This is a genomic window from Lentilactobacillus diolivorans DSM 14421 (assembly GCF_001434255.1).
Classification (GTDB): domain Bacteria; phylum Bacillota; class Bacilli; order Lactobacillales; family Lactobacillaceae; genus Lentilactobacillus; species Lentilactobacillus diolivorans.
This window is the reverse complement of record NZ_AZEY01000075.1, coordinates 1-57,671: the sequence shown is the minus strand read 5'-3', so window position 1 is coordinate 57,671 and position 57,671 is coordinate 1. Positions and strand designations below refer to the sequence as shown.

49 protein-coding genes, 1 pseudogene and 1 other annotated feature (1 of these 51 running past the window's edge) are annotated in these 57,671 nt (G+C 40.4%); of the genes and pseudogenes, 16 read left to right on the top strand and 34 right to left on the bottom strand.

The features are described from left to right. A protein-coding gene (locus FC85_RS07900) for a GntR family transcriptional regulator (protein WP_057864992.1) crosses the window boundary here: on the bottom strand, nt 1–60 show its 5' portion. The gene continues 1,020 nt to the left of window position 1, outside the view; 60 of the gene's 1,080 nt are visible here — the first part of the coding sequence; its start codon is at nt 58–60; the stop codon falls past the left edge of the window. A 159-nt stretch (nt 61–219) separates the two neighbouring features. Beyond that, nucleotides 220–411 carry a hypothetical protein gene (locus FC85_RS07895; protein WP_057864991.1) on the bottom strand — a complete coding sequence of 64 codons (192 nt, stop codon included), beginning with the start codon at nt 409–411 and terminating at the stop codon, nt 220–222. A gap of 359 nt (nt 412–770) precedes the next feature. On the opposite strand from FC85_RS07895, the gene FC85_RS07890 reads away from it, so the two are divergent. Further along, entirely contained in the window at nt 771–1,787 is a 1,017-nt protein-coding gene (locus tag FC85_RS07890; protein ID WP_057864990.1) for an aldose epimerase family protein, read from the top strand. A 230-nt stretch (nt 1,788–2,017) separates the two neighbouring features. Further along, a complete protein-coding gene (locus FC85_RS07885) occupies nt 2,018–2,962 on the top strand; it encodes a YczE/YyaS/YitT family protein (RefSeq protein WP_057864989.1) in 945 nt (314 codons plus the stop codon). A 422-nt stretch (nt 2,963–3,384) separates the two neighbouring features. On the opposite strand, the gene FC85_RS07880 is transcribed toward FC85_RS07885, so the two are convergent. Genes FC85_RS07880 through FC85_RS07865 form a run of 4 tightly spaced genes read right to left on the bottom strand, consistent with a single transcriptional unit; the run spans nt 3,385 to nt 6,747 of the window. After that, on the bottom strand, nt 3,385–3,993 hold the full coding sequence (locus FC85_RS07880) for a response regulator transcription factor (RefSeq protein ID WP_057864988.1): 609 nt from the start codon (nt 3,991–3,993) through the stop codon (nt 3,385–3,387). Beyond that, entirely contained in the window at nt 3,968–5,110 is a 1,143-nt protein-coding gene (locus tag FC85_RS07875; protein WP_057864987.1) for a sensor histidine kinase, read from the bottom strand. The genes FC85_RS07880 and FC85_RS07875 overlap by 26 nt, the downstream gene beginning before the upstream one ends. 6 nt (nt 5,111–5,116) lie before the next feature. Beyond that, nucleotides 5,117–5,857: an ABC transporter permease gene (locus FC85_RS07870; RefSeq protein ID WP_057864986.1), complete on the bottom strand. Its 741-nt coding sequence runs from the start codon at nt 5,855–5,857 to the stop codon at nt 5,117–5,119. After that, nucleotides 5,854–6,747, bottom strand: a complete 894-nt coding sequence (locus FC85_RS07865; RefSeq protein ID WP_057864985.1) for an ABC transporter ATP-binding protein — start codon at nt 6,745–6,747, stop codon at nt 5,854–5,856. Before FC85_RS07865 ends, FC85_RS07870 begins: the two co-directional genes overlap by 4 nt. A gap of 422 nt (nt 6,748–7,169) precedes the next feature. On the opposite strand from FC85_RS07865, the gene FC85_RS07860 reads away from it, so the two are divergent. Then, nucleotides 7,170–7,541 (top strand): helix-turn-helix domain-containing protein, encoded by a 372-nt coding sequence (locus FC85_RS07860; RefSeq protein ID WP_057864984.1) that lies wholly within the window; start codon nt 7,170–7,172, stop codon nt 7,539–7,541. A 246-nt stretch (nt 7,542–7,787) separates the two neighbouring features. On the opposite strand, the gene FC85_RS07855 is transcribed toward FC85_RS07860, so the two are convergent. The 3 genes from FC85_RS07855 to FC85_RS07845 all read right to left on the bottom strand — a co-directional run bounded on the left by FC85_RS07855 (nt 7,788) and on the right by FC85_RS07845 (nt 10,261). Beyond that, nucleotides 7,788–8,480, bottom strand: a complete 693-nt coding sequence (locus FC85_RS07855; protein ID WP_057864983.1) for an ABC transporter permease — start codon at nt 8,478–8,480, stop codon at nt 7,788–7,790. Next, nucleotides 8,464–9,387 (bottom strand): ABC transporter ATP-binding protein, encoded by a 924-nt coding sequence (locus FC85_RS07850; RefSeq protein ID WP_225427605.1) that lies wholly within the window; start codon nt 9,385–9,387, stop codon nt 8,464–8,466. The genes FC85_RS07855 and FC85_RS07850 overlap by 17 nt, the downstream gene beginning before the upstream one ends. A gap of 262 nt (nt 9,388–9,649) precedes the next feature. Then, on the bottom strand, nt 9,650–10,261 hold the full coding sequence (locus FC85_RS07845) for a TetR/AcrR family transcriptional regulator (protein WP_225427603.1): 612 nt from the start codon (nt 10,259–10,261) through the stop codon (nt 9,650–9,652). A gap of 87 nt (nt 10,262–10,348) precedes the next feature. Between FC85_RS07845 and FC85_RS07840 the strand changes: the two genes are divergently transcribed. Both FC85_RS07840 and FC85_RS07835 read left to right on the top strand, forming a co-directional pair. Further along, complete coding sequence (locus FC85_RS07840) at nt 10,349–11,767, top strand: DHA2 family efflux MFS transporter permease subunit (RefSeq protein WP_225427604.1); 1,419 nt, start codon at nt 10,349–10,351, stop codon at nt 11,765–11,767. Beyond that, on the top strand, nt 11,764–12,459 hold the full coding sequence (locus FC85_RS07835) for a DUF4811 domain-containing protein (RefSeq protein WP_083485041.1): 696 nt from the start codon (nt 11,764–11,766) through the stop codon (nt 12,457–12,459). The genes FC85_RS07840 and FC85_RS07835 overlap by 4 nt, the downstream gene beginning before the upstream one ends. A gap of 69 nt (nt 12,460–12,528) precedes the next feature. Here the strand turns inward: FC85_RS07835 and FC85_RS16205 are convergent, their stop codons facing one another. Next, entirely contained in the window at nt 12,529–12,657 is a 129-nt protein-coding gene (locus FC85_RS16205) for a hypothetical protein (RefSeq protein ID WP_268908757.1), read from the bottom strand. Nucleotides 12,658–12,743: 86 nt separating this feature from the next. Further along, on the bottom strand, nt 12,744–13,919 hold the full coding sequence (locus FC85_RS07830; RefSeq protein ID WP_057864979.1) for an acetate/propionate family kinase: 1,176 nt from the start codon (nt 13,917–13,919) through the stop codon (nt 12,744–12,746). Between the two features lie 301 nt (nt 13,920–14,220). Here FC85_RS07830 and ribB point away from each other — a divergent pair, with 301 nt between their 5' ends. Then, a complete protein-coding gene (ribB, locus tag FC85_RS07825) occupies nt 14,221–14,862 on the top strand; it encodes a 3,4-dihydroxy-2-butanone-4-phosphate synthase (protein WP_057864978.1) in 642 nt (213 codons plus the stop codon). Nucleotides 14,863–14,969: 107 nt separating this feature from the next. Here the strand turns inward: ribB and FC85_RS07820 are convergent. The 10 genes and pseudogenes from FC85_RS07820 to FC85_RS07775 form a co-directional block, all read right to left on the bottom strand. After that, nucleotides 14,970–15,305: pseudogene (locus tag FC85_RS07820) on the bottom strand (CHY zinc finger protein). Beyond that, the gene (locus FC85_RS07815; RefSeq protein WP_057864977.1) at nt 15,302–15,835 is read right to left on the bottom strand and encodes a hypothetical protein; all 534 of its coding nucleotides are present in this window, start codon (nt 15,833–15,835) and stop codon (nt 15,302–15,304) included. The pseudogene FC85_RS07820 and the gene FC85_RS07815 overlap by 4 nt, the downstream one beginning before the upstream one ends. Before the next feature lie 17 nt (nt 15,836–15,852). Next, nucleotides 15,853–16,335 carry a hypothetical protein gene (locus FC85_RS07810; protein ID WP_057864976.1) on the bottom strand — a complete coding sequence of 161 codons (483 nt, stop codon included), beginning with the start codon at nt 16,333–16,335 and terminating at the stop codon, nt 15,853–15,855. Further along, nucleotides 16,332–16,976, bottom strand: coding sequence for a hypothetical protein (locus FC85_RS07805; RefSeq protein WP_157051282.1), 645 nt, complete (start codon nt 16,974–16,976; stop codon nt 16,332–16,334). The genes FC85_RS07810 and FC85_RS07805 overlap by 4 nt, the downstream gene beginning before the upstream one ends. A gap of 293 nt (nt 16,977–17,269) precedes the next feature. Then, nucleotides 17,270–18,820, bottom strand: a complete 1,551-nt coding sequence (locus FC85_RS07800; RefSeq protein WP_057864974.1) for a glycoside hydrolase family 30 protein — start codon at nt 18,818–18,820, stop codon at nt 17,270–17,272. A 225-nt stretch (nt 18,821–19,045) separates the two neighbouring features. Continuing rightward, nucleotides 19,046–20,581, bottom strand: coding sequence for a gluconokinase (gene gntK, locus FC85_RS07795; protein ID WP_057864973.1), 1,536 nt, complete (start codon nt 20,579–20,581; stop codon nt 19,046–19,048). 214 nt (nt 20,582–20,795) lie between these two features. Next, nucleotides 20,796–21,785 carry a D-isomer specific 2-hydroxyacid dehydrogenase family protein gene (locus FC85_RS07790; RefSeq protein ID WP_057864972.1) on the bottom strand — a complete coding sequence of 330 codons (990 nt, stop codon included), beginning with the start codon at nt 21,783–21,785 and terminating at the stop codon, nt 20,796–20,798. A gap of 75 nt (nt 21,786–21,860) precedes the next feature. Beyond that, nucleotides 21,861–22,742: an aldose 1-epimerase family protein gene (locus FC85_RS07785; protein WP_057864971.1), complete on the bottom strand. Its 882-nt coding sequence runs from the start codon at nt 22,740–22,742 to the stop codon at nt 21,861–21,863. A 25-nt stretch (nt 22,743–22,767) separates the two neighbouring features. Next, entirely contained in the window at nt 22,768–24,192 is a 1,425-nt protein-coding gene (uxaC, locus tag FC85_RS07780; protein WP_057864970.1) for a glucuronate isomerase, read from the bottom strand. 16 nt (nt 24,193–24,208) lie between these two features. After that, nucleotides 24,209–25,834 carry a mannitol dehydrogenase family protein gene (locus FC85_RS07775; protein WP_057864969.1) on the bottom strand — a complete coding sequence of 542 codons (1,626 nt, stop codon included), beginning with the start codon at nt 25,832–25,834 and terminating at the stop codon, nt 24,209–24,211. A gap of 206 nt (nt 25,835–26,040) precedes the next feature. Between FC85_RS07775 and FC85_RS07770 the strand changes: the two genes are divergently transcribed. After that, nucleotides 26,041–26,712, top strand: a complete 672-nt coding sequence (locus tag FC85_RS07770; RefSeq protein ID WP_057864968.1) for a GntR family transcriptional regulator — start codon at nt 26,041–26,043, stop codon at nt 26,710–26,712. A gap of 107 nt (nt 26,713–26,819) precedes the next feature. Here the strand turns inward: FC85_RS07770 and FC85_RS07765 are convergent, their stop codons facing one another. Further along, on the bottom strand, nt 26,820–28,238 hold the full coding sequence (locus FC85_RS07765) for an MFS transporter (RefSeq protein ID WP_057864967.1): 1,419 nt from the start codon (nt 28,236–28,238) through the stop codon (nt 26,820–26,822). A 591-nt stretch (nt 28,239–28,829) separates the two neighbouring features. Here FC85_RS07765 and FC85_RS07760 point away from each other — a divergent pair. Continuing rightward, a complete protein-coding gene (locus tag FC85_RS07760; RefSeq protein ID WP_057864966.1) occupies nt 28,830–30,173 on the top strand; it encodes an MATE family efflux transporter in 1,344 nt (447 codons plus the stop codon). Nucleotides 30,174–30,316: 143 nt separating this feature from the next. Here the strand turns inward: FC85_RS07760 and FC85_RS07755 are convergent, their stop codons facing one another. The 5 genes from FC85_RS07755 to FC85_RS07735 form a co-directional block, all read right to left on the bottom strand. Continuing rightward, nucleotides 30,317–31,645: an enolase C-terminal domain-like protein gene (locus FC85_RS07755; protein ID WP_057864965.1), complete on the bottom strand. Its 1,329-nt coding sequence runs from the start codon at nt 31,643–31,645 to the stop codon at nt 30,317–30,319. A 584-nt stretch (nt 31,646–32,229) separates the two neighbouring features. After that, nucleotides 32,230–34,725: a glycoside hydrolase family 31 protein gene (locus FC85_RS07750; RefSeq protein WP_057864964.1), complete on the bottom strand. Its 2,496-nt coding sequence runs from the start codon at nt 34,723–34,725 to the stop codon at nt 32,230–32,232. A 14-nt stretch (nt 34,726–34,739) separates the two neighbouring features. After that, nucleotides 34,740–36,554: a beta-glucuronidase gene (gene uidA / locus FC85_RS07745; RefSeq protein ID WP_057864963.1), complete on the bottom strand. Its 1,815-nt coding sequence runs from the start codon at nt 36,552–36,554 to the stop codon at nt 34,740–34,742. A gap of 458 nt (nt 36,555–37,012) precedes the next feature. Beyond that, a complete protein-coding gene (gene gnd, locus FC85_RS07740; protein WP_057864962.1) occupies nt 37,013–37,915 on the bottom strand; it encodes a phosphogluconate dehydrogenase (NAD(+)-dependent, decarboxylating) in 903 nt (300 codons plus the stop codon). Nucleotides 37,916–38,146: 231 nt separating this feature from the next. Further along, nucleotides 38,147–40,750, bottom strand: coding sequence for a YfhO family protein (locus FC85_RS07735; RefSeq protein ID WP_057864961.1), 2,604 nt, complete (start codon nt 40,748–40,750; stop codon nt 38,147–38,149). 399 nt (nt 40,751–41,149) lie between these two features. Here FC85_RS07735 and FC85_RS07730 point away from each other — a divergent pair, with 399 nt between their 5' ends. Both FC85_RS07730 and FC85_RS07725 read left to right on the top strand, forming a co-directional pair. Further along, a complete protein-coding gene (locus tag FC85_RS07730) occupies nt 41,150–42,055 on the top strand; it encodes a GH25 family lysozyme (protein WP_057864960.1) in 906 nt (301 codons plus the stop codon). 33 nt (nt 42,056–42,088) lie between these two features. Next, nucleotides 42,089–42,583: a C40 family peptidase gene (locus FC85_RS07725; protein ID WP_057864959.1), complete on the top strand. Its 495-nt coding sequence runs from the start codon at nt 42,089–42,091 to the stop codon at nt 42,581–42,583. 94 nt (nt 42,584–42,677) lie between these two features. Here FC85_RS07725 and FC85_RS07720 read toward each other — a convergent pair whose 3' ends face one another. Beyond that, on the bottom strand, nt 42,678–43,103 hold the full coding sequence (locus FC85_RS07720) for an OsmC family protein (RefSeq protein WP_057864958.1): 426 nt from the start codon (nt 43,101–43,103) through the stop codon (nt 42,678–42,680). A gap of 208 nt (nt 43,104–43,311) precedes the next feature. Between FC85_RS07720 and FC85_RS07715 the strand changes: the two genes are divergently transcribed. Beyond that, a complete protein-coding gene (locus FC85_RS07715; protein ID WP_057864957.1) occupies nt 43,312–44,505 on the top strand; it encodes an MDR family MFS transporter in 1,194 nt (397 codons plus the stop codon). Nucleotides 44,506–44,807: 302 nt separating this feature from the next. Here the strand turns inward: FC85_RS07715 and FC85_RS07710 are convergent, their stop codons facing one another. Both FC85_RS07710 and FC85_RS07705 read right to left on the bottom strand, forming a co-directional pair. Beyond that, nucleotides 44,808–46,016 carry an IS110 family RNA-guided transposase gene (locus FC85_RS07710; RefSeq protein WP_057864956.1) on the bottom strand — a complete coding sequence of 403 codons (1,209 nt, stop codon included), beginning with the start codon at nt 46,014–46,016 and terminating at the stop codon, nt 44,808–44,810. 373 nt (nt 46,017–46,389) lie between these two features. Next, nucleotides 46,390–47,010, bottom strand: coding sequence for a winged helix-turn-helix domain-containing protein (locus tag FC85_RS07705; RefSeq protein ID WP_057864955.1), 621 nt, complete (start codon nt 47,008–47,010; stop codon nt 46,390–46,392). A 150-nt stretch (nt 47,011–47,160) separates the two neighbouring features. Between FC85_RS07705 and FC85_RS07700 the strand changes: the two genes are divergently transcribed. Next, a complete protein-coding gene (locus FC85_RS07700) occupies nt 47,161–48,498 on the top strand; it encodes an MFS transporter (protein ID WP_057864954.1) in 1,338 nt (445 codons plus the stop codon). Nucleotides 48,499–48,594: 96 nt separating this feature from the next. On the opposite strand, the gene FC85_RS07695 is transcribed toward FC85_RS07700, so the two are convergent. Further along, nucleotides 48,595–49,986 carry an APC family permease gene (locus tag FC85_RS07695; protein ID WP_057864953.1) on the bottom strand — a complete coding sequence of 464 codons (1,392 nt, stop codon included), beginning with the start codon at nt 49,984–49,986 and terminating at the stop codon, nt 48,595–48,597. A gap of 224 nt (nt 49,987–50,210) precedes the next feature. On the opposite strand from FC85_RS07695, the gene FC85_RS07690 reads away from it, so the two are divergent. Beyond that, nucleotides 50,211–50,789, top strand: coding sequence for a TMEM175 family protein (locus FC85_RS07690; protein ID WP_057864952.1), 579 nt, complete (start codon nt 50,211–50,213; stop codon nt 50,787–50,789). 109 nt (nt 50,790–50,898) lie between these two features. Next, nucleotides 50,899–51,159 (top strand) — a binding site (T-box leader). Nucleotides 51,160–51,254: 95 nt separating this feature from the next. Then, nucleotides 51,255–52,640 carry a branched-chain amino acid transport system II carrier protein gene (brnQ, locus tag FC85_RS07685; RefSeq protein ID WP_057864951.1) on the top strand — a complete coding sequence of 462 codons (1,386 nt, stop codon included), beginning with the start codon at nt 51,255–51,257 and terminating at the stop codon, nt 52,638–52,640. A gap of 149 nt (nt 52,641–52,789) precedes the next feature. Here brnQ and FC85_RS07680 read toward each other — a convergent pair whose 3' ends face one another. From FC85_RS07680 to FC85_RS07670, 3 genes are all read right to left on the bottom strand, one after another. After that, a complete protein-coding gene (locus FC85_RS07680; RefSeq protein WP_057864950.1) occupies nt 52,790–53,203 on the bottom strand; it encodes a hypothetical protein in 414 nt (137 codons plus the stop codon). Nucleotides 53,204–53,332: 129 nt separating this feature from the next. Next, nucleotides 53,333–54,604 (bottom strand): oligosaccharide MFS transporter, encoded by a 1,272-nt coding sequence (locus FC85_RS07675; RefSeq protein ID WP_057864949.1) that lies wholly within the window; start codon nt 54,602–54,604, stop codon nt 53,333–53,335. Between the two features lie 188 nt (nt 54,605–54,792). Next, nucleotides 54,793–55,758 carry a glycoside hydrolase family 43 protein gene (locus tag FC85_RS07670; RefSeq protein WP_057864948.1) on the bottom strand — a complete coding sequence of 322 codons (966 nt, stop codon included), beginning with the start codon at nt 55,756–55,758 and terminating at the stop codon, nt 54,793–54,795. A gap of 275 nt (nt 55,759–56,033) precedes the next feature. Here FC85_RS07670 and FC85_RS07665 point away from each other — a divergent pair, with 275 nt between their 5' ends. Beyond that, nucleotides 56,034–56,924, top strand: a complete 891-nt coding sequence (locus tag FC85_RS07665; protein ID WP_057864947.1) for an ArsR/SmtB family transcription factor — start codon at nt 56,034–56,036, stop codon at nt 56,922–56,924. Between the two features lie 31 nt (nt 56,925–56,955). Next, the gene (locus tag FC85_RS07660; RefSeq protein WP_057864946.1) at nt 56,956–57,555 is read left to right on the top strand and encodes a hypothetical protein; all 600 of its coding nucleotides are present in this window, start codon (nt 56,956–56,958) and stop codon (nt 57,553–57,555) included. The last annotated feature ends 116 nt before the right edge of the window (nt 57,556–57,671 follow it).

Sequence of the window (57,671 nt, the reverse complement as noted above, 5' to 3'; positions counted from 1 at the left end):
CTTACCATTAATAATGTTACTTTTGATACTCTTTTTAACTTTAACGTACTTCGTTTCCATTACTGAATCCCCCGTTTTAAAAATTATCGGGTCAAGACTTATTTAATCTCTTCATCCTTCCTTGTCATTAGTATAATAAGGAGAAAGATCAAACAAATTTTAACCTTTCTTAACGCCACTTCATGGTTTACACGACAATCATGACCCCTGCAAACTGATTTATTGTCCTGATCCAGCCATCAGCATCAAAACAACGGTCAAAACCAACGAAACCAGCGCCCATAAACCATAGTGGCGCTTATGCTTGATTTTACTGCGGTCTTTACGTGCATAATCAAACCCCCACGCAAAAATCAAGACCAGTAAACACAGATCAGAAATACCGGATAAAACGTACAAAAAAGTGCTCATAATAAACTCCTCGAATTTCTTCCCCCGAAAGCAGATAAGCATGAGAGTCAGTCACTCAGCTAAGAAATGGATGTAAGCAAACTGAGTATTAACTGCCCCTCAACGCGTGAATAACGTCCAACGCCATATCTTTAATCTCTTGGATAATTCGTTTTTGGCTTAAACAGCTACTTTTCAAAACCAACTAGTGGTTATCGGACGCTCCACTAATAAAATATCATACTTCTGGAAAAATTTATATAGAATTGTACGGATAAATACAATATTTTGTATTGCAACACCGTACAAAAAGATATTATAATACATATAAAAGCGGTTTCAAGCCGCAATTTATTATTTCTAAGGAGAGAATAACAACAATGCAAATCAAAAAAGAATTATTCGATAAGTATAATGGTCAAGATATTCAACGGTTTACTCTAACAAATGATAACGGTGTTTCCATTTCAGCAATTTCATTAGGTGCTACTTGGAACGCATTTGAATTTCCAGACAAAAATGGTAAAAAAGCTAATGTTCTCCTAAGCATGGACAACAGTAAAGAAATTATGAAAAACCAATATTTCTGTCAAGCAATCGGCCGAACTGCTGGTCGAATCACTAAGGGTACTTTTTCAATTAAGGGAAAAGAATACCACGTTGATGCCAACGAAGGCACCACCACTTTACACGGTGGTCCTCACGGCTTTAACACCCAAATCTGGAATGGTTCCTTTGAAGACAACCAAATTGTTTTTGAAAAACATATTGATTCAACGGACGATTCCTTCCCAGGAAATATCGATGTCAAAATTGTCTTTGCGTTGAGTGATGACAATGAAGTTACCATTACTTATTCTGCAAAGAGTGATGCCGATACATTATTTAACCCAACCCAACACGCTTACTTCAATTTAAGTGATCATGATAACGTCTACGGTCAAACATTAACAATCAATGCTGACAGGTATCTTGAACTGAACAAAGATAAGACCCCAAGCGGTAAGATGATTAACGTTGCCGACACTGCCTATGATTTCCGGTCAGGCTTAAACATTAAAAAGGGAATCGATGATATGAAGACCAGCGTTGGTCACACGTATGACGAAGTTTATGTCATCAATGATCATTCTGTCGATCAACCGATTGCAACGTTGGCAGATCCTGATTCCGGCCGTAAGGTTTCAATTAAATCAGCCCGTAACGCATTGGTCGTCTTTACTCCAGATGATTTAAACGGCGTGAAGTTCACCCGTGGTGATGGCGTTGCTCACATGGGGATTGCTTTGGAAGCTCAAAACCTGCCAGATACACCAAATCACGAAGGTTTCGGCAGTGTTTTACTTCCAGCTGGCGAAGAAAAAACCTACACTATTAAATATAAAGCCGAATTCTAATTAACATCAAAGACCATTTTCAATCGTTAAAAATCTCATCCCAATCATTGTGACTTATGTAATGACGGGATGAGATTTTTGCTTTTAACGTGTCAGTTTCTACCATTAAGGCCGGTGCTTCTTTGCCAATCACTTATGTCAATCGTTGAACATTTTATTTCAGATGTTATAATAGATAGTAATTGAACAGGTAAGGATGACTTTTACAAGTAAGAGAAAGGAAGCTTTCGATGACAAGTAACCCACAAAACAGTAATCCAGAAGCAAGTGAGGAAAAAGACTCTCCCAACGTCAGTCTGAATAAATTTGCTGACGTTGGCCTGCGAGCGTTGATGGCGTTCGTTGGCATCGCCATTCTTTCAACTGGAACAACCCTGCTTCGTGAGGGCAACGTCGGACTGGATCCATTTACGGCCACCAACACAGGACTGGCGGGTAAATTAGGTGCTGGCCTTGGCAATGTTCAATTAATGGTCAACTTAGTCATTTTCGTATTGGTACTATTGCTTGACCGCAAAAAGATCGGAATTGGAACCATCATGAACATGGTCTTGGTTGGTTACGAAATCCAATGGTTCTCAATCATTTACCATCAAATATTGCCAAACACGGTTAACATTTTTACGATTATGACTAATCTAGTATTTGGCTTACTGCTATTTACGTTAGGATCATCTCTTTATATGGGCGCTCGTTTAGGTGTTGCACCATATGATGCCATTGCCCCCATTATTTCAAAACGGACTCACGTGAAGTACCGCTGGGCAAGAATCACACAGGATATTATTTTCATGGTAGCCGCATTCTTCATTGGCGGCGATGTTGGTTTCGCAACCATTATCGTTGCATTCTTTACCGGTCCACTAATTACTTACTGGGATACCCACGTTAGTGAAAAGGTCATGCAGGGCATCACTGATTTCAGTTCAACACCAAGCTTTCGAACCGCTGGCAAACAACTGGTCAATGTTGGCAGAATCAGCTACTATGTCGTTCGCCATGCCTATGAATTAACCGAAAAGACCCAACGTCAATTATCAAACTATACCGATCAGGAACTCGATGAACGCATTGAAATGACGCGCAACCGTTCCAAACAACTTAGTCAGGTTTATGAAAATACCCAAAAACAGCTCCGCCTGCTGCAGGGTGAAGCTGATAAACGGGCAAAGTAGTTTAGTAGAATAAAGCTTAAGTGATATAAATAAAAATAATTATCAAGAAATTAAGGGGTTGGCATTTTTGTCAAGCTCCTTTTTAATATATAAATCGGATGACTATTTTTTCTAGGGCCTCCATCAAAGTTAAAAAAACGACTGTATAAGCTCCTTAGCCTTAACATCTTCAAATCACCAATGTGTTTGGGGACGGCTACCTTGTCAAAACGCGCAAAGAGAAGCAGACTCCGGCCATATAACCCCTCTAACCTTAGTATCTTCAAATTAACAACGTGTTTGAGGGCCGGCTACCTTGCTGAAACGCGCAAAGGAGAAGCAGGCTCCGGCCATATAAGTCCCTTAACTCGATATTCCCAAACCTGGAATATCGAGTTAAGGGACTTATATTCTGGAACCTAAGCGCTTCTCTTTGCGCTCTCTCACATCCACCGATGCTTCTCCGCAATATTTAACGCCTCAATTCTATTAACGGCCCCCAATTTACTGAGAATCGCCGAGATATAATTACGTACCGTTCCACCTGATAAATACAATGCTTTGGCAATTTCAGAAGTTGATTTTCCGAGACTAATTTCCTTTAAAATCTGGGTTTCCTTTTGTGACAGTGGGTTGGTTACATCCCCTAAAATTGACGTGACCAGTTCCGGTGAATATAACGTTTTGCCCGCTATCACTTCATGGATGGACTGAATTAGCTCATCGCTTGGAATATCTTTTAACAAATAACCATTCACTTTTGCTTGAACCGCCGTTTCAAAATATTGCTTGTTAGCGAAAGTTGTTAAGATAATGACCTTCACAGGCAATTTTTCGGAATGAATGGTTTCAGCTACTTGAAGTCCAGTCTGCTTAGGCATTTCAATGTCAAGAATCGCAACGTCCGGATGATCATATTTAATATGCTGCCAAGCCGCCTGACCATCCGCATAGGTGCCAATAACATCTAAGTCATCCTCCAAGTTGAGTAATTGTGCCAAAGCACTACTGAGTAAACTCTGATCCTCAGCTAAAATAATTTTGATTGCCATGACTATCATCCCTCCTTTGGTAGTTGCACATTGATGACTGTCCCAGATCGGCTGGTTTGAATGCCAAATTTTCCACCGACAATTTTGGGGCGTTCTGCCATTCCTTTAATGCCATGGCATCTTTTCGAACTGCTTTGTAGCCCTTGCCGTTATCAGCAACCATTAAGTGATAGGCAGCTTTGGTTTGCGTAAAGTGAACTTCAACTTGATCTGCCCGGCTATACCGCATTACATTAGTAATCGCCTCTCGCAAAATATCTGCTAAAATATTTTGAATGTCATGCGGCCACTTGTTGGTTTGACCTTCCCCATCAGTCATTAGACTAATCTGCTGGAGTTTTAGTTCATCAGCCAGTTCAATCATAATCTCTGCAATCGATGTTTGCCTAAGTCCGGTTACAATATTTCTGACCAACTGTAAATTTTGGCGCGATGCCTCAGAAATTTCCTTTAATTCATTTTTAACCTGATCCGGGTTCTTATCAAGCAATTTAGCTGCCAACTCAGATTTAATGGTAATCATTGAAAATGACTGGCCCAACGTATCATGCAAATCACGGGCAATTCGTTCACGTTCGCCACGTTTAATTAAATTTGCATACCGAGAGTTCTGCTGCCTTAACTGTTGCGAGCGCCGGTACGAATTTGCAACCGATTTACCACCCAGTGGCGATAAAATCAAAAACAATACCATCACAATGCTCATTTGATTGGTAAACGACCACGGCGTCATCTCATCGAGGGCCATCAATAACCCCATACAGACGACCAAGGTCATGTAGTACCCCGCTAGGAACTGATGAAATGTCCGCTTACTGACCGGCAATGAAGAAATCTCCCAAGCTGAAAATAATAAGAGATAGATCCATTCATTGGTTATTGTCAGGACAAAGATAATGCCATACTGGCCATATATCCAGATTGGCAGGGCTTTAGAGACACTGTAGCCATTCCGGTAAAACCATAGAAAACAAATCAGCAGGATTGTTGGGATAATGGTATCAACCCGATTAAACGGCCATAAATCCGTAATTGGGTAAATAATCCAAATCATCCAGATATAGGGAAAAATACCAAACCGTTTTGGAAATAAAATATACTTTTTCAAAAATTTCATAAACTTTTACGCTTGTTGAACCCTTTTTATTTTTTGAACGCTAATCAAAATCACTAACGCAATCACCAACCAGGCCACTTCGCCACCCGTCGCGGTTAACGACCATGATTTTTGATTGACCACATCATTAACAATAACAGAAGTCTGGTAAGTTGGTAAGAGTTTGCCAATATGCTGAGCCCAGGTTGGCATCATTTGCATCGGCCACCAGAGGCCACTTAAAATGGCAAGTGGAAATACGAGCATATACGTCATCATGCTAATTAGGTCTGATGACCCACAAAAGGCCAAAGCCACGCCCAAAATCATGATTGGGATACTTCCCAGAGATGCCAACACCAAAATTGCCAGCCATGTCGTCAGAGGAAATGAAACGCCGATATAAAATTTAGCCACTGCTTCAACAATGCCAACCTCGATTAATGTTAACAGAAACAAAACAGTTCCCATGGATGTATAATAACTGCCACGGCTAATTGGTGAAACATCAATAAAGCGCATATATTGTTGTTCACGGTCGGCAAAAATATTGTTGGCAACCGTAATAATTGACGACAGAATCGTTGCATAAATTGCCATGCTAATGAGGTAGGTTTGGTTAAAAGAAGCCGGCATTCCCTGATTCATCACTTTGGTAAATAGAACGTAGAAACCAGCGGGTATCGCAACATCAAATAGGAAAAAACGTGGGTTTCTGACAATCAGCCTCATAAAATTATTTTTAACCTGCATGATAAATGTTCTCATTGAACTTCCACTCCTTTCGTCACTTCTCTAAAGATTTGATCTAATGATCGCTGAGTAACCCGAACATTTTTAACTCTGGCCATCTGTGGTGATAGTTCAGTTAATAACTGATCTTCATCATCGGTTAAAAAGACATAGTGATCCTGCAAATGTGAATCCAACTCACCGGATGGTAACTGCTTCATTAACTCAGATTCCGATAAATCACTGTCAAATTCAACAATGATTCGGGTAAACTCTTTTTGGAGTTCGTTAAGTGCGCCATCGTAAATAAAGTGATGATCCTTCAAGAACAGAATTCTGGTTGCAACATCCTCAATTTCGGCTAAATAATGGCTGGTCACAATAATTGTTTTCCCAGATTTGGCCAGGGATTGAACCTGCTGCCAAAAATCGTAACGGCTATTAGTATCCATCCCGGCAGTTGGCTCATCCAAAAATAGCAGATCAGGATTACCGGCCATCGCAAGTGCAAAATTCAATTTTCGTCGCTGACCACCGGAAAGCTTGGAAACCATGGTCGTTAAATCATTACCCAAGTCCGCAAGTGCAACCATATTTTTAAACGATAAAGGATGTGAATAGTAGCTGCAAACCAATTTAATTAATTCATTTCCTTTAATCCGACTAATCCCGAAGCTGTCTTGGAACATAACACCAACATGATCCTTGATTGCTTTATCCGTTGGATGAGTTCCAAAAACAGTAATCTGACCAGAACTGGGCTGGGTTAGTCCCAACAATAGCTTAATCAAGGTACTCTTCCCAACACCATTTTGGCCAATCAACCCAATAATTTCACCCGGTTGCACTTTAAAACTAACATTAGACAAGACCTGCTTCTTCTCAAATTCTTTCGATACGTTCATGACTTCAATGACTGATGTCATGTCAACCGCCTCCTCTTTTCTACACTGATAATTGTAGGAAATCCAACAGTCTTAAACCAGACATGACTGTCATGAGTTGATATGACAAATGTCATGATTTGATAAACGAAATTTAAGCAAGAACCATTTCCCATTACTTTTATGATGATCAACTCAATACTTTTCAAGTTACGGATGCTTTTGCCCATCATCCAAGTTTTTAAGTTTGCAGTTTGCGGTTTTTGCTTATATCCTGATCATAACCATTAGGCTCAACGATAGATCGCAACCCGTCAGAGTACACTCATATCAATGATCGTCTTACTAATTTCTACTAAAAGTTGCGCAATTCTTATTAGATTAGTGCAGGTTTGCAACCACGGCTTTCTTGATAATGAGCCGATGATCCGTCAGAATAAGGTTAACAGAAAGGAGCGATCATCATGCTTCAATTCGCAGCTCAGCTCAAGAAATATCGAACAGGTCAAAACCTATCTCAAGATGATATTGCCAAGAAACTCTACGTCTCTCGCCAGGCAGTTTCTAAATGGGAGAAGGGTGATGCCACCCCCGACTTAAATAATTTAGTGAAATTAGCTGAAATATTTGGGATCAGTTTAGACACGTTGGTTCTTGGAACTGAGGAAACCAAATCCAAAATCGATGAAACCCAATATGCCTTTGACCCAACCGAGGGTCGCTACAAGCGTCGATACGGTCAAATGAACGGTTGGGACTTTCTGGCCCGCTTTTGGTGGCTGCTGTTTCCAATCTGCTGGCTCATCATTCAAATGTTACAAGCTATTTTTAACTAGTACGTGTTGCGCCGGCTGTTCAATAACAATCGCAATAACAAACAACGGGGCTGGGACAAAATTATTTGTCCCAGCCCCGTTGTTGTGTAATCACGATTATTACCGAGTGGAAACGTACGCCAAAAGGCAACTTCCTGCCGCGTAACCGGGCTTTCGTCCCACTCTTTTTATTGTTATTAATCCAGCTGTCATTAACGCAACTAATGCGATAAATACTACCCCACTGCGTCTTTTCTTCCGGATCCTTTAATCAGTATGATCACCATAGGTCCACCAGACCATCGTTCCAAATACGCCAATACAAGCGATGAGACCAACGGCTAACCAGCTAATCGCGTTAATCGAACTGGGTTGCGCTGCTTGAAGCATTGGCACCGACCATGGAAAATAATGGCCAATCGTGTCAGCCGCTACCAGTTTCCCTAGTAATAGGGTTGCAAACGAGACACTAATCGGCGCGAGAATTCCCCGTGACAAGCTGGCAATTAACGAGAAAAGAAATGTTAAACCGATTGCGGCAACCATCGATAACCCAAAGTTAACTAGTTGTGTCCCAATTCCGGCCAAGTGAAATGTTCCCAAGTGCAAAAATAACCCAACCGCAAAAATCCAAACAACTGAGAGGATTGAAAGTAACACTTCCGTAACCGCCAGGGCAACTAGTTTTGCACAAATGATTTTATTCCGTGAGACTGGCAGAGCAAGTAAATCCTTAAAGGTTTCATCCTGGTATTCCCGGCCAAACTGCCAACTGCTAAAGATTCCAAACCCCATCATCCCCATCACCATTGTGAACCAGTTTAACTTTTCACTAATAAAGTCATTCCATGTATGGGATTGAATATGGAAAAACAGTAAGATTGCAAAGGCTAGGAACAGGTAAATTGGCATTTTGCTGCGCCAAATTTTCTTTAATTCAATTTCAATCATTGCTAACATTGTTGACATCTCCAATCTGTCGCAAGAAAAACGACTCCAAGTCTTCTTGAATCGGTTGAAAGGTCGTTGGCCGAAAGTCTTGATTTTCAATAGCATTTAGTAAGGATGCATAGTCAGCAGTTGCTACACCGGAGACCAGTAATTGCTTACCAGTCGATGATACAGTTAATCCTTTTTCAGTTAAGAAATTAGTCAATGCCACTTGTTTGGCATCAATCTGAATGGCTAATTTACTTTTGCGTTCTCGATTAAACTGGTCAAAATCAAGTTCACGTAATAACCGACCATGAGCCAAAATGCCAATTTGAGTAACCATTTCTTCCATCTCCCCCAATAAATGGCTTGAGATAAAGATAGTGGTCCCGTTAGCTGCCAATTCTTTTAGCGTATTTCTCACGGCAACTAAGCTTTCTGGATCCAATCCATTAGTCGGTTCATCTAATAATAAAATTTTAGGTTGATGAATTAGCGTCTTGGCAAGGCCAACTTTTTGATTATTCCCCAGAGATAAATCTTTAATCTTTGCATGCAAGTATGGCGTCAACAATAATTGCCGGCTAAGCGTACTAATTCGTTCCATTATCTGCTTTTGTGGAATTAACCGCTGCTTAGCATACATGATTAGATTTTCGGCTACCGTGAAATTCGGGTAAGCATGCGGCGTTTCAATCATATAACCAACCTGATTCCAAAAATCGGCCGGTAACGTTGCGACATCCCGGCCCTCAATAAAGATTGTGCCGGAAGTTGGTCGAATCATCTTGAGTAGTAGCCGCATCGTTGTTGATTTTCCAGCACCATTCAACCCCAAAAATCCGTAGATACTTCCTTGGTCAACATTCAAATTAACATTGGTAATCACGCGCTTCTTACCAAATTGCTTTGATAATCCTTTAGTTTCAATCACTTTCAATATGAACACCTCAATTACTTTTGGGTACTTTAAGTACCTTACGATGACAATATCCTATCATCAACAAATCGTAAAAGCAAGGGGCTTAATAAATTCATTAACTTTTGAAAACAGCTCCCTCACGCTTTTTAAATCTGCCCAGTTAAAAATAACATTTAAGGAACAAATTGTGATTAATATAAAAGCTCGCAAGCCAAATGGCTTGCGAGCTTTTATATTTTGGAATTCAAACCGTCTATTCTAAAAAAACAACGTCCTACTGAGATTTAAAAACAGGGAGCAGCACTTTATCTACAAAGAAAGTGACCGTTTCTAAATTATAAGCTTCTTCCCCAATGATCCGTGACATCATCAAAAGAAGTGGCAGATTCATAACCGTTGGATCAAATGACGCTGGATCGGTTTCAATCTCATTTCGGTCAAACGACCTTTTCAGAATTTTAAGCAGATTTTGGGTAATGAAGTTCCCTTCTGAAGGGGTCGTTGAGAACTGCTTGACATTAATCCCCCCGGGTTCGTTTATCGTTTTAAAAGCATCTCGGGCAATTTCCTTAATGTTTTTAATTCCGATTAAATGTACGGTTGGCACTGATTCAGAAAGTAATTCAATCAAATCAGCTCTTAGATTCCCATTATCCGGCAAATAAAATTTTTGAAACGGGACATTTTTTCTCATCGCCGCAATCCCAACATCTAATTTTGTCTTCCACCGCCGATAAATCGCATTTTTATTCGTGTGAGCACTTTTAGCAATATCATCCATTGTCATATTTAAGTATCCGGTTGTTTGAATCAACTGCCAGGTTGCATCTAAGATCGCGTCTTCAAGTGCTTTACCACGTCGTCGATGCACTTTATTTTCAGCCACTATTTTTCATCCCTTCCTGTTGACATCTTGAAAAAAGGTAGTAGTATCTTTTAGCGTACTTAAAGTACCCTAAAGGAGTGAAACAAATTGAAAGAAGAAACCATTAACGAAACATCAAGCAGCCCTTCTGTCGCAAGAGTTGGACTCATTTTGGTTATAGGTGCCCTGGCGCCAATGCTTGACACAACTATGACCAACGTTGGTATCAATACTATTTTGAAAGACTTAAGTTCAACTGTCAATACAATGCAGTGGGTCGCAACTGCCTACGTCCTGGCCTTAGGGTTAGCGGTCCCACTAGCCGGCTGGCTGCTTGACCAAATGTCTGGAAAGTTGCTTCAGGAAATCTCGCTTATCATCTTTATGATCGGGTCAATTGTATCCGGAATGGCCACCTCAGTGTCGGCGCTTGTTATCGGTCGAATCATCCAAGGTGCTGCAGCCGGCGTCATCATCACCGGGGTTAGCGCATTAGCAATTCGGGCGGCCAAAGGACAAAATCTTGGCAGTCTAATGTCTGTTATTGGCCTGCCGATTATCTTCGCACCCATTCTCGGCCCGACTGTGGGCGGCGCACTGATTAAGTATTTAAACTGGCACTGGTTATTTTACATTAACGTTCCCATTGTCATCATTGCCCTAATGCTGTCATCAATCAGCTTGCCGAAGTTCATCCCCACCCACAAGGGAGCATCCTTTGATTTTCTGGGGTTTGGGTTAATTGCCGGTACATTTGCCGGCATCATTGTCGGAATTACTAATTACAGCGCTGATAACATCTTTGGCAAATTGTCAGTACTGTTCCCAATTTTTATTGGCATCGACTGCCTACTGGCTTATATCATTTATGCCTTTAAACGGCCAAAAAAAGTTCTAATTCCCACTAATTTATTTCATAGTACGACTTTCTCCGCTTCAACCTTATTACTTTTCCTATCCGGCTTAATGGTCAATGGTGTTATGTTTGTCCTCCCACTTTACCTTCAGAACATTCGCCACTTAAGTGTCATCTGGACAGGAATTTATTTAATCGCCCAAGGTGCCGGTATGTTGGTCACAAGAACCATTGCTGGTCGTTTAACCGATCAATTGGGCGCCCGATGGGTTGTGGTCGTTTCAATGCTGGGCGGTGCGGTTACGACGCTGCCGTTCGTCTTTTTCACGGCAAAAACTTCTGAATGGCTGGTCTTGTTGACCCTGTTCCTAATGGGGTTAACCCGCAGTGGGGTGACAATCCCAGTGATGTCGGATGCATACACCGGTTTGGCACCCAAACTCATCCCTCAAGCAACCGTTGTCACTCGAATGGCCCAAAATATCGGCGGTTCAATTGCTACCGCAGTTCTAGCTGGTGTCATCCAAAGCATTGTTGGTAATAACATTGCCACAACCGGGATGATGAGCAACGCCTATCAAGTCGCCTTTATCTGGACAAGCATCGGTACTTTGTTAGGTGTCATCCCAGCCATGTTTCTTACCAACCGGATCGGAAAGAAGGCTAAATGATGTTACTTTTAATCACAATACTATTGGTTGTTATCATTGGAGTCAGCTTTTACAAAAAGCATCAACAAATTGGCATCATAGCAACTTTTGCACTTCTGTTAGTTCAAGGGGGCTTACTGCTGGATTCACAATCTCATTTTGGAACAACAACCGACAAACATACCCAAATATCACAAATCAAACCTATTGCCAGCATTCATGCCAATCACATTATGATCATCAAAACGATCAAGCAGGGAAAGACTCACTACAAAGCGTTCGCAACTAAGAAGCCAGGTAGTTCCAAGCTCAGCTTAATCTTAAATAAAGACAAAAAGGTTGTGATCCAAAAAAGTGCCGACAATCCCAGCCAGCTGCTAACCACCAACACCCAGTATCATTATGATAATTCATTGGTGAAATTTCTTTTTACCGGTGTTACTAGCCAAGGGCAGTTAAAAAGGCAGGTTGTGACTTATCAGCTTAACCAAGATTGGGCTGTCCTGAGCAAACAGCAACTAAAATCTGCGGCCACCAAACTAAAATCAAAATCATTTCAAGCTAGAATGCAAGCTCAGGTCAAAACCAAACTGACAGCTAAAATCAAACAAGATCCCAAGCTGCTAAAACAGCCTAAGCAATTAAAACGACTTCAAAACGAACTCGTTAAAAAAGCGGTTGGTCACGAATTAAAACAATTTGAATCAGTCTAATTATCACTGAACACTAGAGGCTGGGATAATAATTGTTTTGTCCAGTTTCTGTTAGTGTAAACACAATTATTACCGAGTAAAACGAACAAAAGGCAACTTCCGACCGTGTAAGCGAATTGTCCAAATATTCAAACCGGAAATATCTCGTTGAACTTTGTCCTTTGCCGAAACGTGGGCCAGCAAGCAGACCCCGGCCATATAAGCCCCCTGACTTAATATTCCAAAATCGGGAATATCAAGTCAGGGGGCTTATATTCTGGGGTCTAACCGCTTGCTGGCCCACTCTATTTCTGAATGCTCTGATCAACATCCCTGACCATCGCCAACTCTTCATTGGCAGGAATTAAGAAGATTCGAGCCGATGACTCTTTCGTACTCAAATCACCTGGCTGTTGTTCTTTATTTAACTGATCATCAAGTTTAATCCCAAAGATTTCCAACTTCTTGCAAACCTGGTCACGGACCCACTGATCATGCTCGCCAATGCCACCGGAAAAGACAATAGCATCAACGCCTCCCAGTTCGGTAATGTAGCCGGCAGCGTATTTTACCGTCCGGTTGACAAACATTTCCAACGCTAATTTAGCCCGGTCATCATCGGAGCTTTCGAGGTCACGCATATCAGAAGAAACACCCGAAACGCCAAGTAACCCTGATCGATGGTTAAACATATCCATCACTTCATCGGCACTGGCGCCCATTCGTTTCATGAAAAATGGGACCAAAGCCGGGTCAAGATCGCCGGAGCGAGTTCCCATGACTAACCCGTTCATCGGGGTAAAGCCCATTGAGGTATCGACACATTTACCATCCTTTTCAGCGGCAACTGATGCCCCGGATCCCAAATGCAGTGTCACTAGTTTCGCGCTGTCATACCCCAACAGTTTTTGAGCCTGTTGGGTAATATAGCCATGATTGATTCCGTGCTCACCGTAGCGCCGGATTGTGTACTTTTGTGTCAGCTCATATGGAATCCCATAAATGGCATTCACCTCTGGCACATCTTTAAAGAAGGCACTGTCAAAAATGGCATATTGATCGGTATCCGGCAAAATTCGCTGAATAATCTTGATGTATTCAGCTTCAACCGGATTATGGATTGGGGCAATTTCACCTAGTTGAACAATCCAGTTCAAAGCCTCGTCATCAATCTTGGCAACCTTATCAAAGTGCGTGCTGCCTGCAACAACTCGATTACCAACGGCGCTGACTTCATGTAGATGATCAATGATTCCCAAATCTTTTAACCCGTTCAGCATAATTGCGGCCGAACGTTCATAATCAATATTATCTTCAACAGTTTTGTATACCTGACCATCGCCGTATTTAACCTTCACAATTGATCCCGGCATATTTAATCGTTCGATTTCACCGTCAGCAAGCACATCTTCCTTTGGCATATCAAACAGTTTGAATTTAAGTGATGAACTTCCTGCGTTAACAATCAGTACTTTGGACATAGCGTGGTACCTCCATGTAAATGAATTTTTCCTTATGAAAACGTATCCAATACCAGTTTAACATTGTTTAAGCCACGTTTCAGCTCACTAGTCCACATAATTAAGATATTTTATTGTTGAAAAATTAGGTAAACTGCCTTTAGTTTTTGAAACCTATACGAACGATTAAGTGGAATTGTCGTTATATAGTTCGTTTTATTTTTGATTTTCATTGACTTTTCATGAAAATGTATGTATTTTAATAGTTGTAGGTGAACGATGGCCATCTTCCTTATAAATAAAATTAGGAGTGTGGATTCTTTTGGCAAGCATTTTTTCAGATATTAATAAGGCGCTAGAAACTTTGAAAAATGGCGGTATGATTATCTTAGCCGACAATGAAAACCGTGAAAATGAGGGTGACATCGTCACTTTGGGCGAAACGATTACCCCCGAGACTGTCAATTTCATGATTGGTCACGCAAAAGGACTTCTATGTGCCCCGATGAGTCCAAAAGTTGCTGAAAAACTCGGCTTTCGAATGATGGTGGAACATAGCACTGATCCCAATCAGACCCCATTTACCATTTCGACCGATGGTGAATATCACGCAACTGGTGTGACAACCGGCGTTTCTGCATTTGATCGGGCTGCCACAATTAAACATTTGGCAACTGCAGATGCCAAGCCAACCGATTTTAACCATCCCGGCCATGTTTTCCCATTGATCGCCAAAGAATCCGGCCTGCTTTCTCGTGACGGTCACACTGAGGCCTCAGTTGACCTTGCCAAACTATGTGGTAAAGCACCTGTTGCTGCAATTATTGAAGTGATTAAGTCAGATGGTCATATGGCTCGTCGCGATGATTTAGCTCAAGACGCTAAAGAATGGGGCTTGCCGTTAATCACCATTGACCAAATTAAAACCTATATGCATGAAAAATTGGTGGCTGCAAGCGTTTAAGATATTAACCAGCTTACCGAAAAATTAATCAAATCAAATAGCGTCTTAAAAATTACCGATGTTGGATAATTTTTAAGACGCTATTTAATGATTGAAGAACCTTACATTTATGATCGAAAATAGATATCATGATGCAATTGACACTTAGGATTAAATGCATGGCCGCAATATGGACAATGACCAAGCGAATATTGTCAATACGTTAATGTGTTTCGGCAAACACCGCATAAGGCCGGCGCTGGGCCATCCGTTTTAACCGGGATAAAATGATGACCAACCAGTTTGTCATGGCATTGATAGCACGCGTAATATTGCTGACACTTGGCACATTTCAACGCAACAATATCGACTTTCGTATGATAGTGTTGACATCGGCCTGCTGAATCAAGGGTCAAACCGTAAATTTTATTCAATATAATCCTCGCACTCAAGCCTTTAATCATTTCTTCTGTTCTGGAGTTTTAAGCTTATTAGCAGCAAGTTCCAAGAAATCAGGAATTATTCCAACAATCTCCGAAGAATCAAAAAGAGCATACATTAAAAATGTTATCTTTTTTAATACTGGTGTCATTATTCGAGTGGCGCCTTGATTTAAAAAGCTTTGGATTTCTTTTTCATTCCATTCTGCTGTTCCATGAAGTGACATCAACGATTCGGCAATCACAAGAGCTGAATGTTCATTTGTATTATATAAAACTTGTGCTTGTGTAGACAGTATTAAATCTTCACTTTTGTACTGTTTATCAGAATGTTGAGACCCGTTATTTTTATCAAGATTGCGAGGTATAAAATTAATTGTCATACTTGTTTGGCCTGTTCCAAAATGAACTTGACTCGAATTCAAATAGTGATGATCTTGTATATACTGATCCATTTCTTTTGAATCTGTTAAAAAAGCCTTTTGTACTTTTACGCTCTCTAAATGCACATCAACATGCTTTTTATTATTCGATTTTATATCATTCTTGAGCAACTACTTCACCTACTTCTTTATACTGTGATCGTCTTTACGCTACTATTGAGTGTAGTAATATGTTGAACACTTTGTTTACTTATCCCATCTGACAATTCGGGCAATTGGTATTGGTACTGGGGATTATAATCATTAATAGAGATTCCGGTCAGGGAAGTAATATTGGATGAATGATCATCTAAATTAGACTTACGCATGAGCGGCATGTGATCTGCAAACCGATAGTCTGCCTGAACATCCAACGATCTCAAAGAATATCGTCCCTGAACATACGTAATTAATTGATTATACATACCAATATCATGGCTTCGACCGCTTAAAAATCCCCGTAAATCTTCAACCACCAGGTTATTATCCTTTGCCATCTGATCCCAGGCCAAGTCGTGCCCCATGTAGAGATTGTACTTTAACATGGCCGACATAAGTTCTGTGTGTTTTAAATAATTATCTTGGCTTGTAACGTTTCTAGCATGTTTTCTGATATCTCGGATACGTTTCATACAAACACCTCCCCTTCCATCGCAATAATTTGTGTACTTGCAAAAAAAGATTCAAATAAGGATTCGTTACTTCTAAACAACTGATAAACCGATGTCGTCGATAATATTGCTTGATTCGTTTTCCTATGGCCACGATGCCTTGCCACTGATGTATCATATTTTTCTTTTCTAAAACAATCACAGTAACATTGGAATTGATCAAATTCATCATTAAATTCTTTAGAAGACAAAAAAAGAATTGATCGAAACCCAAAACCTTCACTATTTATCCTTAGTTCAAAGATAGGCGCTTGAATAATATATTGATGTAAAGAAGGTCCAATCTCTTTTCCTTTCCCTTTAATATTTTTGATAAGCTCAAAACTTTTAATTTCAACATCTTCATCACTAACATCATCATAAATTAAGAACGGACCGGATTTCAAGGATGGACGTTTATTTTTCAACAATGCCATAAAATCGCTAACATCAAAGTTACTACTGACTGCTAAACATTTAGTGATTAGCAGATAATATCTATAAGCTTTCCGAGCGTTAATTTCATCTTCAATAGTTTCATAATCATGTAATAAATTATGCAACATATCAGTAATAGAAAGTCGTACTCCCTGCTGACGAAAAGGGATGCATTTCATATTCAATTAGTCATTCCTTTCAGCGTTAACATATAGAGTATTATAGCAAAAATTTAAATCGCAATAAACCTGCCAATTATTATAAAATAAGCTCACCTTTCTTTGAGGACACCAGAAAAATTTATCAAACAAACTTTTCAAATTTTAAGGCAAAGCCGAGTTAACTTATTTATGCCATCAAAGACATTTGTTAAAAACAGTCTTCCCCACAAAAATAAATCCAGTCAACAAACCTCCGCGTTTCACGTAATTTGTCAACTGGATTTACTTTCAATTTAATGATAATGGAGATTGATTTTCTACTTTCTTCCCGGTGCGACATCATCAGTATTAGCCGGTGTTGGGTTGAGCTTAAAGTGATCATCAGCAGGAACCTTTGATTCATTCACTGCATGATTGGCTTTATGCAAGGTTACCGTTCCCCAAGCCGGGACCGTCACGTTCTGCCAATTAACCGCATACCCGTTAATTGTAACGGCTGCTTTCAATGGCTGACCAGTCGGATTATAGAGATGGGCTGAGATTGAACCATCAGGAGCTAAGAACGCTACTGATCCCAAGCCACCTGTAAACCCATCCGGCGTATAATTGGATGATCCGATGACAATTGAGCCAACTGGAACATCCTGACCAAAGTTGCGGAGCATATAATATTCAAGATTACGCTGAACTTTACCGGTTGTATGGTCAATGGTGACAACGCCGCGGCGACCTGTTGAATCCGCTGCGTTTGGCAACCCCCGTTCGTCCAAAGCAATATTCCAGAGATTAATCATATTCAGACCATTTCGAACCAACCAGTTGGCAATAATGCCAAACATAATGTGGGCAGCATCTTCAGGCGTTTCTTCCATCATGCAACGCCGTTCAGTCATAATAACCTGCCAATTTGGAAAAGCCCGGTTAGCGTTAAACAGGTATGGATAAGGTCCTGTGTAAGTATGAACCGCTAACCCGTCAAAGGCACTTGCTTGGACAGGCGTGACATTGTTGGTAATCGGCTGATCCAACGCATGAAAACTATCATCCAAGAAGTAAATTTTAGTTGCCGGGAACGTCGAATTCAGAGCTGGTCGAAGATACTCGTACCCAAATTCAGCGATTTGATTTGGTGTCCAAATCATTGCCGGCCAGTGAGCTGCATTAGACGGTTCATTTTGAATTGTCACACCATAGATTGGAATCCCCAACTTTTGGTAGGCCTCGATATAACGGACAAAGTAGCGGGCATAAACGGCATCAAACGTGTGGGCTTTACCATAGCCGTTTCCCGTAAACTCACCAAATCGTAAATGACCACCAAAGGTTAAGTGACCCGTATTCTTCATCCACGCTGGTGCCGACCACGGTGATGCAATGATTTTAACAGCTGGATTAATTTTTAAAATTTCTTGGAGAACCGGTACGATGTACTTCAAATCTTTAGTTGCATCAGGTGCCCCCGGCTTACCCTCACCAACGGAAAATTTTTCAAGCTTAAAATCATGTTCGCCAAACGGTACATCATCGTAAGTGTAGTAATCCTGACTTGAAAAATCACACGATCCAAGGGGTACCCGAACAGTTGAAAAACCACCCTGAGTCGGATCAAATAATTCATGAAGCAGAGAATCCCGTTGATCTTTGTTTAAAACGCCCCAAATCAACGAAGCTGCTGAATCAGTAATTGCGGCACCTTGTCCCAACCAATCCTGATGCTTTTCAGAAGGATCAATCACGATTTTAGCTGCTGCTTGATCGGCATCACCAAATTTGGGTGTGGCAATTTGCTCACGCTTCTGTGAAAGATCGCCTGCCGTTGAAGTCCAAAATTCTGTTGAAAATTCACTTGATTCATTATTAGTTGTCAAAAAATCATCTTCCCATTCATAAATGATATGATAAAGCGGTTACAAAAACAAACTCGATAAAGGGACTCATTTATCTCAGTCTCTTTTAATTATTACCAAGTGGAAACGTGGTTCAAAAGCCAGCTCCCGGCCATATAAGTAACTCAGTCAAATATTCAAACCCCGAATATCTAGCTGAGTTACTTATATTCTGGGAGCTAACCGCCTTTTACCCCACTTTGTTTCCTATCCCGGAAACTCTCGTTGATAATCCGCGATCGCCTTGTACTCCGTTGAGAATTCACGACTCAATCGCAGGTAAATCGGAACCAGTTTCCGATATCTCGCAAATGTTTCTTCATTTGGTTGATATTTGTTTTCCTTACCTAAATACTTCTTAATATCTTCAAGCTTATCCTCCATCCCCAACGCCATCTTAGCCAGGAACATCGCAGCCAGACTGCCGCTTTCATAGGATTCAGGGATAATAATATCATTCTCAAATATATCGGCCATCATTTGTGTCCAGAGTTTGGATTGGGCAAAGCCACCGGCTGCTAAAATGGCTTTGGGATCGCCGGTAACTTCCTTAAGGGCTAAAGTAACCGAATAAAGGTTGTACATAATGCCTTCCATCACAGCTCGGATCATATGTGCTTTGGTATGCTTTCGATTAAGTCCGAAGAACGAACCACGAGCATTCGCATCCCACAACGGTGCCCGTTCACCACCCAAGTAAGGATGGAAGATCAGGCCGTCAGAACCAGCCGGGACAGTTGCTGCAATTTTTGACAACATATCATATGAATCCATCCCAAGTAATTTAGCTGCCTGCTCTTCTGAAGCAAATAACGCGTCATGCGCCCAGCTAAGGACAATCCCACCATTATTAATCGGACCGCCAACCAGGTATTTCCCTTTCATGATTGGGTAACAATATAGCCGCGCTTTGGGATCAATCCTTGGCTTATCAACAAAGGTCCTCACTGCGGCCGATGTTCCGATATTAATAGCTAAGACACCGCTATCAATGGCGCCAACGCCAATCGTCGATAACGCCCCATCAGTTGCCCCCATTACAAAATAGACATCCTCGTCAATTCCCATGACTTTAGCATATTCTGATTTAATCCCTTGGAACTTATCAGTTAAATCAACGAGCTCGGGAAGCTGATCTTTCGTGATACCAGTTTCTTTAAGTGCCTCTGGATCCCAATCACAAGTCTTCATATTAAGCAAACCACTGGCTGCTGCCATTGAAATTTCCTCTTTGAGAACCCCGGTATATTTCCAGATAATGTATTCTTTAATGCCAACCCAATAAGCCGTTCGCTTAAATAAATCAGGCTGTTCATTCTTAAAGTACAGCAGCTTGTAGAAGGGTCCCATCGGATGAATTGGTAATCCAGTCCGTTGATACATTGCCATCCCACGACCATTTTCTTTATATTCACGGGCATACTTTTCCGATCGGTTATCTGCCCAGGTCAGCGTTCTGGTTAACGGTTTAAAATCTTTATTTAATGCGATCAGACTGTGTTGCTGGGCTGACCAGGAAATCGCAATTACTTTGCCGTCAGTTAATTGTGCTTTTGCCACTACCTCTTGAATAGCTGAAAGAGTCGCGTTAAAAATCTCATCCGGATCTTCTTCTGCCATATCAGGAGTGTCTTGATATAGGGTGTAGCCTTTATTGGCCTTTGCATAAATTTTGCCATCGGTATCATAGAGAAGCGCCTTTGTACTGGTGGTTCCCACATCAATTCCAATAATATAATTCATAATGTTAATCTCCGTTCTTACAATAACTAGTATACCAGAATATTAAATCAGATATACCAGATTGTCAATAGCGCTTTCATTGTTATTAATTCAAGGATCAGTTTGCCTTCAATCTACAGCAAAAGGGACTGGGACAAAAGTAAATTTTGCCTCGGTCCCTTTTAGCAATCGTTCTCATCCAATTAAAGATCGTTCAAAAAATAATTCAGATTGTTTAATCAATCGTGTGAGTAAGTTCCCGAACCGGTCGCTTGCCGGCAACAATGTTTCGAACGTCGCTAACACACTTCTCACCCATACCATGTAAACACTCATACGTGTATGCGGAGGTATGCGGTGTCAAGATAACGCGATCGTTCTTTAAGAATGGATGATCAGCCGGAACCGGCTCAACTTCCATTGCATCTGCTGCGTAACCAGAAAGCTGGCCACTTTCAATCGCATCACTGATCGCCTTTTCTTCAACCAAAGCACCACGGGCATTGTTACAAATATAAGCACCCTTTTTGAGGTTCTTGATTGTTTCAGAATTAATCAAGTGATAGTTACCATCATTTAAAGAAGCATTCAATGAGATGTAGTCACAACGCTTTAATAAAGTTTCCAGATCAACCTGTTCCACGTTATGATTAGTTAGCCATTCACCCGAAACATGAGGATCCGGATCATTAACCAGCACAGGACCACCAAAAATGCTGAACAATTCAGCAACTCGGCTACCAATATTTCCACAGCCAATCACACCAAATGTCTTACCACTGAACTCGTTACCCATAAATTGAGCCCGATCCTGATAACGGCCGGCACGTTCACGTTCTGATGACGGAACAACTCGACGGACCAATGCCATCAAATTAGCTAATTCATTTTCAGCAACCGAGTTTCGTTCAACGTGTTGCGGCACAATAGCAACTTGGACGCCGTGTTCTTTAGCCGCTTTAATGTCAACGTTGTTAAACCCAATTCCGTGACGGGAAATCAATAATAGGTCATCCATGTTATCGAAAAATTCTTTGTTAAAGAATGGGGTCACACTGGCAATAATAATGTTGTAGCCATGAAGCTTCTCAGCTAAAGACTTGCCATCAATGTCGGTTGGCAGCATAAACCGCTTAACGCTACCAATCTTTTCTAATTCCTGCCAATGCTCTGTGAAAATTTGTCCAAAACTGCTTGAGTTAACAACAGCAATGTTATATTCCATCTCAAACTCTCCTTTAGATGATTAATTGTTTATACTGATATACTAGTTCTTTGTCGAACCATTGTCAAAGTCTTTTTAATCAAGTTTAATGTCACATTCATAGCTTCTGGTAGCTTTGGCATCAAGATGATGGTTGCCTTCCTTTGATCCAAGCTCAACAAGGTCGCCATAGACATCCGGTAAGCCGTTAAATCCTTCAATACATAAGAATGGCGCATTAGCACCTTCCTTTGTCCACAAAGTAATATGATCAAAGTCGGATACGTCAACAGTTACAGCATGCTTAGTTTCCTTAGAATAAAGCTTGACTGACTTAATCCCAGTATTCTCAATGATCAATAATCCCTTTTCAAACATGGCGTGATCAAGCTTAACCGTCCCATTCTCGTAGTTTGGCAACTGTTCAATCTTCCCGCTTCGATAAGGATTGGGCTTCTTGACGATCTCATAAGTCTCTAAGGAGTCGGTTTTAGGTTCAATATCCAGTCGATAGTCATCAAATATTCCTTCACCATTAATTGGCACGTTAAATGCTGGATGATAACCGAGTGAATATGACAAATTCTGATCATCGTCATTTTTAATGTCAAATTTAACGGCCAGACCATTCTCAGAAAGACTAAACGATACTTTGAAATCAAAATCAAAGGGATAATACTTCTTAGTGGCATCACTGGACTTTAATAGTAGTGAGACGGCGCTGTCAGTCTTTTCGGCAACCACAAAATCAAAGTCGGCGACAAAACCATGCTGTGGCATCTCATATTTTTTGCCATTGATTAAATAAGCATCGTCATTTGAACGACCAATTGCCGGAAACAGAATAGGCGCATGTTTCTCCCAAATATCATTATTCCAAATGTAGTCAAAACCGCCTTGCTTATTAATCAAATGGGTTAACTGGGCACCGTGCTCATCAATCTCAGCAGAGAACCGATCATTACTGATTTTTTGCATTGTTTTTATCCTCCTCTGAGAATCCTTAGTCCTTATCAAAGAAATGGAATTGATGATAAGCATTGTTGTAGGCAATGTCTTCAACGATTTGACCGAGATAGTCCTCGTCATCAGGCGCCTGGCCTCTTTGGACCCATTCACCAATCACGTTGCACAAAACTCTTCTGAAGTACTCATGACGTGGATAAGATAAGAAGCTTCGTGAGTCCGTCAACATCCCAACAAAGTTAGGCAATAGACTTTGCTCAGCCATCATCGTTAACTGTTTCTTCATGCCGTCAAATGTATCGTTAAACCACCATGCACAGCCTAATTGAAGCTTTTGAACGCCATCTTGTTGGAAATCACCCATTCCAGTTGCTAATTGCAACCAATCATTTTGATTTAATGAATAGAAGATTGCTCGTGGAATCTCATTTTCAGTTTGCATATCGATCAATAACTTCATGAATTCTTGGGCAATATCCGGTTGCGTCCCCATTGAATCAAAACCGCCATCAGCACCAAATTGTTTAAACATTGGCTTGTTGGCGTTCCGAATGACATTCATATGGAACTGCATCGTCCAATTAAATTCTTTATTCAATTTCATGAGGCTTTCAATCAACATCGTTTGATATTGATCGATTTCGTGGTCGGTTAAAGCTTTATTGCTGCGGGCTTTCTCAACAATGCGATCAAGTTCAGCGTCAGTCGCTTTGGCAAATCGGAAGAAGTTAAGCCCATGATCCGATAACTTACCGCCCATGCTTGAGAAATATTCAAATCGTTGACGCATAGCACTCATCAATGTCTTGAATGATGAAATCTTAACGCCCGAAACGTCTGACAATTGATCAAGGTACTCACCATAAGTGTCATCGGTTAAATGAAGTGCCTTATCCGGCCGCATTGCAGGCAATACTTTAAAACCGTTTTGGTCTTCCTCTTCTTTTAATAACTTATGATACTTAAGATCAGAAGCCGGATCGTCAGTCGTGCAGAGTGCCTTGACGTTTGATCGTTTGATTAAATTACGAGGCTTAAAATCGTCAGTTTGAAGTAGCTTGTTTGCCTTTTCCCAAATTGCCGGTGCTGACTTTTTATTAAAGATATCATCAATTCCAAAGAAACGTTTCAATTCAAGGTGAGTCCATTCATACAACGGATTACCCAGTGACTTCTCAATGGTGCCGGCCCAAGCAATAAATTTATCATAATCATCACCGTCACCAGTAATCAGCTTTTCAGGAACGCCATTGGCTCGCATTAATCGCCATTTATAATGGTCGCCGACACTACCATCATTAACCCAAATTCGGGTAATGTTCTTATAGTTTCGGTTTTCGTAAATCTCTTTTGGATCCAAATGACAATGATAATCAATAATTGGCATTTTAGAAGCATGATCATGGAACAGCTTTTTGGCCATTGGTGTGGTTAATAAGAAGTCATCGTTTAATAATGTCATCGTTTATCTTTCCCCTTTAATTAATTTGCTTTGCGTATTTTGATAAAGTATCTTCAAGGGTCTTGCGAACAGCTCCTACCCCGCTGATTTGTGAGGCAAAATAATTCTCAACCTTTTCGCCAAGGCCAACTTCATAAAGATCATGACCAAAGATTGACTTATTTGAAAGGATATCCTTCAAATGCGCATGAACATCAGTCTTTTCACCCAGCTTAATGTCACTGACTTTAGGTTGGAGTTCAGATAACAATGGATCTGGACTTGGTGTAAATGGCTTGCCCTGATCATCGATAGCCATCAGATAACGGCACCAAGTTGCTAAAACTAGTGGAATGAAGTTCAAGTCAGCTGGGTTACGCTTAGGATCGTTGACATAATGTGAAATCGTAACCCCGTAGCGAACCGCCAACTTCTGTGAGGTATCTGAAGCAATTCGTTGCGGCATATCGGGAATGTAAGGATTTGGCAATCGTTTGTTAACCAACTGGTCGATAAATTCCTTTGGGTTAATAACTTTAGGATCTTTAACGACTGGCAGTCCTTCAATGTAACCAATTTGCTTGATTAAATTCAGCATGTCAGGATCACTGACTTCTTTAGCAATCGAATTAAAACCAAGTAGGCTACCGTTAACTGCCAAAGCCGTATGCAACGGATTCAGGCAAGTTGTCACTTTCATTTCATCAGCATCATTGACTGTGTCACGATCAGTTAAAATGACACCGGCCTTTTCAAGAGCCGGACGACCATTTGGAAAATCGTCTTCAACAACTAAGTAATGAACCTCTTCGGTATTAGTAAATGCTGCAATATTCGTATGGCCTGGTGTATGCAGAATCTTATAATCTTCAAAACCATCTTTGCTTAACTGCTCTGAAACTGTATCAGAAGGGTTAGGCGTAATTCGATCAATCATCGAAAGTGGGAAGCTGATAGTTTTGTCATCTTTTAAGTAATCAACAAATTCTGTAGGAACTAAGCCGTTCTTTTCCCAACCCTCAGCAATTGTCAGAACGCTCTTTTCAAGCCGTTCACCATTTTGCGAGAAGTTATCAGTACTCAAAAGTGCCATTGGATACTTGCCGGCTTTGAAACGAGCAAACATTAGTGCTGTTAAACTGGCCATATTATTCTTCGGTGCTTCCGGACCATTTTTGATATCTTCTTGAACGACAGGAATTAGATTCCCCTGGCTGTCCCAAAGGTTATATCCCTTTTCAGTAATTGAAAAGGTTGCTAATTGAAGGGCTGGATTTTCAAAAATTGCAAACATTTTCTTCCAGCCGTCGGGGTTGCCCTGATCAAAGAAGTCAGCATCCGCAACGGAAGCAAACAGTTCCTTTTCAAACTTACCATCTTCGTGGGTAATCACCCGCAAAATTCGATTGTCATATTGTTTATAAACACCTTTAACAACATCGGGGTCATGGGTTTCACCAACAACAATTCCGGCATCCAGATCACCAGATTCTAGTAATCGATCCGCAATTGCGGCGTGGAACGCCCGGAACAAGTTACCACCGCCGAAATGAACCCAGCGAGTAGCCCCTGTTTTTTGTTTAATATCATAGCTTGGAACCTTGATTCCTGCGTCTGTAAATGCTTTCTTATCAGTTAAATAGTTATCAGTAATTTTTACCATTAACATACCCTCCTAGTGCAACTGGTCGTTAAAATCCAATCTGCATCCTTTTACAAAAACTGATACACTAGTAACCTGTATCCGCTTTCAATACCATTATATTCTGATATATCAGATTGTCAACACCTTTTAACGTTAAGTAAAATTGCATTAACTTTTGGATAATCGTATGATAAACTGTAGGAATAATTAAAGGAGATTATGATATGGATAATATGCGTAGTGACGCCTATAACGAAATAAAATACAAAATTATCCACTTCGATTACATACCGGGACAAAAGATATCTGAAAAGTTAATTTCTGAACAGTTAGGCCTTGGTCGAACACCTGTCAGAGAAGCAATCATCAGAATTGAACGTGAAGGCCTAATTGAAGTGATACCTCAGAGTGGGACCTATATAACCAAAATTGATATGGCAGATGCCAAAGATGGTCGATTTGTCCGGGAATGTATCGAACCAAAAATTATGATCAATGCCGCCGTTAACATTTCTGACGAGTCACTGGATACCTTAAAGGCCAATCTTCATTCACAGGCCCAAACGGCTGATAAAATCCAACCCGACAACTTTTTTGATTTGGATCAGGATTTTCACCATGAATTTTACAAGGTCGTTAATAAAGAAACTGTCTGGCAGTGGCTGCAAATTAATAATACCCAACTCAACCGATTCCGCCGATTACGACTTAAAGAAATGGAACTAAATTGGAGCACCATTTACAATCAGCATAAGAAGATTTTTGATGCCGTTGTTGATAAAGACATTGATGATCTTGAATACCTAGTGAACGAGCATCTTCATCTAATGTTAATCGAAAGTAAAAAGGTGCTTGATGCTTACTCCGATTATTTCCAAAATTATGAGCAAGATTAATTACCATTATATGTCATTAAAAAAATGAGGTTCAAAATCAATCGATTTGATTGATTTTGAACCTCATTTTATTTTAAAAACTTTTTTAACCTATTTTTTAAAGAAAGTTATTTCTCTTCATCCTCAGTGTTTTCCTCATGAATCTTTTCAAGCTTGCTTGCGTTGGCAAGAACCCGCTTCTTGTTTAGTGGATAAAGAAAAATTAACACAATGGCAGCCAATGCAAGACAAACGGTTGGCACACCCGTTGCTAAATAGTAAATTCGATCAACAACTTGGGTCGTTTGTTGAACACCACCGGAAGTTGATGAAATATAACCAATCGCCGTCAACATGAAACCACCAAAACCACCGGCAATTGCTTGGGCAACCTTACGAGCAAATGAGTTAACACCGTAAACAATACCATCTTCACGAACACCAGTTAAAACTTCGTGGTTATCAATCACGTCAGTAATGAATGCCCAAACCATCAGGTTAAAGACACCGGCACCAAGTGAACCAAGGACTAACATAATCAAGTAGAACGCAGCACTATGCGTATGAGTGACCATCAGAATACCATAAACAATGGCACCAAAGATCAAAGCTGTGACCGTACATTCTTTTCGACCAAATTTTTGAGTCATCCAGTTACTAAATGGTGCAAGTAACAAAACAGTTGCAAAGTTAATAATCAAGGCTAATGACATTGCGGCTTTGTTTTGGAAATAATCATTAAACAGATATGAGATTAAAGTTCCTGAAAGGTTCTGGTTAACAACCAAAATCAAATCAACGACAACTAAGATGATCAATGCCCGGTTTTCAAGCATTCCTTTAACTAACCGACCCATCGGTACTTTTTCACTTTTTTCAGTTCGAACCCGTTCGGTTGTTAGATGAGTCGTCAACTGGTAGCAAACATAACCTAAAATTGCACAAACGACAACCACCCAGAAGAAACGGTTACCGGAGATCTTTTGTGAAGCGCCAACGTACATGAACATTGGAATGATGTAACTAGTAATTGCACTACCTAATGCAGAACCCATAGCACGGAACGTTGATAAAGATGTTTTGTCGTTAGGGCTACTACTAATAGCTGAAGCCATTGAACCATAAGGAATATTGACAGATGAATAGAAGATTCCCCATGCAAGATATGTGATGAACACATAAATCAAACGATAAGTTAATGACCAATCTTTAACGATTGGGACAAATAGCAGAACCAGTGAAATTAATAATGGGTACTTCATCCTGTTAATCCATGGCTTGAATCGACCAATCTTATGAAGCTTACTATTATCAACCAATCGACCAACAGTAATATCAGCAAAGGCATCAACGAATCGCGCAATAATGAACAGGATTCCGACTTGGGCTCCCGTTAATCCCAAAACGTTGGTGTAAAAAATCATTAAGAACGAGTTAACAACGTTAAATGAAAAGTTGTTCCCAATGTCTCCAAACATGTAACCAATTTTATCTTTAATATTAAAAGGCTTGTCAGACGTAATAATTGTCTTTTGTGTTTTATCCAATGTATGCCACTTCCTCTAAAAATTATAAAAAATATTGCAAATCCACATCAACAGCTTAAGCGCTTACAAAAATAAATTTAATAAACACTCAGAATTACATTCCAAATGACCAGTTGACATTAGCCCTCCTTCAAACTGATACATAAGTTACTAAAAGAATAACACCAAATGATTGCGTTTACAAGACCTCTCCAAAAATAGTTTTTGACTTTTTTCACATTCATTTATGCTTTAGGAAAGCTGTAAATCGGCAATATCAGCAGTATATGATTAAATATTGTTTATTTTTCCCAAAAAATAATTCTTGCTTAAAAGCAACAATTAATAGGGAAATCCGTCAAATCTAGTATATCTATTATGTATTCCGAATATATCAGTTGCTTAATGACTTCGATTAGAAGAAATCCTAATATGTCACTGTTAAAAGTTAGTAATGAAAAAAGATACACTGCTTTTTAGTGTATTTTTACTAAAAATATCGAACGTTTTAACATTTTTAATATACCAGTTCTTGACGGTTCAAAACATCTCCCGTAATATAGGCTTTGTAATCGTTTTCTATTATTTAAAAATAAATGGAGAAAAATCCGCATGAATCAAATTGATTTGACAAAGGGAAATCCATTAACCAGACTAATTCTTTTTTCCTTACCATTAGTTGGCGGTTCCCTCTTCCAACAACTATATAATTTTATCGACACTTTAATCGTTGGCCGACTAATTGGTATTGACGCGGTCGCAGCAGTTGGTGCCTATTATCCCCTAAGCTTTTTAGTCCTCGGCTTCATTCAAGGCAGCTGCATTGGTTTCAGCATCCCACTATCGCAAAGTGTCGGTGCTAAAGATCAGCAAGCTACCAAAACCTTTTTTACAAATGCAATTTGGATTTGTTTAGCGATGGCAATCTTATTAACACCGATTATGATAATCGGCGCCTCTGGTGCTCTGAAGCTTCTAAATACCCCCAGTAATGTTTTCAAAGCAGCAGTCACATTCACCGTCATTTCTTTTTTAGGAATTCCAGCTAACATTCTCTACAACTATTCGGCGGCGGCTTTGCGCGCATTTGGTGACGCGATTCATCCGCTCCATTTTTTAGTTATTTCATTAGTTATTAATGTCATTCTTGATCTTATTTTTATTATCAATTTTCATTTGGGAATCGCCGGCGCTGCGTGGGCAACCGTTATTAGTGAGTTCATCGGCGGTATTCTTAACTTAACGCTCTTTTTGTTTGGGAAACACCGGCTAACTATTGACCGTCAAAGTTGGCGCCCAGCTCCCAAGGCAATTCGTAAAATGACTGCAATTGGGATTCCGATGGGATTTGAATATTCGATTTCAGCAATCGGTGCCATTATCATGCAGGACGCGATTAATCGGCTGGGCTCAAATATCATGGCTGCCCAATCTGCCGCTGACAAAATCCGCCAATTGTTTACCTTGCCAATGGAAAGTGTCGGGGCAGCGATGGCAACTTATCAGGCTCAAAACTTTGGTGCCAAAAACGCTAAAAGAATTAAACAGGGGATTTCAAATGGGGTGATGATTCAAATTATTTACTCAGTAGCAGCTTTTGTGATTATTAATTTAACAAAGACCTCATTAGTAACTGCTGTCTTGGGAACCGGTTCTATGCAAACAGTTACTAAAGCCAACGAATATCTCACAATCATTTCATTTTTCTTTCCAGTTCATGGATTGCTCATGATTTTTAGAAACACCCTTCAGGGATGGGGGCACAGCCTATATGCCATTGTCTCTGGATTTGGTGAATTACTTGGAAGATCAATTGGCAGCCTTTTTGCATTAGGTGCCGCCGGGTACACTGCTATTTGCTATTCAAACCCATTGGCTTGGGCAATTTCTTTAGTTTATTGCGTGATCATGACTTGGAAACTCTTTAAACAAGACAAGGACGGCCTAGCTATTTAACGTCTTGGCGTTTTCTCTAATCAAAAAGAAGAGTTAGGCAAAAAACGGGACTGGACAAAATTACTTTTGCCTCAGCCCCGTTTGATCTCTAATATCTTACTTTAAATAATAAAGATTCGTTACTGGATCAGTTAAACTGTTTCTCACCGAACCATAGCCGGACGCTTTGGATCAAATTGCCAACCCGGAATTAACGCCTGCATTGCTTTAGCATCATCCCGCGCACCAAGATGCTGATTAACATAAAGCTGGTGAGCCCGTTTTATCGCATCTAAATCAACCTGAATCCCCAGTCCTTCGTTATGTTTAGAAACCGTCAACTGACCATTTGTGATCTGATATGGATTTTTCGTTAGATACTGGCCATCTTGCCAAATCCAATGCGTATCAATTGCATATATCTCACCCGGTGCCGCTGCAGCAGCGTTGGCGGCCATTGCTAATGAAATATCAAAATGATTATTGGAATGAATTCCCCAATGAAGGCCAAATTCATGGCACAATTGGGCAACTCGAACAGATCCCGCCATTGTCCAAAAATGAGGATCAGCTAATGGGATTGAAACACTGTTCAAGGCAATTGCATGTCGCATTTGACGCCAGTCAGTATCCACCATATTTGTTGCTGTTGGCATAAAGGTTGCCTTTTGATATTCCGACAAAATTTCTCGTCCCGAAAAACCATTCTCGGCACCACAAGGATCCTCAATATATGTCAAAAACGGTTTAAGTTGGTCGGCATATTGAATTGCTTCGTCAAGCGACCAGGCGCCGTTAGGATCCAGATCCAGTCGAGCATCTGGAAACGCCTGATGCAATGCCTTGATAGTGGCAACTTCTTGCTCTCCGTTAAAAACACCACCCTTTAATTTAAAGGTGCGAAAACCATAGCGGTCATAAGCTGCTTGAGCCTGACGAACGATTGCTTCAGGCGTTAACGCCGGTCCACGGCGAATGCGTCCCCAGTCATCGGTCTGATCATCATCTTGAATATACGGCAAGTCCGTTTTCGATCGATCACCAACATAAAATAGATACCCTAAAACATCTATCTTTTCTCTAACTTGACCATCTCCCAATAATGCCGCCACCGGCACATGAAGATATTTGCCTAATAGATCAAGAAAGGCGGTTTCAATCGCAGTAACTGCATGAATCGTGATCCGCTGGTCAAACGTTTGGTTACCCCGACCACCTGCATCTAACGCTTGAAATTTGTTCTCAACTGTTTGCAATACCCGTTTGAAGTCGCCAATTGAACTGCCAATTACCAATGGGGTTGACCGCTTCAAAACATCTGTAATCTTTTCGCCCCCAGGAACCTCACCGACTCCCATCTGCCCTTCAGTTGTCACTAAAATAACAATATTTCGGGTAAAGAATGGGCCATGAGCCCCACTAAGGTTTAGCAACATGCTGTCATATCCGGCAACTGGATATACCATCATTTTTTCAATTTTTGGAACTGACATGATAATCACCCTCCCGTTTAATTATGTGCACATATCATTGGGTCGAAACAATCAGTTTGAAAAGTAGGCCTGGTCAGTTATTTCGAGTGTTATTGGCTAAAGAGCAGGCTCCGGCTATTTAAGCCAAGTAACGCCACATTCCAGGTTCGGGAATATGGGTCCTCGGCTGTTATTTGGCTGAAACGTGGTCTAAGAAGCAGCTCCCGGCCATATAAGCCGGTCAACGCCACATTCCAGGTTCGGGAATATGGGTCCTCAGCTGTTATTTGGCTGAAACGTGGTCTAAAGAGCAGGCTCCGGCCATATAAGCCAGTCAACGCCACATTCCAGGTTCGGGAATATGGGTCCCCTCGGTTGTTATTTGGCTGAAACGTGGTCTAAGAAGCAGCTCCCGGCCATATAAGCCAGTCAACGCCACATTCCAGGTTCGGGAATATGGGTTTCCTCGCCTGTTATTTGGCTGAAACGTGGTCTAAAGAGCAGGCTCCGGCCATATAAGCCAAGTAACGCCACATTCCAGGTTCGGGAATATGGCGTTACTTGGCTTATATTCTGGAGCCTAAGCGCTCTTTAGCCCACTCTTTTTAAATAGAAATCAAATCCTTCACCGCGAAGTTCAAATGAATTTGATACTTTTTCTCTTCTGGTCGCGACAATTTTACAATCACTCGTCGGTTTTCGCCATTAAAGAACCATCCTTGATCCGCTTTCTCAAATTTTTCATGATTCAAGAATTGCTGAATTTCAGTTCCAGCAACCGACACTTGCGCCGGCGCCACATCCGGGCACATTACTTCCAGCTGCAGTTTCTGAACACTTGTCTTGTACGTGCCGTTATTGGTAACATCCACAACAACCCCGTCATCAGAACTTGAAACTGCAAATTTTGTCGTCAAATAATCGCCCTTTTGATAATCATTTGTCTTACCATCATCCTCATACAACATGAAGGATGCCTCAACTGACGGTTCAATCAGCAGATTTAACTGTTCAATTGACTGGTTATGAAGATTCATCAAATGAGGCGCCGTTGGGACAATGCCACCGGTTCTTAAAAACATTGGAATACTATGCAGATCAACCGGCAACTCAATCGTTTGACCGCCCTCATAATATTGACTGTCAGCTAAGTTGACCCAGTCCGCCCCTTTAGGAAGGTAGACTTTTTTCATTGTTTGACCTTTGTCAAGAACATTGGCAATCAGTAACGAAGGCCCCAGCATGAATTCGAAGCTTTCCTCCAACACTTTTGGATCATCCTGAAACTCATAAACCAGCGGTCTCATAATTGGCGATCCCTTCGTTGATGCTTCAAATAAAAGTGAGTAGAAATACGGAACCAGCCGATACCTTAATTGAATTGCATCTCGAATATACGACGTATACTCTGGATACATCCAAGGCTCAGTAACTGTATTATCCGTGTTTGAAGAATGAATTGAGAACCTTGGTTGGAAAATACCATTCTGAACCCATCGGACAAACAATTCCGGCTCTGGTGCCGGACCATCAAATCCGCCAATGTCACACCCCTGGTTGGCAACGCCTGATAATCCCATTCCCAAAACAGTTGGTACGTTATATTTCACATTGGTCCAACTCGTTCGGTTATCGCCAGCCCAGGTCTGGGCATAACGTTGAATACCGGCAAATCCAGCTCGGTTAATCAAGTAAGGACGAATATTTGGATCATAATCATGAATCGCCTTCTTAGCTGATTTAGCCATCATGGTTGGCATGATTGGTTTCAAACTTTTAATCGGCTTCTTCAAGCCATCCGCGTCAACCACCGCATCCCCATTACTAATTTCATACTCGTTATTATCATTCCAAATCGACGTAATCCCTTTGGACAATAATGCTTTTGTCATAAATCGATTCCACGTATTCCGACCATTTTCACTGGTGAAATCAATAAAATGCGCATCGCCACCCCAATACTGATCCGTTTCAAATCCTTTTTCATCAGAAGTTTTGACAAACGCATTGCCCTTTTCAAATTCATCCATAAACGGGTGGGTTAGCAACAAACCCGGTTTAATATTCGGAGCAAGTAAAACGCCACGCTTTTTAAGTTCCTTAACAAAATCATCGGGATTAGGGAAGCGTTGTTTGTTCCAGTTGAAGACATACCGCTTGCCATCCTTACCAGATGTATAACCAGAGGATAAAAAGAACCCATCACAAGGAATGCCATTTTTCTTGCAGGTATCAACAAAATCTAAAATTGCTTCATCCGAGTGTTGATCCAATTCAGTGTAGTACATTGTTGATCCCATATAGCCAAACGATGCAAGGGGCGCCAACGCACTTTTACCAGTTAAATCAGTATAGTGTTCAACAACATCCTTGACCGTTGGGCCACCGATGAAGAATAAGTCAATGTCACCACCATCACATTCGAAATAGCTATAGCGCTGCCAATAATTACTGTGTTCGCAATCCATATCAAACACTGAATCATAGGCATTGTTATAAAAGATTCCGGATGCCATGTTCTGCTGCGAATCTAAATCAATATAGAACGGAATCATTTTATATAACGGATCGGACTTGGCCGCGTTCCAGCCCAACGAATCGGTATTGTGCATTCGCATCCGACGTTTAAACTTATTGAGTTTCCCAGACTTTTCACCAAAGCCGTAGAAGTAATTATGATCTCCCATCCGTGAATAATGAAATGATCGGCCATTATCATCTTGTAGAAATGAGCGTTTAGGCAGGTCTTCATGAACAACGTTGCCGGATTTATCCGTAATTTTAAATCCAAACGGGTTCTTTTCAATATGCAGGTCGTACTTAGGGCCAGGGACAAGATACTCGTCATCATTTTCAGTCAACTGGATTGGAAGTGGTGTGACCTGTTCGCGCTCATCCTTAAACAGATCGTCAAGCTGATCATTCCATGCCGTTTTAACAAGTGCATAAGAGGCTTCCGGTGCAAAACTTTTAGCAAACGTCCCACGAATTCGAATAATATTATCATCTATCAAATAAATTTGAAACTGGGCACCGTCCGTCTGAACGGTTAAATAGCCTTGATTAGGCTTAATTCTAACTATTTTTCGACTAGATTTCATGACTTACCCTCCAATTATTTTTTATAGCCAAAGTCTGGAATTGAATTCCAACGTTTACTTAGATATCGGACAACTGCTTTAGGTTCTCTACCGCGGGTGAAGATTCCTTTCTTGTTACCCTGAACACGGTTGATTCCAAATTTTGTCTGAAAGTCTGCAAAGTTCCATAACTGTTCGCCAACAAAGTTCGGAATCTCATCAAAGACCTTGCTGTTCATTCGATAATAATCTTCCTGATATTCTTCTGACCATGGCTCATCATAATTACTATGCAACCCAGGCATCGTATCAGCACCATATTCTGTATACATGATTGGTTTATCAGGATACTTAGCTTGCCATTCCTTCAACTCATCTCTAGTTTTCTGCTCCGAAATCTTCAAATCACCATTATCAATATACCAACCGTAATATCGATTCAAAGCAATCACATCGACCAAATCTGTACACTTATCGGATTTAGGACTTGTCCACATGATCGCAACGTAGGTTAGTGGTCGTTTTTGAGGATCAAGCTTACGGGCTTCCTTAAATAATGGTTCGAAATATTCGTGGGCGCCTTGAGAATAATTAGCAGCTTCATTGGCAATTGACCACATCACCACACAAGCATGATTCTTATCACGATCAATCATTTCACGAATCACTTGTTTATGCGCTTCGGCGGTCTTTAATTTTTCCCAAGTATCATCCTGATAGCCATCCTTTGTTACCTCAGAAACGTTGAACGTAAACGACAGCATCAAGCCAACTGCTGGCGTTTCTTCAATGACCACAATTCCTTCGCGATCACATAAACGAATCATTTCATCCGAGTATGGATAATGAGATGTCCTAAATGAATTGGCACCCATTTTCTTCATTAAATTAATATCAAGAACGTTAACGGCCTCATTTAACCCTTTTCCGTTGACATAAGTATCTTCGTGCTTCCCAAATCCTTTAAAGTAAAATGGTTGCCCGTTAATCAAAAATTTACCAGCTTTAACTTCAACGGTCCGCACGCCAAACGGCTCTTCGTAAACATCCACGATTTCACCATTAGTCACACCAACCACTTTGGCCGTATAAAGATATGCTTTCAAAGGCTGCCAGAGATGCACATTGCTAATCAATGCGTGGGCATCGGCACCAGTCGCTTCAGCAACCGATTGCCCAGATTCATCCAGAATTGTCGTTCTAATTTCGTCAAACTTTTCGCCGCCCGTTTTGACTTCTAAGTGAACGTCAGCCGTTCCCTTTTTTAGATCAACATTAGGAACAACGGTAATATCATCAATGTGGGCTCGCGGTGTTGAATAAATTTTAATTGGTCGATTTAATCCAGCGTAGTTATAAAAGTCAAAATTTTCGTCGACTTTGCGTACAGTGTGGCCGTCAGCGTCCTTTTCTTCACTATAATTACCAACAGGTAATGTCGTGAAGTCAAGAATATTGCTTAACCGAACGGCTAACAAATTATCACCATCGATTAAATGATCATTAATTTCAACTTCAAAGGGTGTAAAACCGCCTTTGTGATGGGTAATTTCTTCACCGTTTAAATAAACCCAAGCTTCATGAGTCGCAGATCCGAACCGTAAAACCAGTCGTTGGTCTTTTAAAGTCTTAGGAATCGTAAAATGACGCTGATACCAGAAAAAGCCGCTGTGTTCACGGACTTCGGCATCAGCAGTTTGATCGTTAAACGATGCCGGTACCGCCATCACGGTCTCGGTTGGTAAAGGTTTACCAGGATCAATTGGTGTTGTTTCATGATCAATCATAAATTTCCAAGTACCATCCAAGTTAAGAACGGTTCGACTATCAGTTGTAATTGGATATAACATGTTTTTGTTCCCCCTATATGTTTATTTCAAAAGTGTGTTGACTTCAAATTATCTGCGACTAGTACTTTTATCTGAGCAATGCCAAAAATCGATGAATTTAAACATGGTATTTCAGCAGCTAAAACTAATACATCAGTATACAAGAAATATAGCACAAAAAGGTAGCGCTTTCAACACCGTCAGTAAATAATGTTTTTCCATAATCACATGTAATTTATCCGTGCTTTACTTTGCTTATAAGGGGGCCACATACTTTTATCAAAAATGACTTTATCCACTTTATAGATTGCATTCATTTTACTTTTTACCGATGTCGTGAAAATTTCGTCACCATATCGAATAATCTGTTATACAAGTATTTCTTCCAAAATCAAATAAAAGTAAACAACCCGGGCACCTCTAAAATTAGAGATACCCGGGTTGTTTACTTTTATTCTGGAATCAAGATGCTTTTCTGTTTACTTCTTCATATCCATCGCATGGCCGCCAAATCCGTGACGCAGCGCTGAGACAACTTTACCAGTAAACGTATCTTCTTCTTCGGAACGCAAACGTGCATACAGCGAATCAGTAATAACGGGAACCGGAATTCCTTGCTTGAGAGCTTCTTGAACCGTCCATTTACCTTCACCTGACGAAAACATCCGACCGGTAATTTGATCCAAGTTAGCATCCTTGGCAAAAGCTTCTTGGGCTAATTCCATGAGCCAGCCGCGAATAACTGAACCATGAACCCAAACTTTAGCAACTCCTTCATTATCATAGTCATATGGACTGTGATCCAAAACGTCAAAGCCTTCACCAATAGCTTCCATCATTCCATATTCGATACCATTATGAACCATCTTTAAATAATGGCCTGAGCCTGGCTTACCGGTATAAAGATAGCCGTCTTCTAATGAAATGCCGTTAAATAATGGCACTAAGTGTTCGAATTTTTCAGCACTTGGACCACCGATCATAAAGTTACCGCCATTAAGGGCACCGTCCTTACCGCCTGAAGTCCCGCAATCAAAGAAGTTAACGCCTTTTTCTTCGGCAATCTTACTATGACGAATTGAATCTTGGTAGAACGAGTTACCACCATCAATCAAATAATCATCTTTTGAAAGAAGTCCAACGAGTTCTTGAACCGTTGAATCGGTTGGCTTGCCGGCTGGAACCATAATCCAAACAGTGCGTGGTGCGCTTAATTTACTTACCAGGTCAGCGTTACTCGAGGCAGGCGTTGCGCCGGCTTCTTGAGCTAACTTAACATTATCTGCGTTTAAATCAAATGCAACAACTTCATTTCCGTTACGAATCATGTTCTTAACCAAGTTAAGACCCATTTTTCCAAGACCAATCATACCAATTTGCATAAGTAATCATACCTCTTTCATCTTATATACTAGTTTCCTACTCAACCTTACTTAGATATTATATATTTTGAAAAGAATTTTCGCAAGTGATATGTGTAAATTTATTTCATGTTTTTTGTAATTGTGAAATTACATACTAAATACGCTTATGGTTCCCATTTTGTCAGGTGATTACATTTGTGATTCTTATGATGACTTTGAATAACCAATTAGTTATTCCGTGAAAATGTTTTACAAATTATGACGCTTCATTCTCAAAATAATTGATCCGAGCATTAAAACTAATCCACAGGATGACAAGAATACCCCCGCTAATAAGCCCCGAATATGATAATTAAAGGCCAGACGATGCTTGCCGGGTGTTAGCTGAGTACCAATCAGACCTGAGGCAACTTTCTTGATTGGATGTCGCTTGCCATCAACACGTACCTGCCAGCCTTGATCGTATGGGATACTCAGCAAAAGTGTTCGGTTGCGTTTGCCAACATGAACAACGCCCCGAAAATGACCGCCATGTTCATTTAATCGATTCACATCGTCTAACTTAAATTGATGCTGGTCTGTCAATTGAACCACTCTTTCAAATTTAGCGATATTAATCCCGGCAACATCCTCCGTCGGTTTTCTTAACTGCTTTACAGACTGCAATGTAATGGTTGCCACCTGATGCTTTTGTAAATATCCCAACGGAATCATTTCAGTTCCTAACCCACTATATAAAGAAGATAGGACTGCACCATTAACAATTATTTTAACGCCATGCAACCGCACACGAGGGATATACAGGTAATGAGGCCCCGAAGTCGTTGCTTGAATTTTCATTTTATATTGATAAAAATCTCTAAACGTTTTTTGTTGATAACTGGTAACTTGAGGCTGCTCCAAATAGTGACCAGAATCCCCTGCCTCAGCTTGAACAAAACGATTCAGGTTGTCGAAAACCTGACCACGTTTAAATTTCAAATGCTGCATCCGATCGTTCACCATAAATCCCAGTTGAGCTGCATTTTTCCTAACAATTAATCGATTCTGGTGTTTTCCGATTAAGTAATAGTACCTGATCCCAAATAAATGGTTGGTGATTACGGATCCTCCAAGCATATCAATCCGACGAATATTTCGGCTTGAAAAACCCAAGCTTGCTAAGACATGATGGGTATTTGAGTTTAATGTTGAACTATAAGAGCTAACCCCCCGATTATGAAAAATAAGTGCATCGTTATATCCGCTATATGGCATATTGGGGCGATTAAAAACCTCTCGAAACGGCTGATCGATGACGACCATTCGGTAAAATCGGTTCTTATTCTGTTCGCGCTGTTCAACTTTACCGATTAACTGTGAAGCATGCTGATATGAGCGCTCAAGATCGTGTTGATTAATAAAGGGCGCGTTTCTTGTTGCAATTAGAAAATTTAAGCACATCTCAAATGCCAGGATCAGCACCATGATGACCTTACTACCAGGGGCGTGGGCGCTAATTTGAATCATCTCAAATGCTGTGATCCCAATTAAGCCAACCACCAATAGGAAGACAAAATTATTTACTGAAAGCTGGGAAATTTTAAACTGGTACGGCAACAGCTTCTGCCCAAAGATAGTCGCCCAAACATAACCGATAAAAATCGCAGTCCCCAAACCCACTGCCGAATAGATAATTAGTCTTTGATCCTTAAAGACTCCCTTTATGTAGCCTTCATAGGCAACCATAATCAGTACAAAACTAAATAAGAAGACCATCCGGAATGGAAATCCAGCCGGCCGTTGCATCATATGCCAAATTGTATTTAAGGGTAATAACCACATACCAAACAGAATAACCCCCAACAATAATCCTGATGCCTGTTTATCCCGTTTGCTAATTTGATTAGAAAAAAAGTAGGCAATTGCCGCAATGATAAACAGTGATCCCGTGAATAAACTTGGATTATGGACAAGCCGACCAGCAAAATCATTACCCCCGACACCTAAATTCACAGTGAAGCTTGGACCAAATGTGCCCTTAAAAGCGAAATTCCGGGGTAAAATATTTTTCTTGCCGGTCGATAACATTGAAAGCGCAGTTGGGACGAGAACAATCGCCGTTAGCATCCCTGAAATCACCGAATACCAGATAAAGCGACCAACTTTTCTCCGCTGTTGATGGATCGCCTGCCAAAATTTTAAGTGGACCGGCTGATTCTTTTTCAATAGGTAGACAAAATACATCACGCTAAATCCACAGATGATATACCCCATATAATAGTTAGTCACAATAATCATAACCAGGCCAAACACGTACAACCACACCCGATTTTGATAAAATAACTTCTCTAGGCCATAAATCATCACCGGCAGCCAAATTAGTGCATCCAACCACATAAGATCATAAAAATACATCGCAACGAATCCACATAATCCGTATGCCAGACCACCACAAATCGTCATAAAATCATAGCGCTGGTATTTTTTTGCCAAAAAGGTGCTCATTGTGATATTACAAAGAATTATTTTTGCCCAAATAATCAAGTCAATCGCAATCGGCAAATGAGCATTGCTAAAGAAAACGATGATTAAATTTAATGGGCTGAGCAAATAATACGCATAGATAGGCACCAGACTATCGCCAATTGAAATTAAAAACGAATAGCTTGAAAACGAAAGATGCAGCAATTGTCTTCTTAACTCCGTAAAAAATTGTAAATATTGTGTTGATAAATCGCTGACCAAAAGATTATTAACGCCAAATGGTGCGATATTCATTAGGATAAACAGCACACTGACGATCAATATTGGCGTAACAATTACTGCACCCCAATAATACTTTGGTGCCCATTTATTTTTTGTCGATAACATGAAATCTCAACCTTCCACATAAAGTGTGTCAAACAAGTTTCACCTTGAGTATATCTCACTGGCTAGTCTGTTCATATCAAAACGAAAAACCTTTTAACAAGAATTATCATTTTGTGATCCCAATATTACGTTTGACCCCATTAACTTGTAACAAACGGAAACTTTTACGGCAGGTTTGCGGTTTAATTAAGGCCTTTTATTTTAAAATGATTGATTAAATCAACTTTTTTGAGAAAAATGAAAACTTTTGAAAGCGTCTGGTTCGCGTCAGACTAGTAACCATCAGCGATTATAAATTTTGTGAAATTAATTTTAACATTCGTGAAACACTCTTGAGACCGTTTGGTAGCATAGAACTACTATAATTCTTCTTGTAGCTTTTTAGAGGAGGACTATTGAATGACACTTAATTTTAAAAAGATAGCCGGCCTATTTATGGGTGCTCTGGCTGCGTTTACCATCAGCACTAGTGTTTCTGCTAGCAAAACTAAAATTGCTGATGTCTCGCAGTGGCAGGGAAACATCAATTGGAGCAAGGCTTCAAAACAACTGAAATTCGCAATCATCCGGGTTCAACATGGTGATACGGGGGATGCCGATTTCCAAATTGATTCAAAGAGAAATGTAAATGCAAATGGTGCAACTAAATATAATGTCCCATTTGGCAATTATGGCTACGCTGAATTCAGCAGCGTTGCCGATGCTAAGAAAGAAGCTCGTGATTTTTATAAGCGTGCCAGTTCAAATGCCAGATTTTATGTCCTGGATAACGAGCATCGCAAAGGTAGCGGTTCTGAACAGGCTTATGTCAATGCCTGGTTAAGCCAAATGCGTAAACTGACCAATAAACCATTAATTTATTACACTTACGAAAATTATGTCGCAACACATAAGATCAACTATTCTAATTTCGATGGTTCTTGGATTGCCAATTATGGTGCCAAGCCCAAAATTCAATCAGATCTTTGGCAGTATACTTCCAAAGGCCGACTTAGCGGAATCAGCGGCAACGTTGACTTAAGCAAGGTTGTTAACAGTAGTGCCGTTAATTCTTGGTTGAAAACCAGTTCAGCTAAAGCAGCCGTCCCAACTTATTTCACTAAATTAACATCATCCAAGACGGTGACTGCAAGTCGAACGATCTATCAGTATCAAGACGTCAACTTCAAAAATCGAATTTCAAAGATCACAGCCGGTAAAAAATTAGCAGTTAAAAACATGGCCAAATCCAGTCATGGCACTTACAGATTTCAACTAGCCGATGGCAACTACATTACCGCTAACAAAGCTTATGTATCAAATTAATAAAAAAAGTCGTTTATAAGGGGAGAACATCTTTTGTCACACAATATATCAAAAACAATCTTAAAACCATTCTTATTAGTTATTGCTTTACTTACTTTCGGAATAACAACACTTTCAACCACTATCAATGCGAGTGCCGATAGCGATTCAGATGCCCACTATTCCGCAGTTTATAACGAAGCAAAGAAACATCTGGGTTCACGTTACGTATTTGGCGCAGTTGGCCCAACCAACTTTGATTGCTCCGGCTTCACTCAGTATGTTTACAAGAAGTCAGTTAGCAAGAAGATTCCACGAACTGCTCAAGCGCAATACAACGGAACTAAGAAAGTTTCAAAAAAGAATGTGCAAAAAGGTGATTTGGTATATTTTGGTGGCAGTAAAAGCAGTATCTCCCACGTTGGGATGTACATCGGTAATGGCAAGATGATCGACTCACAAAACCGCGGTGTGGTAACGGAAAACGTTTATGCTCCCTGGTGGCACGTTGTCGGCTTCTCACGACCAGCAACATTAACCTTTGATTAATTAAAAATAAAAAAACGCGGTTAAAGCAGATTCAGGTTTGTTTTAACCGCGTTTTTTAATGACCCAATGTGATCAGTTTGTCACTCAAAGAAGATTAAAATTTGAATTGATCAACCACTTCAAAAGTGACGTTTTCATTAGCCTTTAGCAATTTAGCAACTGGGCATTGATCTAGGGCTTCATCCACCATCTGGCGACCCTTTTCATTGTCAATATCATGAAAGAGAATCTGACACCTTACAATGAATTTATAGCCTTTGGTATCCTTAGCAATATCAACGGCAGTGTGAATAATACTATCAGGCTTGATACGATGTTGTTGTTCAACAATGCCAATAGTTGCATTGAAACATGTACTCAGTGCAAAGCCAATAAATTGTTCTGGGTTAGTACCAGGACTTTGCATCAACGAGCTACTTACCCCTAAAGCCAGACCTTCGTTACCACGAACGTAACTTTCACCGGTCAGACCATGTTCATTAACAACTTCTGTATGATAAAGTGATCCATCAACAGCCATATTAAACGTCCCTCCTAGTAAAATAAAAATACGATATTACCTTAACGCCTTCATGATATGTTATTTAGAAAGCGAAGTCCATCAAACAGCACCGTTAAATGATAGCGCTTACCATTAAAATAAATGCTGGCTATTTCAAGACGCTTTTTGCTAAACTAATCTTTAGTGTCTTCACAGATAATTTTAATAAGGAAAGGGTGATCCCCAAATGGCAAAGAACGAAATGAAGTTATGGTGGTTGGTTACCGGCGCCCTATTAAGCAGTATTGGCATGAGCTTCATTTGGCCGCTAACCAGTGTTTATCTCCACAATCGATTAGGCATCTCGCTAACTATGATTGGCATTGTTTTACTATTTAATTCTTTGGCAAGTGTCTTGGGCAGCTATTTAGGTGGTTACCTGTATGATCGCAAAAATCCGTATCATCTACTAATGGGTGGCGTAATTGGGGCGATCATCACCTTGATTATCTTGATTTTCTTTCATGAATGGCCGGCTTTTGGGATTATCCTCTTCTTCAACGGGATCGCGGGAGGTTGGAACCTCACCATCGTTAATTCAATTGGAACCAGCATCAAATCTCAAGACAGTCGCTACGTTTTCAATATGCTGTACTTTGCCCAAAACCTTGGGGTCGTAATCGGAACATCATTAGTTGGCTTCGTGTACAGTATTAGCGTGACACTCTTGTTTGTCATCGCAACCTGCTTATTCTTGTTCTTCTTGATTGTCGTTATTTTCAAATATCGACCAGCGGCCAACGTCACTCGGAAAAGAGCCGATGATGGCAGCATCTCAAAATACGATAAGAAACAATTACCCCAACCTAACGCCTTGCTTTTAACAACATTGTTCGTTTCACTACTGATTATCTGGACGATGTACCAGCAATGGGACTCTAATTTGTCCGTTTATATGACCACACTTGGCATTCCGCTCCGTGATTATAGTTTTCTTTGGACAATTAATGCCGGATTGATTGTTGTCATTCAACTCATTGTCAACTGGGTTGATCACTACCATGAAAATTTAATCATTCAAATTTTATTTGGCATTTTTATGGTTGCCATTTCATTTGTCACACTCATTTTTGCCAAAAGCTATCTTTACTTTGTCGTTTCAATGATCACGTTAACCATTGGCGAGGCCACTGCCTTCCCAACAATCCCGGCACTGGTTAACTCATTAACACCAGTCGAGGCAAAGGGACTCTATCAAGGGTTGATCAGTTCCTGGGCAGCGGCTGGTCGGGCATTGGGGCCATTATTCGGTGGCATTATTATCGAAGCCGTTTCCTACACATCGTTATTTGTAATTGCATCTGTCGCCATTTTCCTGGTATTACTGTCAGTTGCGTTAGTCTGGCAATTACTGCAAGCCAAGTTAATCATTTACCGTTAAAGATCGTTCAAACGATTGCCTACCAACTATCCGTTCTTAAAAACAGACAACACCACTAAATCCAAAATGAGGGGCTGGGACAAAAGTAATTTTGTCCCAGCCCCATTTCCTACGATTAGTCAAGTGCTTAATAAAAAAAGAGCAGCCCCTAATTGGTCATAAGGAAGTAGTAACATAAATTCTGGTTTGGACAAGCATAGCCAGCATTAATAGATTTTTGGGTATACTTAACAAACCTCACTAAAATCCGGTTTAAAAATGGATCAGTGCGGTATATACTCAAGTTATAAGATCTTGGGATCTTATGGGACTACGAGTCCGTGGTATGTGTAATCATACTTTTGGTTAGCTTGGACCATTGAGAAAAGGCAATAAAGTGTTTTGTTCATACAAGCAACAAGAGCGACCTTATTCCGTTTAGGAGTGGGGCCGTTTTTTAGTCGGTAGTAATAGTCAACAATGTGGTTTGGTGCAAGCCGTTGGGCTCGAATCATATTCTTAACGATTAGATAAAGAATCATGCGGGCTCTCGGATCACCTCGTTTATTAATATGGTCCTGTCGAAGATATTCACCGGATTGATATCGATTAATATCAATGCCAACAAAGGCGTTGAGTTGATTAGCATTATCGAATCGCCGAATATTACCAAGTTCCCCAATTAACTCGGCTGCACTTTGTGCGCCAATTCCAGGTATTGAAGTTAAAACATCGAACTCAGGCAGGTTATGAGCCAGTGTCACGAGTTGCTTAATCAAATGTTCTTTTTTAACCGTTAAGTCAATCAGGGCGTGGCAGTAATAGCGAACCGCTTGAACTTGAACACTGTCCGAACTAACTGCTGGATAACTATCTTTAGCTAATTTTTGAAGCTTCTCAGCGTACTTCAGGCCCTTTACCTTGGACAGCTTCTTTTCGGTGCTATGCATAAGGCGGTTTTTTAGAACCGTCCGTGAGAACCCACTGACCAGATCAGGATGGGGAAAGAGACTGACAACCTTTAACGCCAGCTTGGAAACTCGACTGGTAAAAAGCTGTTCCAGTTCTGGAAAAGTTTGTTGGAGTTGGGCATGGAGCTGAACATGTTTAACGTGCATATCCGCTTGAATCCGGTCAAGAAATCGGGTTAATTCGCACATTTTCGCGTAAATTAAAGTTCGGGGTTGCGTAATTCGAAAATGATTACTCAAAGCAGCTCTGGCAATCCGATGGGCATCCTTGGAATCAGTTTTAAGTCGTCGAAGGCCATTGGTCTTTAATTTTAAATCCAACGGATTTAAGCGACAATATGGTAATTGATTCTCACAGCAAAAGTGCTCCACCGGACGCGAATAAACCCCAGTTGCTTCAAAGTACACAACGGGGTGCTTGGCTCGCAACGTTAGTTTAAGTAACTTCGCAAACCCGGATTGGGTATGTAAAACTTGAAATTCATTTTGACAAATACCATTGGCATACCAAACGACATAACTGTGACCTTCGGAAACATCTAAAGCAATCACATCAGACAATTTATCGCTTCCTAATCATTATTTTTTTGAAGCCTTATTCATCACCCCTTCAGCTAAACTCATTTCCTATACCCGGCCTCGTAGGTCCTCAATCTTAAACCAGCTTAAAGCTGTGGAGATGATGGCGATCCTTTTGTATTACGGACTCGAAGTCCCTGAGGCTATGTTCGATCTCTAGCTTCATCTCCAGTGTAACGAAAAAGATCCGGCTAGAAGCTGAAATTAATCAGTTTCTAACTGGATCTAATCTTAGATTGTTTGTGTAATCACGATTATTACCGAGAGAAAACGTGCGCCAAAAGGCAACTTCCTCATTTTTACGCCTATGATTTACCAACACTTCAAAAAAATAGATCGCCATTATTTGAACTGCTCATTTGTTATCATGTAGATTTTCATCGGGATTCTGAACCCATCTTTCTATTAAGACATTAACATTACGAGTCTCCTGTCCCTTACTTTCCTCCTCAGTTTCGCTAATCAGCTTAATTATTTTTTGCCACAGTTTCTTTTCATTTTCCGGTGTCAATTTCCACGTGCTGTGAATTGAGCCCGAATGAATCTGATTATTATTAGGGGATTTAGCATAATCTTTAAGTTCTGCTTGCATCGCTTCAAGAAATTGTTGAGTTTGAAATAGAATCATCTGTGCAACTTCTTGGCTATGTTTTTCAACCCATTCTGCTGAAATGTTTACGCCCAGCTTTTCGATCTCGGAATCATCGAGACCAAGTTGTGGATCAGAATGGGTCATTTGATAGCTTGAATAATAGAACTCCTGAAAATTCTTAATATTCTTTTTTTGAGTGACTTCCAGCAACCCTTCATCGGTCATCTTTTTTACCGTATAGTACAGCTGATTGGTTGGAATGTTAACCCGCTTCGAAATTTCTTTTGAAGTGAGTCCGTCCTTATCTTTAGTTGCCTTTAAGATCGCAATAACTTTCTCATCCGCCATGAGTTTCGCTAGTTTGGAAACCGCGTTTTTCGCCATATTTTTCACCTCATATTTATCATAACGGCTTGACAAAATAGTTTCAACTGACTATATTTTGTTTATCGACTAAATTTATTTAATAGATAAAATAGTTTTATTTTGAAATCGACTTACTCGCCATGCCAATTCGAAATCGAGGCTTACAATATGGTTGAAAATCAATCGCTTAAATCGGCCACTGATAATCAGACAGTTACCATTACAAATCAACAATCAAATCAGCAAATCTTAAAGGACATTGCTAGTAACCTCATCAGTTCTCTAAGCGGTGGCATGTTTTCACTTGCAATGGGATTAATGTTACTTCACGACACTCATTCGCCCTTAAGTTTTGGACTGGAAACAGCCGTTGTCCCAATTATCGGAATTCTCTTTTTAATTCCAGTGGGTAACATTGTGGACCAATACCATCATAAAATGATTTTAATATCCAGTTTAGCGATTCGGTTATTAGGACTGATTCTCTTTGCCTTAACGTTTCCCTTGTTTAGTGGTCTATCTGAATTCATTCCAGTTACCTGTTTCGTCGTAATTGCGGCAATCTCAACCAATTTCAATACAACTGCTTACTCAGCATCCGTCCATGAACTGGTTAATACTCAAAAAATTAAAACACTGAGTTCTCTGACGCAGGCTGCCTCATCTCTTTCCACAATTCTTTCACCGGCACTCGGTGTCGCATTATATGCAATGATCGGGTTTGAAGCTTTTATTATCGTAGAAACTATTGCGACATCATGTGCGCTGCTAATTCTTTTTTCCATGCGTTTCCATTATCAAACAACTGCAACAACCAAACAGCCACACCACCAAACACTTGCATCACAGCTGGCAAGTTTCAAAGCCGGGCTACAATACATTCAACAACGATCTCTAATCCGTGATGTTATTTTAATGGCCATAATGGTCAATTTCTTGTTTACCGCTATTAATATTGGTGTCCCATACGTCATTACCAATCAGCTACACGCTGGCAATGGTCCAATTGGTTATATCGAAACCGGCTTTTCAGTCGGATTATTTATCGGCAGCCTGCTAATGTCTTTGATCCCAAATGAAAAATACTTTGCATTAAGAGTTATACCACCAATTATCATTCTGGGCCTTTGCATGACATTCCTTGGTCTACTGCTCGCCATTGTCCATCAACCGTTCCAACTGAGCCTCGCCGGTTCACTCATCATGCTGGTAGCTGGATTAACCAATGCCGTTATGAATATCTCATTTAGCATCCGACTGCAAACCACCGTCCCAACTCACATTTTGGGCCGAGTTAGTTCGACTTTAAATACTTCGGTCACAGCAATTATGCCGATCGGCGCACTTATTTACACGGCCCTGTTTCAAAGCCAACTTAACGGTGCCCTAATCATTGCAACCAGTGGTATTATCATGTTTGCCTATGTTCTGGGATTTCTGAAATTAATTCTTAATGATATTAAGATAGATGACCGCTTTAACACGGGCCAGCCAAATGGTCATTAATACCAAAATGTAGGCAATAAAAAAATGGATATCCCCAGTTTAGAGATACCCAATATGAAGCGTTATCTTAATGTGCTTTCAATAATTCGTCAATCATCATGATCGATTCAGTCGGCTATGTCTCATTCCGTAACTAAAGTACAAGATCAGACCAAACGCAAACCAGATTCCGGATGCAATCCAGGTTTCCGCTTGAAGCTGTGACAGCATCAACATGCACAGCAGGCCGGACACAACTGGCAGGACCGGGTACCAAGGCACTTGATATCCGTGATTATTTTGAATCTCCTTGTTATGGCGTAATGGAATAATACCAAATGACACAAACAAGAACGCAATTAAAGTCCCAATATTAACCAAGTTGGTCAATTGGTCCAGCGGCACAAAACCGCCCATAATCGCAATGACAATCGTAATTGTAATCATACTGTTTCGAGGACTACCGTTAGGTGCCAACTTGCCTAGGAAATGTGGTAATAGACCGTCTCGACCAATCGAGTAAATTAATCGTGAAGAACTGTAAATCATCGTGACCATCATCGTAAACATTCCGGCCAGTGCACCTAATGAAATGATGCCGGCAACCCAATTTTGATGAACCACCTGAAGTGCAAAGGCAACTGGATCAGCAACATCCAATTTTGTGTATGAAACCATTCCAGTTAAGATAATTGAAACACCAACGTACAAAATGGTTGCCACAATCAATGTTCCAATAATCCCAATTGGCATATTCTTTTTGGGATTTTTAACTTCGGCTGCCGAACTGGAAACCGCGTCAAATCCTAAATAAGCAAAGAAGACAGCTGCGGCGCCACTCAATACTCCCTTTGAGCCAAATGGTAACATTGGTTGCCAATTAGTAGGTTTTACATAGAAGGCACCCACAATAATAAACAGCACGATAATTCCGATCTTAACGGCCACAATCAAATTATTCAATCGAACCGACGACCGCATGCCGTGATTTAACATCCATGAAATAAAAATAACAATTAAAATCGCAATCAGGTTTCCGTATGTTCCTTGAGACGGGTTAAATGGACCTGAAATCGCCTTTGGAATACTCAAATGAAAGCCTGCCAATAATGATTGGAAATAAGCGCCCCAAGCACTGGAAACGGCGGCAACCGCCAAAACATATTCCAAGATCAATGCCCAACCAAGAATCCAACCAATAATTTCACCAAAAACCAAGTTTCCATATGAATAAGCACTACCGGCAACCGGTAACGCAGACGCAAACTCGGCATAACACATCGCCGAGGTGGAACAAACAATTGCTGCTAAAACGAATGAAAGAATAATACCAGGACCAGCTTTGGTAGCGGCAACCGTTCCGGGAAGAATAAAAATACCAGTTCCGATAACAGCACCGATTCCAAGTGAAATCAAATCAAACGCCGACATCGTCTTAATGAAATTCTTATCTGTTTCCAAGTAGCGATCCAATCGCTCCCGCCGAAAAATTCTTGAACCTAATGACATAATGATGTACCCTCCAAATGGAATATTAACCATTGATTAGAATTATTAATCTATTTTAACTTTTCTCAATCATCAAAGTCAATTACCCAACCCAAATGTAACCGTTTTAGTACACATAAATCACCAAATTCTCACCCACAGAACAAGATTTCAAACCTTTTTGCCGGAATGCTGTATTCTGTATATAAAGGCTTACGATTATTTTGAGGGGGAAATTTTCAATTATGAAGAAAAATCGTTTGGAAGCATTCACCGACGCGTTAATTCCAATTATCATGACCGTTCTTGTTTTGGAACTTGGAATGCCAAAAAGTTACTCCTGGCAAGGTTTGTGGGATTTACGACGAGAACTATTTGCCTATGCAATTTCGTTTTTCTTACTCGCAATTGTCTGGGGGAACCATCATCATATGTTCCAAGTTGTTAAACAAATCGATGGTATGGTGATTTGGGCAAATTCAATTTTAGTTTTCTGGCTGTCATTTATCCCGTTTGCCACTAAAATTGTGAACGATGATCCAGATAGTTTATTTGGTTCGCAACTTTACACCATTATTTTTATCCTCATGAACCTTTCTTGGAACTTCTTACGAATTAGTTTAGTTCGTGCAAATAAAAATTCACCAGTATTAGTCAAGGCGTTAAAACGTGAGCCCAAGAGTATTTACACGCTGGCCGCCTTTGTTATTGTCTTCTTTGTTTCATTTGCCTGGCACCAGTTTGGGATGATCGGCACCTTTATTGTGATGATGCTGTGGATTGTGCCGTATCAACGCGTTGAAAAATCATTGAAAAATCTTTAAGCATTTGATATCGCTGGCTTTGATAAGGATATTTCACATTTTGTAAGAATCAAGCCTTGACATTCTCATGTTAAGCAAATAGAATCTTAGTCAATGACAACGAGATATTCAAAAAACGATGCGTAGAAGAGTAGCTTGGATGCCGATTTGAAGAGAGCCTCAGTTTGGTGCGATGGGGCAGTCGGAATGTAAGTGAAAGTAGTCTACAAGTTGTAACTATGATTTTCAATGTAGTAGTTACTGGGAATGCGCCCATTACCGCAATGGAGTATCACTCAAGCTAGACCGGTCTTCTTGAGCCGTACTTTTCGAGCTGATTATTGTGAGATAATTGGAAATCAAGGTGGTAACACGTGTAAACGTCCTTAGCTGTTGTAAAAAACAGTTAAGGACGTTTTTTCGTTGTCGAGGATTTCAATGTTTCAGCTATCTATTCAGATTTATTAATCACAGGAGGAATGGCAAATGGACAAAAAGATTATTTTAACGCGTAAGCAATATATTATCACTGCGTCTTTACTATTCGGGATGTTCTTTGGTGCCGGCAACTTGATTTTTCCAATTCACTTGGGCCAAATGGCAGGCCCCAACTGGCTGCCTGCCGCAATTGGCTTCTTAGTTTCTGCCATTTGTTTACCCTTACTTTCGATCCTTTCAATTAGTATGACCGAAAGTAACAGTATGTATGATTTGGCATTACCAGCTGGTCGAATCTTTGCCTTGGCATTTTTGATTTTGACTCATGCTTCTCTCGGACTATTAATTGCGTCACCTCGTACCGCAACCGTTACATTCTCAATGGGCATTCAACCGTTCATTCCAAAAGCTTGGACACAAATGAGTCTGCTTATCTTTTCACTCTTGTTCTTCGGGGCAACGTTAGCACTCGCTTACAACCAAAACAAAATTACCCGAAACGTTGGTAAAATTTTGAATCCCCTCTTGGTTTTACTGCTCGCATTCCTGTTCTTCGTTGCCTTTTTCCTTAAGGGGAGCGATATGCGCAGTATGAATCTGCTACCAGCAGCTGGCAAGGGCACCGGATCTCTGATCAATGGCTTCTTACAAGGTTACAATACAATGGATGCCCTAGCTGGGTTAGGATTCGGGGTTACGGTTGTTGCCGCTCTCAAATTATTCGGTCAAAAAGATAATCGTGAACGGTCAAAGTCAGTTGCTAAAATTGGTGCTTTGACAATGGGATTTGAAGCCTTAATCTACATCTTCTTGATTGCGTTGGGTGCTTCAAGCTTGTCCTACACTAAATTAAGTGCTGATGGTGGAACTGCTTTTACGACAATTATGCAACACTATACCGGAATGGCTGGGGCTTCAATCTTAGCGGCCTTAACCTTACTAGCCTGCCTAACCACATCAATTGGCTTGTTAACATCCCTTTCTCAAGATTGGAGCCGTCGTTTTCCAAAGATCAGTTACCATAAATTCCTAATCTTTGCGACAATTATTTCGTTCTCAATTGCCAACTTTGGTTTGGATCAAATTATTCTTTACTCCTCACCAATTTTGAGCTTCCTATATCCATTAGCAATTGCGTTGATTATCTTAGGCATCATGAACCCATTAATCGGCCGTCGCAAGTTAATCTATCGAAGCACGATTTCATTAACAATGATTCCTGCCATCCTTGATCTAATTCATAATTTACCCCCGATTTTTGCCAAGATGCCACTCTTTTCAAGTATCGATGCCTGGGCTTCAAGCACAATTCCACTGTACAGCATTGGACTGGACTTCTTACCATTTATGTTAATCGGTCTCTTGGGTAGCTGGGCAATTTCCAAGTTTGCTAAAGCCCCTATGCCTGCTTCAGAAGGTTCAACAACCAAATAATTCAGTTGTAACCTGATTATCCAAAATAACTGAGTCATCAATTATTTATCATAGAACATCTACCGGCCAAAAAAGCGCCACACATATCAAAAGCAGCGATCTATCAACTTAGCATTGATGAATCGCTGCTTTTTGTTATTGGAATAAGATTATCTACGCACCTGTAATGATTCGATTCGCCACTCAGGATTAGCCAACACTGTCCACGACCCTGCTGAATGATCCTTATCAACCATCCAAACACTAATCCCTTTGCCTTTAACTAAGCCAGCATAGTAGCCATGCGTTTGATCGCCACCTTGAAAATCGCTCAGTCGCCTAATTTTCGAACCGGTTGCAGTTTTCAAATAGTGATAGGTTTGAGGATCAACTGATACTTTTTTTAACAAGTGCAGGTTCTTAGCGGATTTGGTCGCCAACGCCTGATCCAATTCCCATCGTAGCGCCAATTTAACATAGCCCATATTTCCCAACCACAAGCCGATAATCATTAAAACTAGGGTCAAGGAAGCAATGACGACCCATTTTCTATGATGTTTTTGCTTAGATTGATAAATGCGCATCGCCTCCATTAAAGTCATTAGTCTTTAGTGTAATAGGAATATGATGTTAGTCAACCTGCTAATCTTTTAAGAAAAAAAAGAACTGTTACCATTACTTTATGGCAGCAATTCTTTCGATAAAACGATTAATTAAGCTTTTGCATTACCGTGCTCATCTTCTTCACCAGCTTGAACCGGATCTTCCTTCTTTAATACAAAGGCAGCAAAGAATGTCACAACTGCAACGATCGCACCAAGAATTAAGTATGTGTGGTGGAAGCCGATTGAATCATACATACTACCTGCAACAGCTGAGAAGATGAAGACAGATATTTGTTTAGCAAAGTTCGAAGCTAACGCGTAAACCGTCGCGTAAACACGAACATCGAAGGCACCGGCAATGTATTTCATAATTGAAACCAGTACCAAAGGCATTTCAAATCCGGCTAACAACCGTAAGAAGATGACCCAACCCAAGCTTGGTGATAAAGCGGATCCAATAATACGAACAGCTAAGATAACACCATAAGCGATCAAACCATTTCGTGATCCAATTCGGTTAATGATCCAAGGCATTGGGAACATCAATAAGAATTCAAGACCAATTTGTGCAGTTGTCATGTAACTGTAAGCTTGAGTTCCGGCCGCGGCTGAGTTAAAGAATGACTTGAAGAAAATGATGAATTGTTGATCAAAAACATCATAAATAGCTGAAGTACCAATGTAGAAAATAGATAAGTACCAGAAATTCTTAAGCTTGAAGATCTTACCAATCTGCTTTAAATCTAGTGAGTTGGAAGTATCACCAGCAGCAGATGCATTATCCATATCAACTTTATCACTGAACAACAGCAAACCTGTTAAGATAGTTGCTGAAATTGTACATGCCCAAAAGATTGAGTTTGGTTGCCAAAGGAAGATTTGACCACCAACAAACGATGCTGTCATCCCGGCTAATGAACCACCCATTCGTGAGTGACCATATTCAAAGCCGTTAGCTAAGCTGGCACGTTGAACGTATTGCTCAATAACTGAAACCCCACCATTAAAGATGAAGCAAAGATAAATCCCGGTCACGATCGCAACTAACATTGAATTAATGTGCATCAATGGTAGAAAGACCCACTGAAAGTATGGACCGATTAACATTGCAGCGATTGAAATTGTAAATAGCAGATTCTTTTTAAAGAGTAATTTATCTGAAATAACACCGAACGCCGGTTGGAATAATAGCGATAATCCAGCCATGGCTGAGAATACAACTCCGGCTTCGGCTCCGTTCATATGCCCAACTTGTTCCATCCAAAGGGTTAGATACCCAAAAATAATTTGCCACATGAAGAAATAAGTAAAGTGGGTAAACGGAAATCCCCAGAAGTGCTTACTTTCCTTTTTTTGTGGTGCACTTGCATTGTTTTGCATAACAAGATGCCTCCTATATTTTATTCAATTTTAAGGTTCGAATTTGTGATATAATTCACGTGTTTTCCCGACAGTAGTCTAGCCCACTGTCTAAATATAGTATGAAATATTCAAAACTATTATTTAATATCTCCGTTACCGTAATCTGATTAACCTAGTACTTCTAACTTTGATCCACATCCAAGTTTTTATTTATAGTTATAAGGTGTTGGCTTGCCAAAGTTTGGTGTGCCATCTTCATTCCATGTGAATGGTTGAACCTTTGTGTGGCGGTTAGGATCATACAGTGGATCACCTTTAATTTCGGTATAATTACGGCAATGGTAAACCATCAAGTCTGTTTTATCGTCTTCGGCCACCGTAAATGAATTGTGGCCCGGTCCATATTGATGAGTTGCTAAATCACTTTGAAAAACAGGATCCTTTGACTTCGACCAGTTGGATGCATCAAGTAAATCAACATCATCAGCAACAGTTAACATTCCCATTGCATAATTTTCATCCGTCGCACTTGCAGAATAGGTTAAGAAGAAACGGCCATTTCGATGAATAACAGCGGGGCCTTCGTTGACCCAGAAGCCGCGAATTTCCCAGTCATATTCCGGCTTAGACAGCATTACCGGATTAGTTTTTAGCGTCCATGGATTTGACATTTCGGCAATGTATAAATTGGAATTACCTTTGATGTTGTTGTCCTTTTGAGCCCAAACATAGTACAACTTGTTTTGATGTTCGAAAACAGTTGCGTCTAATGAGAAAGTGTCCATTCCAGTTTTTACTTGACCATGTTCGAACCAATCATCCTCACTGCCCATTGGATTTTCAGCATCACATTCAATACAGAACATCCGATGTTGGAACATTCCTAATTTATCCAGCGCCGTTGTTTCAGCCGCTGCAAAATAGATAAACCACTTGCCATCAATATAATGAATTTCAGGCGCCCAAATCAATTGGCTCATGGGACCGCTTTCATGTTTTCGCCAAATTGTTCGCGGTGCTGCATGAGCCAACCCTTCCAAGGTTCTAGCCCGACGAATCTCAATCAGATTATAAGCTGGAACTGAGGCAGTAAAATAGTAATAACCATCGGTATGTTTATAAATGTATGGATCGGCTCTTTGAACAATCAAGGGGCTTGTGTATTCAATCAATTTAAATTCTCCTTTTCTACCACATGATATTTATCATTCCTGTGCACGCTTTTATCATATGGCCCTCAGAAAACGATTACAATGGATTTTATAAACTTTAAGTAGTCTTTTGACTTCAAACTAGGTTTTTGCTAATATAAAAGCTGTTTTAAGCGGTTACATTCAAAAAGATTTATATAAAGGTGAATCTTAATTGTGAAATTCGACTTAACACCTTATAAATATATGAATCAACCAAAAAATAACTTAATATAGAAGATGAAAGGTGATGCCTTATGGATTTGGATATTTCCAAAGATTCATTAGAGGTTTATAAAGCGCTCGCAAGTCCCGTTAGAATTGATATTATTCAAGCGCTATCAGCAAAACGGATGAGTGTCCAGGAATTATCAGAAAAATTAAAATTAAGTAGTGCTATTGTACTAATGCATCTTAATAAGTTGGCAGAAGCCGGCATCATTGGGTTCGAACGTCACGGTCATAAAAAGATCTCTTACCTTAAGGTTGATAACATTAACGTTCATTTTCCTAAAACAATCTATCCGGCATTCGCTGTTTATGATACCCAAGTCCCCGTGGGTCAATTCACAAACTACTCAGTTACGCCTTCTTGTGGATTAGCCGGTAAAAACGACTATATTGGTAAGGTGGATAATCCGACTTACTTTATGAGCCCCGACCGCATTAAAGCCGGGATGATTTGGTGGACCGATGGTTTTGTCGAATACCAATTTCCGAATTACTTGGAAGACAAAGATAAATTAGAAATGTTGGATTTATCGATGGAGCTCGGATCAGAATTTCCCTTTTCAAATAACGTTTGGCCGTCAGACATTACCTTTTACATTAATGACGTCGAGATTGGCACATGGACCAGCCCCGGCGACTTCTCAGATATTCGTGGCAAATACACGCCTGACTGGGTCCCAGATAACGTTAACCAGTACGGCCAATTAAAGATCGTCCGAATTACGGATCATGGCAGTTATTTGGATGGTCAACCCTTTACCGATGTCTCGGTTGACGACATTGATTGGCGCCAGCCCACTTTCACTGTTCGGTTTGCGATTAAAAAAGATGCCAAGCATAAAGGTGGCTGTACGATTTTTGGCCAGGGATTTGGTAATTATGACCAGGATATCAAGATGAAGCTATTCCACAGTTAATCAATAAAATTAATAAGGTGGTAATAAGATCATGAAAACTGACGACAAGAAACGTGAATTCATCTTAAGTTACCTGGAAACACAACTGAATCAGGTCAACTTAAAAACGGTTCGCCAATTAATCGAATTTGGAAAAAACAATGATTATTCAGCTCCCGATCTCCTCAATGAATTAACGATCATGGACCAGAAACACGAAAGAATTTTAACAGCAACCTTTGTTTTAGATTTTGTGGACGGTGTTAATCTCTTTAACAATAAAGCGACCAGCTGGCTAACAGCCAAGGGACAAAAATATCTTCAAAGTTTGAAACTTAAAGAAAGCCAATCGATCCATTCAAATTTCGCTCCCAGAAAAGCAAGCGGGTCAGAGACAGCCTATGATGGTTACCTCACGCAACTCATCGCTTGCAAAAATAAAATGCAGACCGAGGCCGATAAAGTTACATTGCAGGAATTCACAATTGATTTAAGACATTTACTCACTGATAGTAAAAAACTCGAGGAAGGTGCCCTTAGCAAATTTCAGCCGTTTGTCGAACGAAATTACCGAGATCTATCGACGCCAATGACCCCTATTTTGGTAGAATTATCACGCCGCTTTTTGTTTAGTCGCAAATATGACGCATAACACCCAAGCGGAATATCACAGGCACACATAAGAAAACTCAAATAGCATTTACTTATTAAATAACGCGTTGTGCTAGTTATGAAACATTCAAGCATAGCGGCCAAGTTTCAAGCCGC

Bases quoted from the DNA above. Each gene is read 5' to 3' on its own strand.
- FC85_RS07895 (WP_057864991.1), bottom strand. From the start codon at position 411: ATGAGCACTTTTTTGTACGTTTTATCCGGTATTTCTGATCTGTGTTTA.
- FC85_RS07890 (WP_057864990.1), top strand. From the start codon at position 771: ATGCAAATCAAAAAAGAATTATTCGATAAGTATAATGGTCAAGATATT.
- FC85_RS07885 (WP_057864989.1), top strand. From the start codon at position 2,018: ATGACAAGTAACCCACAAAACAGTAATCCAGAAGCAAGTGAGGAAAAA.
- FC85_RS07880 (WP_057864988.1), bottom strand. From the start codon at position 3,993: ATGGCAATCAAAATTATTTTAGCTGAGGATCAGAGTTTACTCAGTAGT.
- FC85_RS07875 (WP_057864987.1), bottom strand. From the start codon at position 5,110: ATGAAATTTTTGAAAAAGTATATTTTATTTCCAAAACGGTTTGGTATT.
- FC85_RS07870 (WP_057864986.1), bottom strand. From the start codon at position 5,857: ATGAGAACATTTATCATGCAGGTTAAAAATAATTTTATGAGGCTGATT.
- FC85_RS07865 (WP_057864985.1), bottom strand. From the start codon at position 6,747: ATGACATCAGTCATTGAAGTCATGAACGTATCGAAAGAATTTGAGAAG.
- FC85_RS07860 (WP_057864984.1), top strand. From the start codon at position 7,170: ATGCTTCAATTCGCAGCTCAGCTCAAGAAATATCGAACAGGTCAAAAC.
- FC85_RS07855 (WP_057864983.1), bottom strand. From the start codon at position 8,480: ATGTTAGCAATGATTGAAATTGAATTAAAGAAAATTTGGCGCAGCAAA.
- FC85_RS07835 (WP_083485041.1), top strand. From the start codon at position 11,764: ATGATGTTACTTTTAATCACAATACTATTGGTTGTTATCATTGGAGTC.
- FC85_RS16205 (WP_268908757.1), bottom strand. From the start codon at position 12,657: ATGGCCGGGGTCTGCTTGCTGGCCCACGTTTCGGCAAAGGACAAAGTT.
- FC85_RS07830 (WP_057864979.1), bottom strand. From the start codon at position 13,919: ATGTCCAAAGTACTGATTGTTAACGCAGGAAGTTCATCACTTAAATTC.
- FC85_RS07810 (WP_057864976.1), bottom strand. From the start codon at position 16,335: ATGAAACGTATCCGAGATATCAGAAAACATGCTAGAAACGTTACAAGC.
- gntK (WP_057864973.1), bottom strand. From the start codon at position 20,581: ATGAATTATATTATTGGAATTGATGTGGGAACCACCAGTACAAAGGCG.
- FC85_RS07790 (WP_057864972.1), bottom strand. From the start codon at position 21,785: ATGGAATATAACATTGCTGTTGTTAACTCAAGCAGTTTTGGACAAATT.
- FC85_RS07785 (WP_057864971.1), bottom strand. From the start codon at position 22,742: ATGCAAAAAATCAGTAATGATCGGTTCTCTGCTGAGATTGATGAGCAC.
- uxaC (WP_057864970.1), bottom strand. From the start codon at position 24,192: ATGACATTATTAAACGATGACTTCTTATTAACCACACCAATGGCCAAA.
- FC85_RS07775 (WP_057864969.1), bottom strand. From the start codon at position 25,834: ATGGTAAAAATTACTGATAACTATTTAACTGATAAGAAAGCATTTACA.
- FC85_RS07770 (WP_057864968.1), top strand. From the start codon at position 26,041: ATGGATAATATGCGTAGTGACGCCTATAACGAAATAAAATACAAAATT.
- FC85_RS07760 (WP_057864966.1), top strand. From the start codon at position 28,830: ATGAATCAAATTGATTTGACAAAGGGAAATCCATTAACCAGACTAATT.
- FC85_RS07755 (WP_057864965.1), bottom strand. From the start codon at position 31,645: ATGTCAGTTCCAAAAATTGAAAAAATGATGGTATATCCAGTTGCCGGA.
- FC85_RS07750 (WP_057864964.1), bottom strand. From the start codon at position 34,725: ATGAAATCTAGTCGAAAAATAGTTAGAATTAAGCCTAATCAAGGCTAT.
- uidA (WP_057864963.1), bottom strand. From the start codon at position 36,554: ATGTTATATCCAATTACAACTGATAGTCGAACCGTTCTTAACTTGGAT.
- gnd (WP_057864962.1), bottom strand. From the start codon at position 37,915: ATGCAAATTGGTATGATTGGTCTTGGAAAAATGGGTCTTAACTTGGTT.
- FC85_RS07735 (WP_057864961.1), bottom strand. From the start codon at position 40,750: ATGTTATCGACAAAAAATAAATGGGCACCAAAGTATTATTGGGGTGCA.
- FC85_RS07730 (WP_057864960.1), top strand. From the start codon at position 41,150: ATGACACTTAATTTTAAAAAGATAGCCGGCCTATTTATGGGTGCTCTG.
- FC85_RS07720 (WP_057864958.1), bottom strand. From the start codon at position 43,103: ATGGCTGTTGATGGATCACTTTATCATACAGAAGTTGTTAATGAACAT.
- FC85_RS07715 (WP_057864957.1), top strand. From the start codon at position 43,312: ATGGCAAAGAACGAAATGAAGTTATGGTGGTTGGTTACCGGCGCCCTA.
- FC85_RS07705 (WP_057864955.1), bottom strand. From the start codon at position 47,010: ATGGCGAAAAACGCGGTTTCCAAACTAGCGAAACTCATGGCGGATGAG.
- FC85_RS07700 (WP_057864954.1), top strand. From the start codon at position 47,161: ATGGTTGAAAATCAATCGCTTAAATCGGCCACTGATAATCAGACAGTT.
- FC85_RS07695 (WP_057864953.1), bottom strand. From the start codon at position 49,986: ATGTCATTAGGTTCAAGAATTTTTCGGCGGGAGCGATTGGATCGCTAC.
- FC85_RS07690 (WP_057864952.1), top strand. From the start codon at position 50,211: ATGAAGAAAAATCGTTTGGAAGCATTCACCGACGCGTTAATTCCAATT.
- brnQ (WP_057864951.1), top strand. From the start codon at position 51,255: ATGGACAAAAAGATTATTTTAACGCGTAAGCAATATATTATCACTGCG.
- FC85_RS07680 (WP_057864950.1), bottom strand. From the start codon at position 53,203: ATGCGCATTTATCAATCTAAGCAAAAACATCATAGAAAATGGGTCGTC.
- FC85_RS07675 (WP_057864949.1), bottom strand. From the start codon at position 54,604: ATGCAAAACAATGCAAGTGCACCACAAAAAAAGGAAAGTAAGCACTTC.
- FC85_RS07665 (WP_057864947.1), top strand. From the start codon at position 56,034: ATGGATTTGGATATTTCCAAAGATTCATTAGAGGTTTATAAAGCGCTC.
- FC85_RS07660 (WP_057864946.1), top strand. From the start codon at position 56,956: ATGAAAACTGACGACAAGAAACGTGAATTCATCTTAAGTTACCTGGAA.